The organism is Streptomyces polygonati (assembly GCF_042650325.1).
In the GTDB taxonomy this organism is placed as follows: Bacteria; Actinomycetota; Actinomycetes; order Streptomycetales; family Streptomycetaceae; genus Actinacidiphila; species Actinacidiphila polygonati.
The window spans coordinates 18,438-61,498 of sequence record NZ_JBHSBB010000051.1 but is presented as its reverse complement, the minus strand read 5'-3'; the positions used below and the strand labels follow the sequence as shown (position 1 = coordinate 61,498).

The following is a 43,061-nucleotide window of genomic DNA, read 5'->3' as shown; positions in this document are numbered from 1 at the left end:
CCGCCCTCGTCAAAGCCGTCCTCACCCTGCATCTGGCCAGCTCAGAGCCATGATGGAAAAGCCTCACTATGTCGGAATAACCATGATCAGGTGGACCGCCCGCTTCAGGTAAAGCCGCGGTCCCGGGTTCTCTTACGCTCGGCGAGCCCCCGTCATCCGAGGTGAGCACCTGGCCGGTGTGGACGGCCGGGCGACCTGCCCGGCTGTCCACGCCGGTCCCATGACCCGCTCCCCCACCGATCCGGCCGCTCGGGCGATACGTGTGCTGCTCGCCGAGGACCAGGGGATGACGCGTGGCGCGCTCGCGCTGGTGCCCGGGCCGGAGGCGGACATCGAGGTGGTCGCCCAGGTGTCGGCGGGGGACCGGATCGGGACGGCGCGACCGTGGCGGACATCGCCGGCCGGGTGTTCCTGTCGGAGTCCACCGTCCGCGACTACCTGTCCGCCGCGATCGGGAAGACCGGCACTCGCAACCGTATGGAAGCGGTACGGGCGGCCCGCCGGAAGGGCTGGCTGTCGCGGCCCCCAGCCCAGGTCCAGGTCCAAGCCTGCCCCGGTCAGGCCACCCGCGCGGCCGGCCTTGGTGCCGGTTTCGGGAGCAGGACGATCAGGCAGCTGCCGACCGCCAGGAAGCCCGCGCCGATGAGGAAGGCCGCCGCGTAACCCGAGGTGAGGGCCTGGCCCGTGACCGCTCCTGAGTCGCTGCGGGAGGAGATCCGGTCGGCCGCCACTGTCGCCAGGATCGTCAGGCCGAGAGCGCCGCCGAGCTGGCGCGAGGTGTTCAGCAGGCCGGAGACCAGGCCCTGTTCGCCGATGCCGACACCGGAGGTGGCCGCCGCCGCGATCGGGGTCATCAGCAGGCCGGCGCCGAACATGGTGAGCATCCCGGGGCCGAGGATGTCCCCGGCGAAGGTGCCGTGCGCGGTCAGCGTGCTCTGCCAGGCCAGACCGGCCGCCGAGGTGAGGCCGCCGAACAGGCCGATCAGCCGGGCGTCGACGTGACTCATCAGCCGCGGGGCCAGTTTGGAGCCGGCGATGATGCAGACGGTGTGCGGGAGGAAGGACAGGCCGGTGCGTACGGGGCTGTAGTGCAGCACGTTCTGCATATAGAGGGACAGGAAGTACCAGGTGGAGAAGGTCGCGGCGCCGGAGGCGAGCAGTACGGCGTTGGCCGCGGACACCGAGCGGATCCTGAACATGCCCAGCGGGATGAGGGGTTGGTCGGTCCGGGCCTCGACGAACGTGAACAGCGCGAGGATCGCCAGCCCGCCGAGGATCGGCCCCAGTGACCTGCCCGAGGTCCAGCCGTGGGACTCGCTCTCGGCGATGCCGTAGGCGAGGGCGGAGACTCCGCAGGTGACCAGGAGCGCGCCGGGTATGTCGAGCTTGCGGCCGGTCGCGGCCCGGCTCTCGGTGAGGCACCACGCGGCGCCGGCCAGCACCAGCGCGCCCACCGGCACATTGACCAGCAGCACCCAGCGCCACGACAGGTAGTCGGTGAGCAGGCCGCCGACCAGGGCGCCCGCCGCGCCGCCGCCCGCGCCGACCGCGCTCCAGGTGCCGATCGCCTTGATCCGCTGCGGGCCTTCGGGGAAGGACGTGGTGAGGATGGACAAGGTGGTCGGGGCGAGCACCGCCGAGCCCAGGCCCTGGACGGCGCGGGCGCCGATCAGCATCCAGGAGTCCTGGGCGAGGCCGCCGGCCAGGCTGGCCAGGGTGAAGACGGCGAGCCCGGTGAGGAAGACCCGCTTGCGGCCGAACAGGTCGGCGGCCCGCCCGCCGAGCAGCAGGAAACCGGCGAAGGTGAGCGCGTAGGCGTTGACCACCCACTGCTGGCTGGTCTCGCCGAGCCCGAGGGCGGTACGCATCGAGGGCAGCGCCACATTCACCACGGACACGTCCAGCACGACGAGGAACTGCCCGGCGCAGACCGCCAGCAGGACCGCCCACGCCGGGGACACCCCTGATCCGCCGCCGTAGCGTCCGCGTCGGGTGGGGGTGGGCGTGGGGGTGGGCGGTCCTGCGAGTTCGGTCATGGTTTCCATACTGCGGCCCGCCCGGCCCGGGGTCATCGGGATTTCGGCGGACGCCGGGCTACGTCTCCGGGCCCGGGCACACAGCTGGGAGACAGCTGGGAAACAGGTGGCCGCCGGGGAGGGCGGGCCCCTGGCGTGGCGGCCGGCGGCGGATTCGTAGGCTGGCCGTATGACCGATGTGCTCGCGGCGTTCGAGGCCGCCAAGGGTTTCATGCCGCCGGACGAGGGGCTCGCCCTGTACGCCGCCGCGCAGGAGGCCGCCGCCGCGCTGGGGCTGCCGCTGCTGGAGGTGGGTACCTACTGCGGGCGGTCGACGCTGCTGCTGGCGGAGGCCGCCGCGAGCGCGGGCACGGTCGCGGTCACCGTGGACCACCACCGGGGCAGCGAGGAGCAGCAGCCGGGCTGGGAGTATCACGACGCCTCGCTGGTGGACCCGGCGACGGGCCGCCTCGACACGCTGCCGGAATTCCGCCGGACGCTGTACGCGGCCGGTCTCGAGGAGCATGTGATCGCGGTCGTCGGCCGGTCGCCGCAGGTGGCGAGGCTGTGGCGGCAGCCGCTCGGCCTGGTGTTCATCGACGGCGGGCACACCGACGAGCACGCGAGCGCCGACTACGAGGGGTGGGCGCCGCTGGTCGCCGAGGGGGGCCTGCTGGTGATCCACGACGTCTTCCCGGACCCGGCCGACGGCGGGCAGGCGCCCTACCGGATCCATCAGCGTGCGCTGGCCTCCGGGGTGTTCACCGAGGTGTCGGCGGTGCGTTCGCTGCGGGTGCTGCGGCGGGGGCCGGGCGGCTTCACGGCGTGAGGGGCGCCGGGCGGCCGCACCGCGCCGCCGCATTCTCCTTTCAGGGGCGGTGCGGGGCCACAGGACGGGCCGATAGAGTCACGGGCGTGTTCAGCAACGAGTCACGCGGGGGCGGACGCGGCGCTTACCCCCTCTTCATCGCGGTCGCCGCGACGGCGGTGTGCCTGGCGGGTTGCGGCTCCGGCACCGGCCCCGCTTCCGGGCAGGCGAACGCCGCCCCGGCCGGGAGCCCCGCTCCCGGCATGACGCGCGCGACCCTGCCGGCGGCGATACCCTCGGCGCGCCGCCCGCCCGCCGCGAGGCTTCCGCTGGCCGGCAAGGTGATCGTGCTGGACCCCGGTCACAACCCGACCAACTACCAGCACACCGCCGAGATCAACCGCAAGGTCGATGTCGGCAACGGCCGCAAGGAATGCGACACCACCGGCACCGAGACCAACGCCGGTTATCCGGAGGCGCAGTACACGCTGGACGTCTCGCGCCGGGTGCGGGCGCTGCTCGTCGCCCGGGGCGCGAAGGTCGTCCTCACCCAGGACGGCAACCGGCCGTACGGCCCCTGCGTGGACGAGCGGGCCGGCATCGGCAACCGGGCGCACGCGGACGCGGCGCTGTCGATCCACGCCGACGGCGCCCCGGCGGCGGACTACGGCTTCCATGTGATCGCGCCGCAGTCGATGCACGTGGGCGGCGCGGACACCCGGGCGATCGCCGCCCCCTCCTACCGGTTGGCCACCACGCTGCGTACGGCCTTCGCCGCCGCGACGAAGGAGCCCTTCGCCGACTACCTGGGCGGCGGCAAGGGATTGATGGTCCGCGACGACCTCGGCGGGCTCAACATGTCGACGGTGCCGAAGGTGTTCATCGAGTGCGGCAACATGCGCAACGCGCACGACGCCAAGGCGTTGACGAACCCGGCCTGGCGGCAGGACGCTGCGCGGGGCATCGCCGACGGTCTCACCGCGTTTGTCGAGAATGCGCCCAAGGGCAGCGGGTGACCGTCCCCGTACCATGGGGCACCGCCGAGCCGTGTGGACCACCGCGGCGACGACCACGGCGGCGAGCGCTGCGGCGAGCACGGCGATCACCGCAGCGACCACCGAATGAACCGAACTGACGAAGGACAGGACCTGACGTGAACATCCGCTCCCTGACCCGAGGTGACGGCGCGGTGATCGGAGCAGCGGTGCTGCTCCTGATCGCCTCGTTCCTGCCGTTCTACAAAGTGTCCTTCGCGGGCGCGTCGTCCTCCCGGAACCTGTGGCACTCGGACTACTTCCCGACCCTGCCGTCGGTCACGCTGGCGGCGCTCGCGGCGGCGGCCGCGGTCTACCTGGCCCGTTCGGGACAGTTCACCGGCCGTCAGCTGCTCGGACTCAGCCTTGAGCAGTGGGCCGTCGCGATCTCCCTGTTCGTCGGCTGGACGGCCGTGTGGGCGACCCTGTTCAACAACCCGAACGGTCTCGACAAGGGCGCGGGCAACTGGCTGACGCTGCTCTTCGGCGTGGCCATCGCGGTCGCCGCCCCGCTGTCCAACCGGCTCCCCGCGCTGAAGGTGCCGCTGCTCCCCGCCGCGAAGCCGTCCGTCGGACCGTCCTACGGCACCGGCGCCTCGCTGCCCGGCCAGGGACAGCCGTACGGCGCGGGCCAGCAGCAGTCCGGTTACGGCTACCCGGGCGGCGGCCAGTCCGTCGACCCGTCGTACGGCCAGGCGGCTCCGGGTCAGCACGGTCAGCACGGCCAGCAGCAGGGGGTTCCCTACGGTGCCGCCGCCCCCCAGCCGACCGCGGCGGCCGCAGCGCCGGCCGGCGACTTCACCGCCTTCTGGTTCGCCGTTCCGGCGCCGCGTCCGCTCTACGCGGAGGACGGCACGGGCAGCCAGATCGCCGAACTGACGCCCGGCACCTGGTACTTGGCAGTGGACCAGCACGGCCACGTGCTGATCGCCCAGACGCAGGACGGCCGGCGCGGTGTGCTCCAGGACGCCAGCGGCATCCAGCGCGGCTGACCTCCGCGTCCCGCCGCCGGAACCATCCGGCCCCTGTCCGGCCCTTCCGGCCCGCATCCGTCCCGCACGGACTCCGGCGGCCGGCCACCCCGTCACAGGGGCGGCCGGCCGCCGTTCTGCGATCTCCGGTGCCCGGGCCGGGCCGGGCACCGACCAGGGGCGCCGTGCGCGGCGAGCTGCGCTTTTCTCATCTCCCGGCGCGAGTTTCAATCACTCTTTCGGGGCAATGCGGTGGTCATGGCCAGACGGTATGGCGGCAACCCCGCCGCGGTGATCATTCTCATCGCCGCAGACATCGCTGCATTGATCCTGATCCTGTGGATCCTCTTCTTCGTCTTCGACGCCAACCGGGCGAACGACCTGGTCGACTGGGTCCACCACTCGGCCAACTGGCTGGCGGGCTGGTCGAAGGACCTCTTCACCGTGCACAACCTCAAGTGGCGCACGGTCCTCAACTACGGTCTGCCCGCAGCCGTGTACCTGCTGGTGGCGCACGCCATCGCGGGCCGGGTGAACCGGGCCTGAGGGATCGTCATCCAGCTGTTGAGAAAGCTGTTTCAGCAACAGCCGGGCGGCAGACCGTCCGGCAGCCTTTCGCCACCGAAGACGGCGGTGGTCGCCTCGTCCCCCCCGAGCGCGGCCACCGCCAACAACATGGCTCCCGCCGTCCAGGTGGTGCGCTCGACCGGCCACATCTCACGGTTCTGGAACTCGTAGCCGGTCCAGTACAGGCCGTCGTCGGCCCGCAGGTGCTGGATGTCGGCCAGGATGCGCACCGCGCGGTCGGACTCCCCCACCGCCCAGAGCGCCAGCGCGAGTTCGGCGCTCTCGCCGCCGGTCACCCAGGGGTTGGGGATCACACAGCGCACTCCGAGACCGGGTACGACGAACCGCGACCAGCCCTCCTCGATCCGTTCCAGGGCGAGCGGCCCGCGCAGCGCCCCGGACAGCACGGGGTAGTACCAGTCCATCGAGAACCGGCTCTTGTCGAGGAAGCGCTCCGGGTGCCGGCGGATCGCGTGGCCCAGCGCGCCGGTCGCCAACTCCCAGTCGGGCTGCGGCTCCTCGCGGTGCTCGGCGATGGCCAGCGCGCAGCGCAGCGCGTGGTGCACCGATGAACTCCCGGTCAGCAAGGCGTCGGTGACCGCGGCCCCGCTCGGCTCCCGCTTCCAGCCGATCTGTCCGCCGGGCTGCTGGAGCGCCAGTACGAACTCCACCGCCGCGTAGACCTGCGGCCACATCCGGTCCAGGAAGGCGTCGTCCCCGGTGGCCAGATAGTGGTGCCAGACGCCGACCACCGGATAGGCGCAGAAGTTGGACTCCCGGCCGAGGTCGGTGGGCCGCTCCGGGTCGCCGTCCTGATAGCCGGCGTACCAGGAGCCGTCGGAGTTCTGGTGCCGGGCCAGCCAGCGGTAGGCCGCCCCGGCGCGTTCGTGCTCGCCCGCCGCGTCCAGCGCCATGGCCGCCTCCACGTGGTCCCAGGGGTCCAGGTGGTGGCCGGGGAACCATGGGATCGCGCCGTCCGGGCGCTGCGCGGCGGCGATCGCGGCGACGGTCCGGGCGGCCTGCCCGGCGGTGAGCACGCCGGGCAGCACAAGCCGCTCGATACTGTCCTGGCTGTCCTGGCTGTGGCCCTGCCCCTGGTCGGACCAGGTCACTTGACCGCGCTCGCGGGCAGGTGCGGCTTGGTCGCGTAGGCGACGAAGCTCTTGCCGATCACCGGGTTGAGCGCCTGTTCGACGACCCGGGTGGCCAGCGGCTTCTTCATGATGTCCCACACCAGCAGCTTGTGGTAGAGCTTCACCGGCAGCGCCTGGTCGTTGTCCACGCCCATCGCGCACTTCAGCCACCAGTAGGGCGCGTGCAGCCCGTGCGCGTGGTGGGTGCCGTACGGCTTCAGACCGGCCTCGCGCATCCGGTCCAGGAGTTCGTCGGCCTTGTAGATGCGGATGTGGCCGCCCTCCACCTCGTGGTAGGCGTCGGACAGCGCCCAGCAGACCTTCTCCGGGCCGTAGCGCGGCACGGTCACCGCGATCCGGCCGCCGGGCCGCAGCACCCGGACCATCTCGGCGAGCACGCCCTTGTCGTCGGGGATGTGCTCCATCACCTCGGAGATGATCACGACGTCGAAACTCTCGTCGGGGAAGGGCAGTTGGAGCGCGTCGCCCTCCATCGCGACCGCCGAGGCGCCCTGCGGGGCCTCCCCCGCCTCCGCCATCGCCGCGAACCACTTGGCGACTTCGCGGATCTCCGCGCCGTCGCGGTCCAGCGCGACCACGCGTGCCCCGCGCCGGTAGCACTCGAAGGCGTGCCGCCCGGCTCCGCAGCCGAGGTCCAGCACGCGGTCGCCGGCGGCGAGCGGAAAGCGGGTGAAGTCGACGGTCAGCATCAGCGGTTGCTCCCCACGGGCGATCCCGTTCCAGCGGTGGCGGGGCCTGCGGCGATACCCCCGGTCGGTGCGGCGCCCGCGACGGCCCCGGCGCCGGCGGCCCCTGCGGCCCCGATCGGGCCGGCCGGCGGCCGGCGCTGCGCCGCTATCGCCTCGCGGTACAGCTCGGCGGTGGACTGGGCCGCGCGGGTCCAGGTGAAGCGGGCCAGCACGCGCGCGCGGCCGGCCGCGCCGAGACGGCGGCGGAGCTCGGGGTCGCCCAGCAGGCGGTCCAGCGCGGTGGCCAGCGCGTCCGGGTCGCCCGGCGGGACCGCGAGGCAGGTCTCGCCGTCGGGCCCGGCGACCTCCGGGATGGCGCCGCCGGTGGTGGCGACCAGCGGGGTGCCGGTGGCCATCGCCTCGGCGGCCGGCAGCGAGAAGCCCTCGTAGAGCGAAGGCACGCAGGCCACTTCGGCGCCGCGGATCAGATCGACCAGTTCCGTATCGCTGATGCCCTTGACGAACTCGACGGCGCCGCCGAGCCCGTGGCTGTCGATCGCCTCGGCGACCGGCCCCTTGTCCGGGCGCCGGCCGACCACCACCAGGTGTGCGCCGGGCCGCCCGGCCCGCAGTTTCGCCAGCGCCTCGACCAGGTGGACCAGGCCCTTGAGCGGTACGTCGGCGCTGGAGGTGGTGACGATCCGCCCGGGCACCTCGGCGACCGCCGGGTCGGGCGAGAACAGCCGGGTGTCGGCGCCGATGTGCACCGCGTGGATACGGTCCGGGCGCACGCCCAGGTCGTCGGCGATCTCGTCCTTCGACGACCCGGAGACGGTCAGCACGGACGGCAGCCGCCGCGCGACCCGCTTCTGCATCCGGGTGAAGCCGTACCAGCGCCGCAGCGACAGGCGCCGCTTCCAGTCGGCCGCGGCGGCCAGTTCGAGCCGGCGGTCCACCGTGATCGGGTGGTGGATGGTGGTGACCAGCGGCATGCCGAGGCCCAACAGGCCGTAGCCGAGGGTCTGATTGTCGTGCACCACGTCGAAGTCGCCGCGCCGGGCGGCCAGATGGCGGCGGGCGCGCAGGCTGAAGGTGAGCGGTTCGGGAAAGCCGCCGGTCCACATGGTGGCGACCTCCAGCGCGTCGATCCAGTCGCGGTACTCGCCGCGGCCCGGCGTGCGGAACGGGTCCGGCTGGCGGTAGAGGTCGAGGCTGGGCAGCTCGGTGAGGGTGACGCCGTCGCCCACCGCGTCCAGCACCGGGTAGGGCTGGGCGCCGATCACCTCGACCCGGTGGCCCAGCGCGGCCAGTTCGCGGGACAGATGGCGGACGTAGACGCCCTGGCCGCCGCAGTAGGGGTTGCCCTTGTAGCTGAGCAGCGCGATACGCAGCGGCCCGGCCGGGGCGGAGGCAAAGGTGGCGGAGGTGCTGGCGGCCCCTGCTGAGGTCACTCAGACCCCCTTCTCGCTGCGGTCGAGCGGGCGCCCGGCCGGTCGCGCTAATCTAGAACAAGTTTCAGACTCGATGGTACAGAAGGCGAATCCACCCGGCGCCGGTCGGTCCCCGGGGCGGTCCGGACGACGCGCGCGGCACGGCATGGCACGGCACCGGGGGCACGGACGGCGCGGCAGCGGTGAGGCGGCACGCATGGCAGTACGCACGGCACACACCGGCTCAGGTATCGGTACCGGAGCCGGAGCCGGTACGGCGACCGGACCCGCTGCCCGCGCCCGCACCGAGCCCCGGCCCTCGCCGCTGCCGCTGACCGAGCGGCAGGAGGCCCGGCGCCGCCGCATCCTGGACACCAGTACCCGGCTGGCTTGCCAGGGCGGCTTCGACGCGGTGCAGATGCGGGAGGTGGCCGAGAGTTCGGGCGTCGCGCTGGGCACCCTCTACCGCTACTTCCCCTCCAAGATCCATCTGCTCGTCGCCATCATGGAGGACCAGCTCGGCCTGCTGCGGCTGGCGCTGCGCAACCGCCCGCCGGCCGCCACCGCCCCGGCCGAGCGGGTCGCCGAGACGCTGCTCCGGGCCTTCCGCGGACTCCAGCGCGAGCCGAAGCTCGCCGACGCCATGGTCAGGGCGCTGATCTTCGCCGACCGCTCGGTGAACGCCGAGGTGGACACGGTGTCCCGGCTGACCCGGACGATCATCGCGGACGCGATGGGCAAGACCGCCCCCGGCGAGGCCGGGACCGGGCAGGAGCAGGCGGCCGGCCCGAGCGGCGCGTGTCTGTCCGCCGTCCGCGTGATCGAACACACCTGGCACGCCGCGCTGGTGACCTGGCTGTCCGGGCGGGCGACGGTGGCCCAGGCGACGGAGGACATCCGCACGGTCTGTGCCCTGCTCGACCACGTCTGACCCGGGCCTCCGGCCGGGGCGGCAAGCCGCGCCGGGAGCGGCGTGCGGGGTGATGGGGTGCGCTCCCGGCGCCTCCCGTTGGACCCCGACTGCTTCCGGCCAGACCGATGACGGGTCCTCCGGCGGGGTGGTCCCGGGTAGGAAGGGAGGGCGCTTGTGGGGGCGCATGGTCCGTAGGCACGCCTGCGGTCGTACCCGGGACCGAGGGGACGACGTGACCGGGCGACGACACGAGGTGAACCCAATTGATACGCGTTGTGGTAGCGCATGACACCAGCCTGCTGCGTTCCGCGCTGGCGGCCCTGCTCGGCAGGGAGGCCGACTTCGAGGTGACGGACACCGGATGGCCGGGCCTGTACGCGTCGGACCGGACGCCACGCCCCGATGTGTACGTGGTCGACGCGGACTGCCCGGGCTGGCGGCAGCACACCGGCACCTCGACCGGCGGCCGGTTCGCGCTCCCGGGCGGGACGCGTCAGCGCGGCGTGCGCGGCCGCCGGCCGCAGAGCAGGAGCGACCGGGACTGTGCGTGCGGCGCGTCCGTACCGCCGTCGCTGGTGGTGCTGACCGGAGCGGGCCGGCCGGGCGATCTGCGGCGCGCCTACGAGGCGCGCGCCCTGGGCTTCGTCAACAAGGACAGGTCTGCGGACCGCCTCCCCACCGCGGTCCGGCGGGTGGCCCAGGGGAAACGATTCGTCGACGAGTCACTGGCGGTGGAGTTCCTGCACGCGGCGGACATGCCGCTGACCCGGCGGGAGTTGAGCGTGCTGTCGCTGAGCGCCGAGGGCGCCTCCGTCACCGAGATCGCCCGCAGCCTGCACCTGTGCAACGGCACGGTGCGCAACTATCTCGCCGCGATCACCCGGAAGACCGGGGCCCGCAACCGGGTGGACGCGATCCGGATCTCCCGGGTGGCGGGCTGGGTATAGGGGCGGGGCCGGGCCGGCGGCCCGAACCGATCCGGCGCGCGGGCGCCGCCGGCCCGCCACCCGGCGAAGGCCGCCTTCACGACGGCCCCGACCGCCTGCCGAGGCAGCGCGTCGCCTCGTTCGGCGCGACCGACTGCCGCTCCCGTCCCGCCCCCAGCACCCGAATCCGCCCCAGCCGCCAACCCGCCCGGCCCCAGCAGCAGTTGGCCACCTGCGCGGGCGCCGCCGCCCGGCGCAAACCGCCTTCACAACGGCCCCGACAGCTCGGTCGAGGCAGCGCTTCGCCCCGGCTGGCGCGGCCAGCCGCACCGGGGCCGGGGCCGTCCCGGCGGACGCGACCGACTGCCGCTCCCGTCCCGCCCCCAGCACCCGAATCCGCCCCGGCCGCCAACCCGGGCCCACCACCCATTGGCCACCTGCACGGGCGCCGCCGCCCGGCGCAAACCGCCTTCACAACGGCCCCGACAGCTCGGTCGAGGCAGCGCTTCGCCCCGGCCGGCGCGGCCAGCCGCACCGGGGCCGTCCGGGTGGGCGCGATCGGCGCCGCTCCCGCGCGCGGCGCCCGGATCCGCCCCGGCCCGCTGACCTTTGGCCACCGGCCACCGCCTCCCCGGCGCCGCGCACGACCGCGTCCGGCGGCCGGGAACCGTTCAAGGGCCGCCCACCGGGGGCGGCGGGAGGAAGGGCAGTGCGGCCGGGGTGTCCCCGATCGCGGAGCCGAGGGCGAGCAGGCAGCCGGCGGTGCCGGTGCCGAGGTCCATGGACAGCCGCATCATCCGGTCGCCCGGGAAGGCGAGCCCGTCGCCGTACGGCATGCCGTACCAGCCGAGCGCGTCGATCTGCGCGGCCAGCGCGTCCTCGGGCACCCCGGGGGTGGTGGTCCTGGCCAGGTGCAGGATCATGCCGGCCCGGCCGGCGAACAGCCCGGACTGGGCGTAGAGCCGCAGTGCCGACGCCCGCGCGATGTCCCGTCTGGCCCGCTCGAAGCGGTCCGCGGTGGCCGGTTCCAGGTCGCCGACGCCCCGGGCCAGGCCGAGGAAGTCGTCGAGGACCATGCCGATCCCGGCGCTGCCGTCGCCGACGTACGGCATGGTGCGCCGGCCTTCGTCGACTTCCAGGCCGCCGCTCGTGGTCCGTACGCAGGAGCCGAGGTCGAGGGTCAGCGCGCGGGCCGCGTGGTCGAGCAGGGCGGGCGCGCCGGTGTGCTCGAAGAGCCGCAGGAAGAGCAGGGCGGGTCCGGTCGCGCCCCGCAGCAGCCCGGCCCTGCGGGGCGCGGAGTCCTTGCCGGGGGCCGCCGCCAGCCGACCGGCGACGATGCCGGCCGCCTCCAACGCCCGCTCCCGCAGGGCGGTCTCGCCGGTGCTGCGGGCGAGGTGGTCCAGCACCAGGCCGATGCCGGCCAGGCCGCCGGACAGGTCGGACGCCAGCCGCTGCCATGTCTCGGCCAGCAGCGTATGGATCAGGTCCAGCGCGCGGTCGGGGTGGCCGAGGCGGTCCAGCACGTAGGCGATACCGGCCAGGCCGTCGTAGAGCCCGAGCCCGATGCCACGGGGCAGCGTGCGGGTGCGGTCCAGCAGCCAGCGCTCGCCCTCCGGATAGCGGGCCAGCCCGGTCTCGGCGAAGGCGTACAGCACGCCGGCGGCGCCGTGCGCGATCCCGAGGCCGCCGCCGCCGGAGAACTGGAGGATGTCCCCCGGGAAGAGCCGGTCCTGCCGCTCCGGCGTGGCCGAGGCGAGCACGGCCCGCGCCATGGCCTCCCGGGTGTCGTCCCAGTCGGCGAGCCGGACCGGCAGATAGGGGTCGGGGTCGGCGCCGCGGGGAAGCCGGCCGGCCGCCGCCGGTTCCCGCAGCGGCCCGATGACCGGCGTCCGCGGGGCCGGCACGAAACCCCGCTCGGCCTCGATCCGGGCCGTGCCCGCCGCCGCGGCCGGCGGCAGGACGACCGGCAACGGCCGCTCCCCGCTTGCCGGTCGGGCGTCCCGGGTGATCTCCGCGACCGCCTCGTCCAGGAAGGACGGCGGCACCGGGAACTCCTCGGCGATGACATCGGCGAGGTGGGCGGCCTTGCCGCGGTCGATGGCGATGAGGGTGGTGACCGGCAGGAAGAGGGCCAGGCGCAGGCAGGCCAGCGCGTAGCGGTCGATGTCGAAGCCGCGCCGGTCGGCCGGGGGCACGAAGCCGGGGTGGGCGACGGACCGCCTGCCGGGCCCAGCAACGGGCGTTGCGGCCTCGAAGTCCAGCAGCGACACGGTCTCCTCGTCCGGGCCGACCATGACGTCGGACATGCGCAGGTCGTTGAGGACGATCCCGCGCGAGTGCACCGCGGCCACCGCCCGCTCGATCCCGGCGTGCACGCGCAGCGCCCAGCGGCTGTAGTCGGCGACCGCCACCGGGTCGGGTTCGGGGGTGAGCAGCGGGTGGCGGCGGCCGAAGCGGGAGTTGAGGGTGCTGCCCTTGATGAAGTCCGTCACCAGGAAGCCGTGGTCGCCGATGGTGAACCAGTCCCGTACCTCCGGCGCGACACCGAGCCCGGACAGCCGGCCGAGCGCGTCCCGTTCACGCTCCAGCCGGGTGACCGCGTCGGCGCCGTCGAGGGCCAGCCCGGCGTGCGGACGGCCCTCCTTGATGACGACCTGCTCGCCGCTCCTTTTGTCCACTCCGGTGTAGACACCGCCGCCGTTGGAGAAGCGCAGCGCCGACCCGATCCGGTACGGCAGGTCGGCGACCGCGGTGGCGTCGCGGGCTGCCAGGTGCGGGGCCAGGAATTCGGGCAGCGACACCCACGCGGGCAGGTCGAAGGCGGGCGCCGCACTGTCGGGTACGAGCCGGCCCTCGCCGTCCTCGACGGCTTGCACGAGACCCCCGTGCTCGCCGACGCAGTACCGCTCGGCGAAGGCGCCGTAGCGTACGTGGAGCGGGCCTTCGCGCCAGCGCAGATCGGTCAGGATGTACGGTCCCGGCTCACCGTCCAGCAGTTCGCCGAGTTCGTGGAGCACGACGCGCAGCCGGTCCTCGTCCGCCGGGTAGATCGTGATGAATTTCCCGCCGGCGTCGCGCCGCGCGTATGTCGAATTGCGCAGGTGGAGCAATTGCGGGCTGGGCACGAATGTGAACGGTATGTGCCGGGGAACGCAGTAGTCCCAGACCTTCGCCGCCACTTTGTCGGCATTGTCGAGGCCGGCCGAGACATGTACTTTCCAGCCCTGCGCCGGCTGGGCGTCGGCGCCGAGCGGCGGGTCGATGTGCAGCCGGTCGCCGTCGCGCGAGGTGCGCCAACCGGGCGGCACCTCGCGCTGGGCGGTCTCGAAGAGCGCCACCCGGCGGTTTTCCGCGACGGAATCCGGACCGGCGGACATACGGTCGAGGCTCTCGTAGAAGTAGCGGTCCGCGAGACAGAAAACCTCGTAGCGGTGGTCCATCGATCCCCCTCCAGTGGTGACGGACAGAGATTCGCACGCCCGATGAATCGGGAGAAGTCACCGATGTCACTTCATGGGTGTGCGGAACGCATGGTTCCCGTGGGCCGGTCCGCACGGCGAGCGGCGGCGGTGCAGTTGCAGAACCGGGCCGCGGCGCTCCGCGCGGTCTGGGGGCCGGGTTGTCCCTTGGGGCGCCGGGCTCAGCGGACTTCAGCGGCATACCCGACCAACAAGTCTGCGGCGCAAGGGAGTTGACTGTCCGCATACGATTGCTTCAGAGGGCGTTATGGGGCAATAGTGCACCTCTGCAACCTTGTCTCCGGAATTTCCAGAAACGATCTGGACCCCGAGAGAGCGGAACGGCACACTCAGAACCAGCGTAAAGAAGGGACACCATGCCGCTCAGAAGCACCGCAACCGCCCGCCAGGAGCGCCTCGGTGCGGAGCTACGGAAGATGCGGGAGGCCGCCGGCACCACCGCCCGCGACACCGCGCGGCTGCTCGGCACCGACCCGGCGAAGGTGAGCCATATCGAGGCGGGCCGGCTGGGCGTCAGCGAGGAGCGGTTACGGCGTCTGGCCGCGTTCTACGAATGCGGGGACACGTCCCTTATCGACGCGCTCGTCGTCATGGCCAACGGCCAGGGCCGCAAGGGCTGGTGGGAGGCGTACCGCGGCGTCGTCCCGGCGTCCCTGCTCGATGTGGCGGAGATGGAGCACTACGCGACCCAGCTGCGGACCATCCAGATCACCCACATCCCCGGTGTGTTCCAGACCGAGGACTACACCCGCACGGTCTTCGGCTATGCGATACCCCCGCTCCCGGACAACGAGTTGGAGGCGCGGGTCGCGCACCGCCTGGAGCGCTCCGGGGTGTTGTACCGGGACGCCGCGCCGCCGTACGAGGCGCTGATCCACGAGGCCGCGCTGCGGATGAGGTTCGGCGGCGGGAAAGTCGCCCGCGCCCAGCTCGAACACATCCAGGAACTCAGCCACTTGCCGCACATAAGCGTCCGGGTGATCCCCTTCTCGGCGGACGGGCACATCGGTTCCGGACACGCGATGCTCTACGCGAGCGGACCGGTGCGCCCGCTGGACACGGTCCAGATCGATTCCGCCCACGGCATCAGCTTCCTGCACGCGGCGCCGCAACTGACGAACTACCGGGCCCTGTACGACACCCTCGCGGAGGTGGCTCTGGACCGGTCCCGGTCACGTGACTTCATCCACACCGTCTCCCGAGACCTCTGAAGGGCTCCTATCCCATGACCGCGTCCCTGATATGGCAGAAGTCCACGTACTCCCAGGAACAGGGCGAGTGCGTCGAGCTGGCCGCCGACAGGGGCGCGGTCCTGCTTCGGGAGAGCGACGAACCGACCGTCGTCCTCACCACCACCCCCCGCGCGCTCGCCCGCTTCCTCCAGGGCATCAAGGTGGGCCGCCCGGGCGGGTGAGCCGGGGCGGGCCGGGGTCAGGTCCGGGTTGGGTCGGGTCCGGGTCGCGTTAGGCTGGGGTTTCCCCGTGTTTTCCCCGCACCCGCAAAGGCGTCCCTCCTCATGTCCCAGCGCCGCCGCGCCGCGAGCCTCGTGGCCGTCACCACGGCCGTCCTGCTGGCCCTGGCGGCTTCCCCGGCCTCTCCCGCCTCTGCCACGGCGCCTTCGGCCGGGCCGCAGGGCGTCCACAGCCTGGCGGCCTCGCGCCTCACGGACGCCGCAGCGCGGGCCTCGGTGACGACGGGGGCGGTGCCGACGGCTTCGGCCCCCGGCTCCGCGTCCGCGTCCGTGTCCGCCGCGGCCCCCGCCAAGGACAAGAAAAAGGATGACGCGTCCCGTAGCAGCACCTGGCTGATCGTCGCGGTCTTCTTCGTCGCCAGCGTCGGTGTCGGCTTCCTGCTCAGCGGGCGGCGTCGGCGGCGGCAGGACTGAAACGGCGGACCCGCAGGCACGGATGCCTGCGGGTCACGGGTGGGCTCGGCTGCGCGGTTTCCCGCCGAGGGGCGCCGTCAGCTCACGTTGAGCAGCTCACGGGTCATGTCGCGGTAGCGGGTGAGCGCCACCCGCAGCTCCTCCGTACCGGTCCGGTCGCCGTCGTTGTCGTCCTCGCCGTGCCAGCTGCCGCGCAGCGAGTCGCGCCGCGCCTCGACCATCCGGGTCAGCCGGCGGACCGCCTCGTCCAGCACCGCGTCGGCCTCGCGCACGGCACGCCGCGGGTCGTCCACGAAGCCGCCGACGGCCTGCTCCATGCGGTGGTTGAGTTCTTCGACGTCCTGGGTCCCGCCCGCGGCCTCCTTGGTGGAGGACGGGGTCGGCGTGGTGATGGTGCCGTGGCCGTTCTCGGCGGCAGGGGTCCCGGCGGCGGCGGGCCCGGTGCCCTTGGCGCGCGGCGCCGCGGTCCCGGGAGAGGCGACGGTGTCCGTACGCCGCTGTCCCAGGTCGGTGCCGGCGTCCGTGTCGGCCTTGGCGGCGGCCCGCTCGGCGGCGGAGGTGTCCTTGTCCGTGTCCGTCCGGGCGTCCGCGATACCGGTGGTGTCACGGGCCGACGCGCCGGAGGCGGAGCTGCCGGGGGTCACGGCCGTGGCGGTGGGGCGCTTCAGGTCGCTGCCGGTGCCGTTGCGCGTACCGGTGCCGGTGCGGGTACCGGTGCCGGTGCCGGTGTCCTTGGTGCCGCCCGAGGGAGCGGTCGGGCGCCTCATGCCCATGCCGCTGCCCGCGCCCACGGCCTTGTCCGCGTCGTCGTCCATGACCGCGCCGTCGGTGTCGTCGGTGTCGTCCGCGCCGTGCGTGTCGTCGTCCGCGTCGAGATCGCGGCCGGTGGTGGTCCCGGTGGAGGACCGCGGGGTGCCCAGCGGGGTCGCGGCGGTCCGTCCGGCGGTGGTCTTCTTGCCGTCGGTCGTCGTCGCCCCGGCATCCGCCGTCGTCGCGTCCGTAGCCGTCGAGTCCGTCGCCGTGGGGTCGGTGACCTGGCCGTCGGTGCTGTCCGTGTCGGCTCGATCCTCGGTACGGGTGCGGTTGATGTTCATCGTCTTCGTCTCCTCAGAATCCTGCTCGTCATGTGCGGGTGACCGTCCTGGGCCGGCTCCGGGCCGCCCGCCCGGGCTGCCCGCCCAGGGGGGAAGGGAGCGGGCAGCCGGGCGTCCGGAGCGGTCGGATCAGCTGTGGTCGTCGGTGCCGGCGTCGCGACCGCGCCGCGTGCCGCCGGTCAGGCCGGCGAAACGGTCGGCCAGCGGGCGGTGGTGCTCCTGGCCGTCGTCGGCGGCGTCCGGGTCGGCGGGGTCCGCGTCGCCGCGGCCGTCCGCGGTGACCGGCTCGCTGGCGGGCGCCGGGACGGCACCTGCCGGGTCGGTCGCCGTGGTGCCGACCGGGGTCTCGGCGGCCGGGCCGTCCACCTGCTTGCGGGAAGTCGTCCCCGCGTCCCGCAGCATGTCGTCGAAGAGCGCCCGGGCCGAGACCAGCGCCTGCCGCATGTCCTCGGTGCCCTTACTGCCACTCGCGCCGCCGGTCGCGCCGCCGTCCGTCCCGGCGCGCTCGGTCAGCGCGCGGGCCTGGCGGTAACCCTGGAGCTGGTGCGGGTGGTGCACCGACAGGGCGTCGAAGTGCTCGGGCGAGTCGGCGGCCGGGTAACCGCGCTGGGCGGCGACCTCGGCGATCAGCCGGTCGGCCTCGGTCAGCGCCGTGCCGGGGTCGTCCACGAAGCGTGTCTGGATCTCCGCCCAGCGCTCTCCGTACGCCTCGCGCTGCTGCGCGCTCACCGGCTGCCGTTCCATGCCGCCGTACCGCTTGACGCGCTCGCTGAGTTCCTGGCGCGTGGCCTTGTCGTCGCCGTCGTGCTGGGCCAGCGTCCGTTCGTACTCGGGGCCGAACCGGCGCTTCAGCCCTACTCCACTCGCGCCGCCACCGCGCATCATGGTCATCGCCGCGACGATCGCGATCACCACAACTACCGCCACGATGACGGCGATTATCGCTCCGGACATGACGTGCCTCCCGTCTCTTCTCTCTTGTCGGTCGGCTTACCGCTGCCGGGCACCCCAAACACCGGCCGTGGCCCGCCGACCGGTGAACGCATGCCGTGACCTGCTGATTTGCCGCCCAAAGCGGCGCGACCCCGTACGCGTGGCGCCGGGAACGCTCAGGCGGATGTCCCCTTCTCCGCGGGCGGCGGGCCGTTGGTGCCGCGCTCCGGGTGGTCGGCCTCGCCGCCGCTCAACTCGGTGCTCAACTTCGTGATCAGCGCGGCCAGTTCGGCGTGCCGGGCCGGGTCCCAGTCGCCGAGGAGTTCGGCCAGCACGGAGCGGCGGGCGGTGGCCAGGCGCGCGACGAGGGCGCGGCCCGCGTCGGTGAGGACGAGCGGCTGGCCCGGGTGCGGGGCGCGGGTGGCGTAACCGCGGGCTTCCGCCTCGACCACGGAGGCCGTGATGACGCCCAGCGGCACGATGGTGTGGCGGGCGAGTTCGGCGGAGTCGATCTCGCCGCGCTGTTCCAGCCGCAGCAGCAGCCAGCTGGTGGCCGGACGGAGGTCGAGCCCGGCCATCCGGGTGATGCGGATGTAGAGGCCGGCCCGGGCCTCCCGGCTGCCGAGCACCGACAGGGAGCGGGCGATCTCGTCCAGCGAGCTGCGCTCGACCGGGTTGGTGGCGATCGTCTCGCCGCCGTCGGGCACGGTGACCGAACCGCGCAGCGGCTGCTCCTTGAGGAACAGGGCCAGCACGAATCCGGCCGCCGCGACCGGCACCGCGTACAGGAACACGGCGGTGATGGACGTCGAGTACGCGTGCAGCACCGGTGGCCTGGCGGCGGCCGGCAGCCGGGCGATGGAGGTGGGGTCGGACCGTAGCTCGGCGGGGCCGAGACCGGACGGCAGCCGTACGCCGCGCAGCGCGGGACCGAGCCGGTCCCTGAGCCGGCTGGCGAAGATCGTGCCGAAGATGGAGACGCCGAAGGACGCGCCGATCGAGCGGAAGAAGGTGGTGCCGGAGGTGGCGGAGCCGAGGTCCTGGTAGCCGACCGCGTTCTGCGCGGCGAGCACCAGCACCTGGATCACCAGGCCCAGGCCCAGGCCGAACAGCAGGAAGTACAGGCTCATCACCCAGGTGGCGGTGTGCTCGTCGAGCTGGTGCAGCAGGACGAGGCCGACGGCGGTGACGCCCGTACCGGCGAGCGGGAAGACCTTGTAGTGGCCGGTGCGGCTGACGATCTGCCCGGAGACGGTGGAGGAGATCAGCAGGCCGACCACCATCGGGATCATGTGGATGCCGGACAGGGTCGGCGAGTAGCCGTGCACCACCTGGAGGAAGGTCGGCAGGAAGGTCAGCGTGCCGAACATCGCGAAGCCGACGATGAAGGAGATCCCGGCGCAGAGCAGGAAGGTGCGGATCCGGAACAGCCGCGGCGGCAGTACGGGCTCCTGCGCGCGGCGCTCGATCACCACGAACGCGGCGACCAGCACGGCGCCGAGCACCGCCAGGCCGATGATGACGGCCGAGCCCCAGGGGTAGGTGGTGCCGCCGAGCGAGGTGAAGAGCACCAGGCAGGTCGCGGCGGCGGCGACCACCGCCATCCCGGCGTAGTCGATCCGGTGCGAGGTGCGGCGGACCGGGATGTGCAGCACCGCGGCGATCACGGCCAGCGCGACGACGCCGATCGGCAGATTGATGTAGAACACCCAGCGCCAGGAGAGCTGTTCGGTGAACACCCCGCCGAGCAGCGGCCCGAGCACGCTGCTGGCGCCGAACACCGCGCCGAACACCCCTTGGTAGCGCCCGCGTTCCCGGGGCGGCACGATGTCGCCGACGATCGCGAGCGACAGCGCGATCAACCCGCCGCCGCCCAGGCCCTGAACGGCACGGAAGGCGATCAACTCGGTGAGGTTCTGCGAGATCCCGCACAGCGCCGAGCCGACCAGGAAGATCACGATGACGGTCTGGAAGAGCCGCTTCCGGCCGTACATGTCGCCGAGCTTGCCCCACAGCGGGGTGGCGGCGGTGGACGCCAGCAGATAGGCGGTGACCACCCAGGACAGATGGTTGATGCCGCCGAGCTCGCTGACGATGGTGGGAAGGGCGGTGGAGACGATGGTCTGGTCGAGGGACGCCAGCAGCAGGCCGAGAGCGAGGGCGCCGATGGCCAGCCGGATCGTGCGCTTGTCGAGGGGCGCGCCCGGTGGCGCCGCCGCGGGCCCCGCGGCGGCCGTGTCCTCGGCCATGAAGGCTCCTCCCGTCGTCCCCCGACGGCCAGCGCCTATATATTCGCACTGTTTGTACCGTTATGGGTTGTGATCTTCGGGGGTCCGGCTGTCCGACCGAGCGGTGGATCGGCATAATCGCCCGTGGCTCAGCGCATGAGGGTGCGAACAGGGGAACGACGGCGGGGAGGGGACCCAGTGACGTCGCAGCAAGAGGATCGGCCGACCGAGCCGCAGCCGCTCGGTACGGATGAGGGTGCGCGCGGGGGCGCGGGCGGAGGCACTGTGGCGGACGCCGTGGCGGACGGCGGCGAGATACGGGCCGCCGAGCGCTCGGCCGAGCGGGCCGCGGCGGTGGCCGCCACCGAGGGCTTCCACCCGCTGCGGATCAGGCCGTACGTCGCCGAGCCGGACGGGGACCCGGGCGAGCGGACGCCGCGGGCGCGGCCGCTGATCCCGGTGTACGAGGAGGAGCCCGAGACGGCGGACCTCCGGTTGTTCCCCTCGATGTACTCCGGGGTGGAGTACGCCCCCGAGGAGCCGCCGCCCTTCGAGCCGGTGGCGCTGCGGGGACGGCACCGGCGACGCCGGCGCAGCATCGTGGTGGCCGCGGCCGCGGTGGCGGCTTCGGCGCTGGCGGCCGGGGCGGTCGCGGTCACCGGGCAGGTGATGGGCGACGAGCAGGGCACGGCGGACCGCGCGATGCCCGATCTCAACTCATCGGTGCCGGATGTGCAGCTGCCGCACGTGCCGTCCCCCCGCACCAGCGAGTCGGCGGCCCCGCCGGAGGCGTCCTACCGGACGGCGCCCACGAACGCTCCGACGACTGCGGCGACCCCTTCGGTGACCCCCACCGCGACGCCGTCGGCGAGCATCCCGGTCACGATGCCCTCCGCCGCGCCGCCCGGCACGGCGACCGCGACGCCCCCGGTCGCGGCTCCGGACACACCTTCCGCGACGCCGGCCTCGGCCACCCCGACCGCTGCCCCGACCACCACGGCGCCGCCCCCCACCGTGGTCCCGCAGAAGCAGCCGCTCCAGCCCGACGACACCCTCACCCTCCGCCTCGGCGACTCCGGCTCAGCGGTGCTCACCCTCCAGCACCAGCTCAATGCGGCCCACGTCTACCACGGCCCTTACAACGGCGTCTTCGACTACACCGTCGAAATGGCCGTCACCACCTTCCAGCTCTGGCACCACGTCAGCGACTCCCCCCTCGGCACCTACGGCCCCAACACCCGCGCCGCCCTCACCTCCCCCTCCACCCGCCACCACTAGGGCCTGTCGTTTGGATCTCCGCGGCGTCGCGGCGCCCGGCACGCACATCTGCCGCGTTCTCGTCGGTCGACGACGTCCCCCTGGCCTTCGGCCGGGAGGTGCCCCCACCGCGTCGCCTCCCTCCTCCGCCTTGCAGCTGCACGCACCGGACACCGCTCCTCCATCCACGGAGATCCAAACGACAGGCCCTAGCCCCTGCGGGGAGCTTCCGCTCGGGGTGGCGCACCTCCCGCCGGCCGGGACGCTCCCGGGTGCCAATCCGTCGCCCCCCGTGCACGGGGCTCACCCCACGACCCGGCAGGGCGCGGGATTCCCGGTCCCGGGCTCCCCATTGGCCGCCCCCGGCCTTGGGCCCCAAGGCACGCAATTCTTCCTGCCAGGGGCCACCAAACCGCAGACCGGCCAGGCTCGGGGGCCCGCCCCATCGCCCCCGCCCCCGAGCCACCCGGGCAGGCCGACCAACCCAGCGCGCCAGCGCCCACGCACCGGCCGCACGAAAGAACCCGCGCCCTCCGGGGCACCCCGGAAGACCCCGCGCGCGGGTACTCCCCGGGCACGGGAGGACCCGCAGCCGACCACACGGCACCCTCCGGAAGCAACCCACCGCCGGGCCAGGCCGGAGGCCTGCCACCATCGCCCCCGCCGCCGAGCCACCCGGGCCCCGCCGACCAACCCCACGCGCCAGCGCCCACGCACTGGCCGAGCGAGAAGATCCCGCGCCCTCCGGGGCGCCCCAAAAGTACGTCGCGCGCGGGTGCTCCCGGGCACGGGGAAGGGAGGAGGTCCCCTCCGTCCCGCACCCGGCGGGGCGGAGCCCGCAGCGTGAGCGCACTGCCCGGGGCGGCGGGCCCAAGTGCCGAAAAGCGGGCCGCAGGCCGTCGCATACGATCGGGGCGTGTCCACAGACGCCCCCTTCGGCCTCGCTCACTTCCAGCTCGTGCTGCTGCGCAGGATGGCCGACCACCAGCCGGACCTGGTGGACGACGCGCTGCGGACGCTGGGTGCGAGCCATGCCGAATTGCGGGACGCCCACCGCAGGTGGCAAGCGCGGCTGCATGCGCGGACGTTCCCCGGTGGGGAGCGGCGCTACCGGACGGCGCTGGGTCCGCCCGAGTCGACGCGGGAGCAGCGGATCGGCGACCTGACCTGCACAGCGCTGCTGTGGCCCCTGCCGCTGTGGCCCGATCTGCGCTTCGAGGTGCTGACCGCCCCCGGCGGCGGCGCGGTCTGGAACGAGTGGCTGGTCAGGGCCCCGGGCGCCCCCGCGCCCACGCTGCGCGGGGTGGCCGACCTGACGCCGTGGTCCTGCACGGTGGACGACGCGGCCCGCGCCTTCCCCCCGGCGACCCCGCTGCCCCCCGACGCGCCGACCCGCTCCGTGCTGGCCCTGAGCACACCGGGCACCCCGGCCCGTACGATCGCCCACTTCACCTGGGGCCTGCTGCAGTTCGTGGTCCCGCGGCACCCGTAGGCCGCCGGCAATTCATCTCCGTCACCCCTGCGGGGGCTGGCGCATCACCGAAATATTTTGTACCGTACAGAAACAAAGTGGTTCCGCCCGCTTCCCCTGACCGGCGGGCGGGGCCACGTTGCACTTGGTCACAAGGAGCCGCATGCCGTCCGTGTTCACCGCCCGCGCCCTGCTGCTCGACATGGACGGCACCCTGGTGAACTCCGACGCCGTGGTGGAGCGCTGCTGGCGCCGCTGGGCCGACCGCCACGCGCTGGACCCCGCCGCCGTACTGGAGGTCGTCCACGGCCGCCAGGGGCACGCCACCATGGCCGCGCTGCTCCCGGACCGCCCGCCCGCCGAGAACTTCGCCGAGAACGCCCTGATGCTCGCCGAGGAGACCGCCGACCTCGACGGCGTCGTCCCGGTGGCCGGCGCCCCCGCCTTCCTCGCCGCCCTCGCGGGCCACCCGCACGCCCTGGTGACCTCCGCCGACGAAACGCTGGCCCGGGCCCGGATGGGAGCCGCCGCGCTGCCGCTGCCGCCGGTCGTGGTCACCGCCGAGCGGGTCAGCGCGAGCAAGCCCGATCCCGAGGGCTTCCTGAAGGGCGCCGCCGAACTCGGCTTCGCCCCCGAGGACTGCCTGGTCTTCGAGGACGCCGAGGTCGGCATCGCCGCCGCCCGCGCCGCCGGGATGCGGGTGATCGGCATCGGCCCGCGCGCCGCCGCGCACCACCCGGACGTCCAGGTGGCCTCCCTGGAGCTGATCCGGGTGGCTGCCGCCCCGGAGGGCGGCCTGCGGATCACGGCGGGCTGACAATCCCGACAGCCCGCCGCCGTACGGTCCTTGGACGACCCCTCGGCGAGCCGCTCAGCCCGCGACCGCCTCGTAGAGGCTGAACCCGGCCAGCACCACCATCACCGCCGCCGCCACCTTCGTGATCAGCGCCAGCGGCACCCGCTTCATCAGCAGCCGCCCGCCGAAGACGCCCAGCGCCGCCACCGCCCACAGCCCCAGCACCGCGCCCAGCCCCACCGACACGGGGTCGGAGTAGCGCGCGGCCAGGTTCGCGGTCATGATCTGCGTCAGGTCGCCGAACTCCGCGACCAGGATGAGCATGAAGCCGGTGCCCGCCACCTTCAGAAAGCTCTGGTCGGCCGGCGCCCGCACCTTCTCCTCGTCCTCGCCCCGCGAGAACAGCAGCATCGCCGCGCCGCCCAGGAAGAGCACCCCCACCACGCCCTGCACCAGGCGGTGGGGCAGCAGGGTGAGCAGGCTGCCCGCCGCTATGGCGAGCGCGACATGGACCACGAAGGCCGCGGCGACACCGCAGAAGACGTACGACGCCCGGTAGCGCGTGCCGAGCACCAGGCTCGCCAACGCCGTCTTGTCGGGCAGTTCGGAAAGGAAGATCACGCCGAAGACGACGGCGATGACGGTCAGGCTCAGCACGGAAGGCGATCCTCGATCGGTCGGGGCAGCCGTACCGGAGGAACCGCGGGGAGCGGGATCGCTTCGGCCCGGCAGCGTCGGAACACTGCGGCCGAAGGTCTCGCTGGCGGCCGGCGCCGTCATCCGGCACCCACCGCCTCCGGGCGCCGGCCCGGTCCGTCCGGCGCCGGGAAACCCGACGCGGTGAACGGCCCGAGCAGTATGTCGACGGTCCGGCGAAGAGCTACTCCCCTTCTGCTGCCGTCAGTCTAGGGGACGCCCGGCGTACCCTCGAAGGCAGTGTCCCGAATGTGCGGAAGGGGGGCACGGCCCCCGTTCGGCCAAAGTATTCCCACCGTTATAACGCCGTGATTGTCTCGTACGTCACGCGCCCCCGACGGAACCGAAGGTCGCTACTGGCGTACGCTGTACGGCTGACGGCGGATGAAGATCCGCTGCCGCGCGAGCGGCGTCCCGCACCAGGTCAGGACCCGGTACGGAACCGTCCGGATCGGGCGTAACACCCCGTCCGCCCGACGCTCCTCCGCGGATCGGCACCACCCGTACAGGACCAAGAGCACCACCCCGAGCACCACCACATCGCACCACCCGAGCAGGCCCGGCGAAGGACGAGGAGGCGCAGTGCTGCACGGCATCGGCTCCTTGTTCGACTGGCCGTGGATCTATCTGCTCGTCGCGATCTCCGTGCTGCTCGACGTGTTCGTGCCGGTGCTCCCCAGCGGTGTGCTGGTGGTCAGCGCGGCGACCGCCGGGTCAACAGGCGGCCGGGACGGGGCACTCGACATCCTCGCGCTGCTGGGCTGCGCGGCCCTCGCGTCCTGTATCGGCGACATACTCGCCTACCGGCTGGCCTGGCGCGGCGGCGAGTGGTTCGAGGGCCGGCTGGCGCGCTCCCGGCGGCTCGCCGTGGCGCACGAGCGACTCAGCCAGGTCCTGACCGGTGGCGGCGGCGCCTTCGTCGTCCTCGCCCGCTTCGCGCCGGCTGGCCGCAGTGTGTGCAGCCTCGGCGCGGGCGCGGCGCGGCGCCGCCCCGGGGAGTTCCTGCCCTGGTCCGCGCTGGCCGGGCTGTGCTGGGCGACCTACAGCGTGGGCCTGGGCTGGATCGGCGGCGAGTGGCTCGGCGCGAGCTGGCTCGGCACCGTGATGTCGCTGGCCGCGCTGGTCGGGGCGGGCGCCTTCGCGGCCTACGTCTTCCGGCGCGAGCGGCGGCTGGCGGTCGCCGCCGCTTACGCGACCGTCCCGTTGGCGATCCCGGGGCAGGGCACGCCGCCCGACCGCGGTTCGGTCATCGAAGCGCTCTGAGCCGCCGAAGCGCTCCTGACGCCCCCGAACCGACCTGAACCCGATCTGAGCCCGCCCCGCACCTGCCCGGCGCCGCCGGACTCAGCGACGACGGCGCGTTCTCGTGCCGTACGACCAGCCGGTGCCGACCCCGGCCAGGTGCAGCGCGACGAAGAACAGCCCCGCGACCATCAGGCTCCAGGGCGTGAACGCCGCGTCCGTGTGGGTGTTGGTGACGTTGATCAGCCAAGCGATGAAGAAGATGACAGCGCCTACGGCAGCCAGCATGTGGCTCTCCTTGCGAAGGGCCGCCGTTGGGACGGCGGCGGGTCCGGTGGTGACGAACGGGCGCCGGCGGCGCCCGTCGACGTTCGGTTGCCCGCAAGTGGCTGTTCGACGCACATGGGTTCGACTCAAGTTCGATTCCGGGTTCGTCTCGGGAGCGCATGAAGTTCGAGTGCGGCTCGAACGGTGCCCGTTTTCGGCCGCGAAGACCGCCACTTACCCGTATTTCGGAAAGTATTCTCACTCGTTCCGGCAATAGGCAGCCCCCGGCGCACTGGCAAGAATGAGCCCGTATCACCCACTTACGGGAAGGACAGCCCATGTCGGTTGATGCGGGCCAGGACACCGCACAAGGCGCCCCGCAGAACGGACAGCCGCGGACGAGTCTCGACACGGCCGCCGCTCGGAATCTGGCGACCACCACCAAGTCGGCTCCGCAGATGCAGGGCATCTCGTCCCGCTGGCTGCTGCGCGTGCTGCCCTGGGTCCAGGTCAACGCCGGTACTTACCGAGTGAACCGCCGGCTGAGCTTCTCGGTCGGCGACGGTCGGGTCACCTTCGTGAAGACCGGGTCCGAGGTTCGGGTCATCCCGCAGGAGCTCGGCGAACTCGCCGCCCTGCGGAGCTTCCAGCACGACGCGGGGCTCACCGCACTGGCGGATCGTTTCGTCCAGCGGCAGTACGAGCCGGGTGAGGTGCTCGCCGAGGCCGGCCAGCCCGCCGACACGGTCTTCCTCATCGCCCACGGCAAGGTGGAGAAGCTCGGCGAGGGCTCCTACGGCGAGCAGACCCGGCTCGGGGTGCTCGCCGACGGCGACCACTTCGGCGAGCAGGCGCTGCTGGGCGAGGGCACCTGGGAGTACACCGCCAAGGCCGGCGCCGCCACCACCGTGCTCGCGCTGTCCCGCCAGGACCTGGAGCCGCTGCTGTCCCAGTCCGCCGAGCTGCGCGACCACCTGGAGGAGTACCGCTCGCTCCCCCGCCAGCGGGCCAACAAGCGCGGTGAGGCCGACATCGAGCTGGCCTCGGGACACCGGGGCGAGGCCGAACTCCCGGGCACCTATGTCGACTACGAGGTCAAGCCCCGCGAATACGAACTCAGCGTCGCCCAGACCGTGCTGCGCATCCACAGCCGGGTGGCCGACCTCTACAACGAGCCGATGAATCAGACCGAGCAGCAACTCAAGCTCACCGTCGAGGCGTTGCGGGAGCGCCAGGAGAACGAGCTGATCAACAACCCGGAGTTCGGGCTGCTCAACAACGCGGACTACGAGCAGCGCCTCCAGCCGCACGCCGGCCCCCCGCTGCCCGACGACCTCGACGAGCTGATCAGCCGCCGCCGGGGCACCCGCTATCTGCTGGCGCACCCGCGGGCCATCGCCGCCTTCGGCCGGGAGTGCACCCGGCGCGGCCTCTACCCCGATCCGGTCGAGGTACTGGGCTCCACCGTCCCGGCCTGGCGCGGTGTCCCCATCCTGAGCTGCAACAAGATCCCGATCAGCAGCGCCCGCACCAGCTCGATCATCGCCATCCGCACCGGCGAGGACAACCAGGGCGTCATCGGGCTCAACCAGACGGGTATCCCGGACGAGTACGAGCCGGGGCTCAATGTCCGCTTCATGGGCATCGACGAGAAGGCCATCATCAGCTACCTGGTGAGTACGTACTTCTCGGCCGCGGTCCTGGTGCCGGACGCACTGGGCGTGCTGGAGAATGTGAACGTGGCCAACTGGCGCTGAGCGGCCCGGGCTTCCTGGCCCGATGAGCCGACCGACACACCTACGAAGAGCGGCTCCCCTGCCCGGCCGGGCAGGGGAGCCGCTCTTCGCCGTTGTCACCTCACCTCTCAGATCCTGAGATGCCGCGGCCTCAGGAGCCGAGCACCAGGTCCCGGAAGACCGAGGCCGAGACCGTCAGTCCGCTGCCGAAGGGCGCGTCCAGATCCCAGATCAGGAAGAGCAGGAAGGCGATCAGCGCGCTGAACAGCCCGGCCAGCAGCAGTTCACGCGGTGAACGCCGGATCTGCAGGGTGAAGATGAGCCCGACCGTCACCAGGGCGCCGGCGATCAGCCCGAACCACACCATGCCGGGCATCGTCGCCCCGGCACCCTGCCCGCGCGCCGCCCTGGCCTGATCGGCGGCCGCCACCTCGTCCACCACCGGCTGGTACGCCTGCGCGGCCAGATCGCTCTTCGGATCGAACTGGGTGACGTCGGTCCGGACCTGGTTGAGCAACGCGGTCCCCTCCGGCGCCAGTTCGCCGTGATTACGCATGTACCGCCACTCTCTGTCAACGACGAAGGCGGCGTAGGTGTCCACGTCCGCACGTACTTTGTCCCGTACTTCCGGCGGATAGACCTGCACACGGGACTTCACCTCGTGCAGCGCCTGGGCCTCGGCCAGGGCGTCCGCCTGGGCGGAGCCGCGGCCCTCCCAGACCCCGGCGATGGCCAGACCGATGACGATCGCGTAGACCACTCCGATCATCATGACCATGTATTCGATGACGTCCGGTGTCTCCGACGGGTCGTCCTCCGCGGTGATCCTGCGGTGTCTGAGGACGACCACACTGACCACGACAGCGCCGACCGCGACCATGGCGATAAGCAGTGCCACCCACTGCGACATACCGAAATCCCCCTTGCTGTGGGCTAGTTGTTCCTGCGATACGTACGGGAGCCGGGCCGCAGCACCGCCACGGCGAGCAGGGCCGGCACGGTGGTGAGCAGCATCGTGAGAGTCAGCGGCCGCCGGTGCGGCTCGGGCGGACCGGCCGGTTTCGGCTGCCGCACCGGCCAGTGCACGGCCACCGGGGTGATCGCGGGCGAGGGCCGGGGCTTGATGCTGGGCGCCGCCGACGGCGTCGGTGCCGGCGGCGGTGGCGGTGGCGGTGGCGGGCTGGGTGCGGGCGTCCGGGTGATGGCTGGTGGGCTCGGGCGCGGTGGCGGCGGCAGCGCTGCCGCCGGCGGTGCGGGAGTGGCGGTCGGGGACGGGCGGGGGGTGGGACTCGGAGTCGGGGTGGGCGTCGTCGGCACCGGTGTGGGCGTCGGTGTGGGTGTGGGCGTCGGACTGGGTGGCGGGGTCGTCGGAGGAGGCGGTGGTGGGGGCGGCGGGGGCGGCGGCTTCTCGCAGGGCCGGGGCCACGGCCACGGCGGCCGGTGGTGGTGGTGATGGTGGTATTGCTGCCACTGCCAGATCCACGGCCAGCCCCACTGCCAGGGCACGCACCAGTCGGGCCGGTGCCCGTGCCAGGGCGGGGACGGCAGGCCCGGCCCCGGCCGGTGGTGGTGGCCTGGCGGCCGCCCGTGCCCGGTTCCGGGCCTGGGCCCGGACGGGGGGCCGGCCGGTTGCTGGCCGCCGGACCCGCCCGGCCGGGACGTCGGGTGCTCGGAAGGCCCGCTCGGCGCCGCTGAAGGCGACAGCGCCGGGTCCGCTTCGGCCGAAGGTGCCGGCGCCGGTCCCGATGGCGGCGCGGGACTCGGGTCCGGCGCCGGCGCGGGAGTCGGTGTGGCCGGATGCGGTGCCGCGGAGGCGGTCGGCGTCGGGTCCGGCACCGGCTGATGCGCGGGCGTAGGCGAGGGCGAGGGTGAGGACCCCTGGCCGGTCCCGCCCCCGGGCTCCCGCTCATGGTGGTGACCGCCCCCGGCGGAGCCGCCCTGGCGGGAGGTCCCCGGCCCCCCTCGGCCCTCCCCGCCGGAGCCGCCTCCCGTGGGAGACCGCCCGCCGTGCCCGGAGGGTGCCGCACAGGCCTGGCCAACTGGGCTGCCAGGGGCGGGAGTCGAGTACGCCGACTGATGGGACGACGAGCAGGGGGCCCGGGGGGCCGCCGAAGCCGGTCCGCCGAGTCCCCAGGAGCCCGTCGCCATGACGGTAACGGCCATGGCCGCCCATAAGCGGGTGTGCTTGCCCCACTGAGTGCTCATTCGCTCATGGTCAGCACCTGCCGCCGGACCCGCCCGACTGGATCCAGCCGTTCCCCCGAACGGGTTATTCAAAGGCCAAACCATCGATCGGACGATCGACCCGCGGTCCCTCCCGGCGGCCCCGAACCGCTACGGTCCGTCACCACGCCGAGCAGTCGCCGCGAGCCGGTCGCGGGAAAGCGGACGGCCAGGCACGGGCGCTTGTCCCGACCTGGCCGTCGTCGCTGGTGGTGATGTCCGCGTGGTGGGCGTGGACGGTTTCGAACCGCCGACATCCGCCTTGTAAGGGCGGCGCTCTACCGCTGAGCTACACGCCCGGGGGTTGCGACGTCAAAGAGTACCGTGCCCCGGGGGCTGGTCAGCAACCGTGGGCAGGTGGCCCGCACGGTGTGTTCGCGGCGGCCGGGTGGGAGGATGGAGCCGATGGTGGTGACGGCCGAACGCGGGGAGAGAGTGTCACTGTGACGACGGCACGTTCGTGGTGGCGGCGCGGCGACAGCAACCTGCGTGCGGAGGCCCAGGCGGCCAAGGACGCGGCGGGACAGGCGTTCTACGAGCTGGACACCGCGCAGCGCGAGCTGGAGATCTCGATAGAGACGATCTCCGCGGTGGACGACTCCGCCGAGGCCCGCCGCGCGCTGGCCGGATTCCGCGCGCTGGGCGAGCGGATCGACCAGGTCAGCGGCGCCTACATCGCCGCCGTCGACGCGCACGACCTGGACCGGGACGAGCTGGACCACACCGCGGCGGGGCGGGCCCGCAGCGAGCTGACCCGGGCCAAGGAAGAGCTGGACAAGGCGCGGACCGAGCTGGAGCGCTTCCAGTCGGGCCTCGGCCCGCTGCTCGGCAAGGCCGAGACACAGCTCGCCCGGCTGGCGCCGGCCCGGGAGAGCGCCAAGCAGTCGCTGCTGGCGGCCACCGACGCGCTGGACGCGGTCCGCGCCGCCGGGCTGCGGGCGGACGATCTGGCCGCCCGGCTGGCCGCGCTCGCCCCGGAGCTGACCAAGCTCAACGAGGGCGCGAGCAAGCACGGCGTGACCGAGACCGTGCGGCGCGCCGACGACGTACGCCGCAGGGCGGAAGCGGTCCGGGCGGAGGCCGAGCGGCTGCCCGAGCGGGCCAGGGAGCTGGACAAGCGGCTGGTGTCGCTGCGGACCAGGGTGCAGGCGCTGGCCACCCGGGCGGAGGGCGTGTCCCCGGTGCTCAGCGAGCTGCGGCGGCGCTTCTCGGTGGAGTGCTGGCAGGATCTCCAGCAGGTGCCCGAGCAGGCGGCGCAGGCCGTGCGGCACGCCGAGGAGGAGCTGGCCGAGGCGCGCCGGGCCCGGGCCGAGCAGCGCTGGGCGGACGCCACCGCGAAGCTGGCCGCCGTCCGGTCGCTGATGGACGAGGTGGACGGGGCTGTGGGCGCCGCCGGTGACCGGCTGCGGCGGCTGAACGAGGTCAGCAAGGACCCCAAGGCCGAGGTCGAGAAGACCCGCTTCGCCATCCGTGACGCCCAGCGGCTGGCCATGCAGGGCCGCGCCACCCCCGAGCCCCGGCACGCCCGCCCGCTGGACGAGGCCGTGGCCCGGCTCGACCGGGCGCTGGCGGCCCTGGAGGGCCGCCACCCCGACTACTGGGCCTTCCTCACCGAGACCGCGGCCGTCCGGGAGACGGCCACCCGCGTGGTCTCGAACATCCGTGAGGACCGGGCCGCGGGCCGCTGAGCCCAGCTCAGCTGCAGCAGCCCCCGCCGCAGCAGCCCCCGCCACCACCGCTCGCCGGGGCCGGCGCGGACGACACCGCGGCCGAGCCCGAGGCGGACGACGAGGAGGAGATCCCCACCGAGACGGTCGACAGCAGCTTCACCGTGTCGTCGTGGCCCTTGGGGCAGGGCGGCGCGGCGGCGTTGGCCTGTGACATGGGGCGGCGCATCTCGAAAGTGGCTCCGCAGGACTTGCACCGGTATTCGTAACGAGGCATGGCCTCAGCGTATCCCCCGGCCCCTGGAACGGTGCGTGTTGCCGGGCCGGTCGAACGACCAGCCTTAGATCCTGCGGGCCAGTGTCAGCCCATCCGCGACGGTGAGCAGCACGTCGTCCACCCGGTCGTCGGCCCGTACCCGGTCGTTGAACGCCCGGATGGCCGCCGCGCCCCCGCCGGCCGTCGGGTCGACGACCTCGCCGTGGTAGAGGGTGTTGTCGGCGACCAGCAGACCGCCGGGGGCCAGCCGGGGCACCAACTCCTCCCAGTAGTCGAGGTACGAGCCCTTGTCCGCGTCGAGGAAGACGAAGTCGATCCACCGGCCCGCCGGCAGCGCCCGCAGTGTCTCGATCGCCGGGGCGATCCGCAGGTCGATCCGGTCGGCGACACCCGCCTTGGCCCAGGCATCGCGGCCGTAGGCGGTCCACTCCTCGGAGACGTCGCAGGCGATGAGCCGGCCGTCGGCGGGCATCGCCTGGGCCATGGACAGGGTGGAGAAACCGGTGAAGGTGCCGACCTCCACGATCTGCCGGGCCCCGGTCAGCCGGACCAGGAACGCCAGCAGCGGGCCCTGCTCCTCGGCGGTCTGGAGGAAGGCCGCGTCGGCGAGCTTGCGGTGGGTGGTCTCGACCAGTTCACGCTGCGCGGCGTTCAGCGGCGGGTTGTGTTCGAGGACATACGCGTACAGCTCGGGGGTGAGCTGCGGATTCTTCGTCTCGGGCAACGTCTGCTCCTGTGTGTGGGCCAAGGGCCTAGGCTGACGAGATGCTCGTCGATGACGCGGTGGCCCTGGTGCCCAGCATTCCAGGCCGCAGAGCCCTGCTGGGTCTGGTGGGCGCGCCGGCCGCCGGGAAGTCGACGCTGGCCAGGCGGCTGGTGGCGGGGGTGAACGAACGGCTGGGGGCGGACACGGCGGCGTATGTGCCGATGGACGGTTTCCATCTGTCCAACGCGCAGTTGGACCGGCTGGGGCTGCGGGACCGCAAGGGCGCGCCGGAGACCTTCGACGTCGACGGTTATGTGCAGCTGCTGCGCCGGCTGCGGTCCGAGCGCGAACGGCCGGTCTACGCGCCCGACTTCGACCGGCGGCTGGACGAACCGGTGGCTGCCGGGCTGGTGGTGCCGGCCGGGACCGGGCTCGTCGTCACCGAGGGCAATTACCTCGCCGACGACGGGCCCGGCTGGGGCCACGTGCGGGACCTGCTGGACGAGTTGTGGTACGTGGACGCGCCCCGCCGGCTGCGCGAGCGCCGTCTGCTGCGGCGGCATGTGCGCGGCGGCCGGACGGAGTCGGAGGCGCGCGCCTTCATAACCGCCAGCGAACGCCCCAACGCCCTGCGGGTGGAGCGCGGCCGCGCGCACTGCACCCGGATCGTCGTACCGGGCCAGCCGGACGAGAACGGCACCTGGGAGGTGTGACCGTACGGCGTACGGGCCCCGGTGGCTACGCCGCGATCTCGTCGCCCGAGACCGCGACCAGCATGCGGCGCAGGATCTCCTCACCCGCCGCGACCCCCACCGTGCCCAGCGCGGTGATGTGCGGGGCGGTCCAGCCGCTGTCGGCGAGTTCGCCGTGGCCGGGGCTCCAGCCGCTGTCCGCGGCCATCAGCAGGTCGGCGTCCAGGAGCGAGTCGCCGGCCGCCAGCACCTGTTCGACGCCGGCACGGCGGATCACCTCGGCCAGCGCGGCGCTCTTGCGGAGCGGCTTCGGCACGGCGTAGATCTTGCGGCCCTGGAGGGAGACCGTCCAGCCGCGCGGCTCGGCCCAGTCGGCGAGTTCCTTGACCCAGCCGGCCGGCAGCCGCTCGCGGTCCACCACCAGATAGGCGAACAGGTCCTCGGCGACGCGCTCCTTGCGCAGCCACGCGGGGTCGGCGGTGGCGGCCAGATGCGCGCGGATCTCCTCCAACGGGGCCGATCCGTCGGCGAGTCGGCGGCGCATCTCGGCGTTCCAGTCGTGGTCGGTGTGGCCGTCCACCAGCAGGTGGCCGCCGTTGGCGCAGATCGCGTAGCGGGGCTGGCGGCCCGGCAGGCTGATCCGGCGGTACTGCTTGCGGGTCCGGGTGGTGACGGGCATGAAGCGCGCGGAGTCGGCGAGTTCGACCAGCAGCCGGCCGGCCGCCTCGGTCATGAACGACAGCGGCTTGGCCTCGTGCACCTCGACGCACAGCAGCCGGGGCGCGTTCTCGTCCGGCATGGTCAGGGCCAGCGCGGCGCTGGAGTAGATGAGGGTGCGGTCCAGGTCGCTGGCGACCAGGGTGCGGCTGGGCGCGGGCCGCTCGGGCCCGGCGGGCTGGGGCTTGGACTCGGGCTTGGTCTGGGGCTCGGTCTGGGGGGTCACTTGGTGCCTACCGCCTTGCCGTCGGTTCCGGTCGCGCCACGGGTGTAGCGGGGGTGGATCAGGCCGACGCAGGAGTACGGCAGGCCGTCGACCTCTTCCACCGGCACCCCGCGCTGGGCGGCCAGCAGCCGTACGTGGTCCAGGTCGGCGCCCGCGCCGCGCTGGGCCAGGATCTTCCAGGGCACCCGGCGCAGCAGCACCCGGGTGGTCTCGCCGACCCCGGGTTTGACGAGGTTGACGTCGCCGATGCCGTACTCCTCGCTGATCCGCTCGACCGCCCGCCAGCCCGCCCAGGTCGGTGAACGGTCCTGCGAGCGCAGCGCCTTGACGTCCTCGGCGACCGCGTCGGCGACGGCGTCGAAGGCGGCGGACACGGTGTCGAGGAAGGAGCCGGAGACGTCGGCGCCGAGCAGTTCGCGGTAGAACTTCGCGCCGTGGAAGTCGTCGGGGCCGATCAGGTCGGCGTTCAGCACGGTGCGCGAGATCAGGCCGGAGACGGTGGAGTTGAGGCAGGCGGACGGGATCAGGAAGTCGTCGCGGGTGCCGTAGGTGGACACGCAGCCGCCGGGGTCGGCGAGGACCGCGATGTCCGGGTTGAAGCCGTCGAACTCCGCCACGGCGTCCGCGAGTTCGCGGGTGATGGCGCCCTTGCCGGTCCAGCCGTCGACGAACACCGCGTCGGCCGCGTTGTGGTGGGCTGCCAGCCAGCGCAGCGCGTTGGCGTCGATGCCGCGGCCCCGGACGATGGAGACGGCGTAGTGCGGCAGGTCCAGGCCGTGCGCGTGGCGCGCCCAGCGGCGCATCAGCACGCCCACCGGGGTGCCGGCCCTGGCCAGCGAGACCAGCACGGCGTCGGGCCCGCGTTCGGCCAGGACGAGTTCGGTGACGGCGCCGACCGCCCGGGCGATCCGGGCCGCCGAGCCGGCCAGCGCGGTGCGGAAGAGTTCCTGGTACTCGGGGGTGGGCTGGTACTCCACCGGCAGCGACTCGGCGTAGTGCGCGCCGCCGCTCTGGATCGCCTCCTCCCGCTCCTCGGTCGGGGCCTCCAGTTCCACTCCGGACAGGTCCTTGAGCAGCCAGCCCACTTCGTCCGGCCGGTAGGACGAGAAGTCCGGCCCGCGCAGCGGCTCCGGCAGCGGACGGGGTGCGGTGCGGCTCATGCTGCGGTCGTTTCCGTTCGGTCGATAGGACGGCACGACGGCGAGCAGCACCGTCTCCGTGACCCCGGCCAGCCGGCCGAGCAGCCCCCCGGGCTCGTACAGCGCGTCCGTGTCCCCCACCGAGTCCACCACGCACACCACCGCGTCGAAGCCGGTCACGTTGTACGCGTACCGCTCCCGCGACCCCTCGTCGGTGGGTCCGTCGTGGGCCCCGAAGACGATCCTGGTCCGGATCGCGTACCCCGGGTCGTCCACGGCGAGTACGGGTGAGCGGGTGGTGGTGGAGTACCGCACGGTGGTCTCCGGCTCGCCTTCCGCCGTTCCCAGCGCGTCCTGGAGGGCCTGGGCCAGGCGCAGGGGCGCGTACATCAGTTCCTCGTTGCCCAGCACGAGCACGCGGCGGGCGCTGTCCGGCAGCGCGTCGGCCAGCCGCCGGCCCATCGCGGGCAGCGCCGCCTCCAGCCGCTCCCGGTGCTCCGGCGAGAAGCCGTGCCGTCCCCCGTCGGGCAGCCCCTCGGGCCAGCCCAGCTCGACCCGTCGCGCGGAATTGCCGTCCGGACCGCCGAGAAGACTGCCGACCGGAGCCGGCCGCTCGGCCGGGGGCTCATGGGCCGCCACCAGCGCCTGACCGCGTGCCAGGACGCCCGGCGGCAGGGTGACCGTGCCGGTGGACAGGGTGAGGACGTCGATGCGGGTGGACAGGGCCGACGCGAAGGCGGTGAGGGCGGTGCGGTCGGCCGGCGGGCGGAGGTCGGTGAGGGCGACGACCACATAGTGGTCGCGGGGGTGGCGCCCGTGGAGGTCGCGGATGGTGTTGCGGATGGTCCGGCCGGTGGAGAACTCGTCGTCGACCAGCACCAGCGGGCCGGGGCCGGCCAGCAGCGCCGGGTCGGCGGGCAGCAGGAAGTGGCCGGTGGCGTGACTGTGCTCCTCCTCGAAGCCGCCGGCCGGGGCGACGCCGGGGACCTCGCGGCGGGTGGAGTGGAGGTAGGGCGCCGTGCCGAGGCCGTCCGCGACCGAGTGGCCCAGACCGGTCGCGGTCTCGGCGTAACCGAGCACGACGGCCCGGTCGGCCTCGGCCGGCCCGAGCAGCTCCCGGACCCGCCGACCGAGCCGGAAGCCGTGTCCGTACACCGTGTCCGGCCGCTGCGGCACATGCTTGCCCAGCACCTGCGAGACGAGCAGGTGCGCCCGCTTGGGGTTGCGCCGCAGCGCGAGGCCGAGCAGGTCGTGCAGGCCCTCGCCGTGCAGGGCGACGCCCAGCCGGTCGGCGACCCACTGGCCCGGCCAGGGCGCGTTCGTGGCCATCAAGCGGATTTCCCTCACTCCAGTCGTGTTCCCCGGGCGGATCCGCCCGGGGTCCTTCGGTCCTTCGGCGCCCGCGCCCGTCAGGAGGACGGCAGGCTGGCCGCCAGCAGTTCCACGAAGCCGACGTCCTCGCCCGCCACGCCGAACACCTCGGCCCGCCGCAGCGTCCGCTCCGCCCAGGCGCGGTGCGGCTTCACCTCGTTCATCTTGTTGGTGTAGGCCGACCGCAGGACGCCCCCGCCGCCCCGGTCCTCGTGCAGGATGTCCCCGGCGTCGCAGAACTCCTCGTGGGTGACGACGTTGAGCGCGTGCACCAGCGGGACGTGGGTCGGGTGGATACAGGTCTTGCCCTGGAGTCCGTTGGCCCGGTCGAGCTCGATCTCCCGCAGCAGCCCGTCCATGTCGCGGGCCAGCAGCGCCTCGCGCAGATCCTCCGCCTCGGGGGTGAAGGGGCTGCGCCGCAGCTGCGGCTTGAACATCCGCTCGTGGTGCCGGAAGTACTCCCAGACCGGCCCGCTCACCGTGAAACCGCTGCCGTCGGCCCGCCCGAAGGTGTTCACCACGTCGCCGATCACCGAGGCCACGATCTGGACGTCGTAGGCGGTCATCGCCGGCGCCCGGCGCAGCCCGTAGGAGGCGCAGAAGTCGGTGACGCCGAGCCGCATCGCCAGCACCCGGTCGCGGTATTTGTCGACCGTCCGCGAGATGCCCTGCAGTGTCTCCACCCGGCTCTCCAGGTGCAGCAGCTGGGGTGACTCCAGGACCGGCATGGCGAACAGCCGGCGTCCGCAGGCGGCCTCGGCCTTGCTGAGCGCCTCCAGGAAGGGGACGCCGGTCTCCTCGGTGAATTTGGGCAGCACGAACCCGGACAGCAGCTCCACCGTCCCGCCGAGCCGGTTCACCAGGTCGGTGATCTGCTCGGGTGTGCGGACCCGGATGAAGAGCAGCGGGATGGCGCCGGCCGGGTCGGGGCGGGCGGCCAGATCCGCGAACTGCGTGATCAGATTGGCCTCGCCCGCGACGACATCGCGGTCGTCGATGGAGTCCTCCAGGCACAGCACCATGGACACCACGCCCTGGGCGGCCTGCTTGCGTATGTCGTCGGCGAGCCGGGGACGGGTGGCCGGGCTGTAGAGCGTGGCGCCGAGGGCGACAGCGAGTGTGTGGGCGGGCGAGTCGGCGGTGAATTCCTGCGGCTCGCGGTGAAACAGTTCACTTCTGAGATCAGAGGTGAGGTGTCCGAAGTGGCGCATACGCCCCCTTTCAGGTGGTCGGGCCGGGAGACATCTGGCCGATTATCGTACGTGCGACCATGGAGTACTGGTTCCCTTCGTTCGTGAAAAGCAGGTAACCGGCGCAGGTCCACCGCATGACCGTCGCACCGGATCGGCCAGATGGGTACGCCATCGATACAGGCCGGTTCTTTACGGTCCCGCACCGCACCCGTCCCGCCGCGCCGCGCGGCGTTGTGGGCCGGCCCGCCGGAAGGGCAGGATGACCGGTATGACGCACGTGATGGTGAAGGGCTCGAACATCCCGCTGGACGCCTCCGGCGTCCGGGCCGTGCTGCGCTGGAGCCTGCGGCCGGGAGCCCCGGACGTGGACGCCTCCGTGCTGCTGGTCGGTTCCGGCGGCCGGGTCCGCTCGGACGCCGACTTCGTCTTCTACAACGAGCCCCGCCATCCCTCCGGCCTGGCCCGCCACCTGCCGAAGAAGCGGGTGCCGGAAGGACTGACCGACACCGTCGAGGTGGACCTGGCGGCGCTGGACGCCACCGTGGACCGGGTGGTCGTGGCCGCCTCCTGCGACGGCGGCCCCTTCAGCCAGGTGCACGACCTGGCCCTGATGGTCTACGACAGCGCCGGTCCGCAGCACGCCGCCCCGGTGATCACCTTCGACGTCGTCCCGGACACCGGCCAGGAGACCGCCCTGATCTGCGGCGAGTTCTACCGCAAGAACGCCGGCTGGAAGTTCCGCGCACTCGGCCTCGGGTACGCGGACGGGCTGGTCGGACTGGCCACCGAGTTCGGTATCGCGGTGGACGACGGGGACCCGGAGCCCGCTCCGGCGCCCCAGCAGACCCAGGTCCAGCCGCGACCCGAGCCGTCGCTGGCCCCCACCGCGGCGATGCCCGCGCCGGTGCGGGCCGAGCCGCAACCGGCTCCCGCGCCGGCCGCCACGACCGCCTACGGCTATCCGCTGCCGGCGCCCTCGCCCGCACATGTGCCCGCCCAACCAGCGTACGGCTATCCGCAGCCGGTCGCGGCGACCGCCGCCGTCCCGCCGCCGCCCACCGTGGCGCCGCCGGTCCACCAGCAGCCGCAGCAGGGCTACCCGTCCTACGGCTACCCTCAGCCGGTGGCGGCGACCGGGCAGCGCAGGGGCGACAGCGGCTTCCCGGACAGCGGTCCGCCGGACAACGGCTTCACGCTGCCGCCACAGGGCCCGCAGTTCCAGCCGGCCCGCTGACACCGGGCCGCCCGGCCCTGCCAGCCCAGCCGGACCTGCCGGCCCGCTCCCGACCGGCACCCCCGGCCCGACCGCGCTACACCTTCGACTTGTAGCCGCGCCCCCACTGCAGGCCCCAGCCGTACAGCCGGTCGATCTCGGCCTGGAAGCCGTAGACGTACTTCACCTCGCGCCGCACCACCAGCTCCCCCTTGCGGTTCTCGATCAGCAGCACCGCGCAGGACCGGGCCTGCGGTTCGCGCTCGCTCAGCGGGATCTCGATCCGCGGACCGGAGCCGGGGAAGATCTCCACCTTGGCGTGGGCGCGGTCGAAGGCGGGGGTGCCGTCGTAGATGTAGACGAAGACCAGCAGCCGCTTGAACTCGTCGCGCTTGTCGAAGTTGATGAAGAGCGTCTCGCCCGAGCTGCCGCCGAACCGGTCGTCGCCGCTCATCTGGATGTAGGGCGGTGAGTCCAGGTCGCCGAGGAAGTCGCCGAGCGGCTGGACCACGCCCTTGGAGCCGTCGGCCAGTTCGTACAGGCAGGCCAGGTCGAGGTCGACATTGACCATCGCCGGTCCGGCCGCCTGCACCACGTGCGGCTTGAAGATCTCCAGCTGGCGGCGCAGGAAGCCGCCGCTGTCCGCGTTCCAGCTCGCGGTGTCCGAGGTCCGCATCTGCCAGGACAGATTGACCCGCATATTGCCCACCGCGGCGCCCTGCTTGGTCAGCGAGATCTCCGGGCGCCGTTTGGTCAGCTCCACGGAGTGCACATTCGTCAGGTCGAACTGCTGGGCGCCGCCGGGCCCCAGAACTTTCCGCCAGTCCATCGCTCCCACTCCCGGTGCTCCGCTGTGTCCGTACGGTGCCGTGCCCTATCCGTACAGTGACATGCGGCTGCCCCCACCGGAAGAGCGGGAAGGCGGGGGCAGCGTGCGCACGGCAGGTGTTCCGGCCAGGCCCCGGACCGGGCCCGGCCGGGCCTCTTCGAGCCGGGGTTCAGACGCCGGTGGTGATGTGCGGCTTGTCCTCCGTCTGCTCGGACTTCTTCCCGACCCGGCGGTTGCGGACCACCGAGGACCAGTAGGACGCCCCGATCAGCACCACACCGATGAGTCCGGTGACGACCTCGCTGACTTCGTACTTGATCGTCACCAGCAGGATGATCGCCAGCGCGCCGATCGCGTAGTGTGCGCCGTGCTCCAGGTAGACGTAGTCGTCCAGGGTGCCCTTGCGGACCAGGTAGACGGTCAGCGACCGGATGTACATCGCGCCGATACCGAGGCCGAGGGCGATCTGGAAGATGTTGTTGCTGATCGCGAAGGCGCCGACGACACCGTCGAAGGAGAAGGACGCGTCGATGACCTCCAGGTAGAGGAACATGAAGAACGCGGCCTTGCCGGCCAGGCCCGCCACCTGGGAGACGGTCGCCCCGCTCCGCTCCGGGCTGGGAACCGCCTCCCGGTCGGCCTCCCGCTCGGCGTCCAGCTCCGCGTCGGCCTCCTCGTCCTCGTCCTCGATCTGCTCCTCGAAGTAGCCGGAGATCCCGCCGACCACGAGATAGGTGATCAGGCCCAGGACGCCGGACAGCAGCACCGTCTCGCCCTTGTCGACGCTGCCGTGCCCGCCGTGCACCGGTACGCCGGTGGCCACTGTCGTGGCGGCGATGACCAGGGCGCCCATCGCGACCACCACCGAGAGCATGTCCAGCTTGCCCAGCTTGGACAGCGGCTTCTCCAGCCAGGTCAGCCAGGTGATCTCCCGCTCCGCGAAGATGAAGTCGAGGAAGATCATCAGCAGGAAGAGGCCGCCGAAGGCGGCGATCGCCGGATGGGCGCCGGTGACCAGCGCCTCGTAGCGCTTGTGGTCGTCGATGGCGACCTTGACCGCTTCGTAGGGGCTGAGCTTGGCGGTGAGGGCCACGATGATGATCGGGAAGACCAGCCGCATGCCGAAGACCGCGATCAGCACGCCGACGGTCAGGAAGATCTTCTGCCAGAAGGCGTTCATCTTGCGCAGGATGCCCGCGTTGATCACCGCGTTGTCGAACGACAGCGAGATCTCAAGGACGGACAGGATCGCGATGAGCGCGACCCCCTTGGCCCCCCAGAAGTAGCCGGCCAAGGCGAGGCCGACGGCGGTGATGCCGAGCGACCAGCCGAATGTTCTGAGGAGCACGTGCTTCCCACCCAATCCCTTGAGATCCCCCCGAGCAAGGGAACCCCCGCGCGGTACGCGGCTTTACGAAACGTTGACCCCGAAGTCTAGGGCGATACCGCGCAGTCCGGAGGCGTACCCCTGACCTACCGCTCTGAACTTCCATTCGCCGCCGTAGCGGTAGAGCTCGCCGAAGATCATCGCCGTCTCGGTGGAGGCGTCCTCGGTCAGGTCGTAGCGGGCCAGTTCGGCGCCGTCGGCCTGGTTGAGCACCCGGATGTAGGCCTCGCTGACCTGGCCGAACGTCTGCACCCGGGCATCTGCCTCATAGATCGACACCGGGAAGACGACCTTGTCGACGGCGGCCGGGACCTTGGACAGGTCGACCAGGATGGTCTCGTCGTCGCCGCCTGAGCCGCCGGTGAGGTCGTCACCGGTGTGCTCCACGGAGCCCTCGGGGCTCTTGAGGTTGTTGTAGAAGATGAAGTATTCATCTCCCATCACCCGGCCGTTCGCGCACAGCAGCGCGCTGGCGTCCAGGTCGAAGTCGGCTCCGGTGGTCGAACGGGCCCTCCAGCCGAGGCCGATCTGCACCTGGGTGAGATTCGGCGCGGCCTTGGACAGGGAGACGTTGCCTCCCTTGGCGAGCGTGACGCCCATCGTGGTTCTTCCCTCCCCGCGAGTTGGTTCGCGACGCGTACGGCGTACGGCGTCCCGTCCGGCCGCCGGACAGTGGCGTACGGCGGCCGGACGGTGGCGTACGGCTGTCAGACGTTGACGCCGAAGTCCTGGGCGATGCCGCGCAGCCCGGAGGCGTAGCCCTGGCCGATGGCGCGGAACTTCCACTCGGCGCCGTGCCGGTAGAGCTCGCCGAAGACCATGGCGGTCTCGGTGGAGGCGTCCTCGGTCAGGTCGTAGCGGGCCAGTTCACGGTTGTCGGCGGCGTTGAGCACCCGTATGTAGGCGTTGCGGACCTGGCCGAAACTCTGCTGGCGCGGCTCGGCGTCGTAGATGGAGACCGGGAAGACGATCTTGGCGACATCGGCCGGCACCCCGGAGAGATTGACATTGATCACCTCGTCGTCCCCCTCGCCCTCGCCGGTGAGGTTGTCACCGGTGTGCTCCACCGAACCGTCCGGGCTGCGGAGGTTGTTGAAGAACACGAAGTGCGCGTCGGACAGGACCTTGCCCTGCTCATTGGTGAGCAGCGCGCTCGCGTCCAGGTCGAAGTCGGTTCCCGTGGTCGTACGGGCGTCCCAGCCCAGACCGACCACGACGGCCGACAGGTTCGGCGCCTCCTTGGTCAGCGAGACGTTGCCACCCTTGCTGAGGCTGACTCCCACGAGTCCTCCCCTCCCCTTCGGTGCGGATGCAGCTGTGCGTACCGGATCAACGTGCCGAGCTTAGTGACCGGTTCCCCGCGACTACAGCGCTTCGAGCGCCTTTGCGTACTCATGAAGGTCACGGGCCTCCGGCAGGCCGTTCACGATGGTCCAGCGGACCGTCCCCCGCTTGTCGATGACGAAGGTGCCGCGCAGCGCGCAGCCCTTGTCCTCGGCGAAGACGCCGTAGGCGCGCGAGGCGGTGCCGTGCGGCCAGAAGTCGGACAGCAGCGGGAAGTCCAGCGCCTCGGCGTCCGAGAAGACGCGCAGGGCGTGCATGGAGTCGCAGGAGACCGCGAGCAGCTGCACGTCCTCGTTCTGGAACGCGGGCAGCTCGGCCTGCACCGCCCGCAGCTCGCCGGTGCACACGCCGGTGAAGGCGAAGGGGAAGAACAGCAGCACGACATGCTTGACGCCGCGGAAGTCGCTCAGCCGGACCGTACGGCCGTGCTGGTCGCTGAGGCGGAAGTCGGGGGCCGGGTCGCCCACACCGACCTGGGTTGGCACGGTCGCGGTCCCTCCGTCGGTG

The 43,061-nt window shown here is 72.7% G+C and carries 38 protein-coding genes, 1 tRNA gene and 1 pseudogene; 18 read left to right on the top strand and 22 right to left on the bottom strand.

Features of this window, described 5'->3' with window-relative positions:
* Nucleotides 1-372: 372 nt before the first annotated feature.
* Nucleotides 373-516: pseudogene (locus ACFO3J_RS34925) on the top strand (LuxR C-terminal-related transcriptional regulator); the annotation flags it as partial.
* A 41-nt stretch (nucleotides 517-557) separates the two neighbouring features.
* On the opposite strand, the gene ACFO3J_RS34920 reads toward ACFO3J_RS34925, so the two are convergent.
* Nucleotides 558-2,036 (bottom strand): MFS transporter, encoded by a 1,479-nt coding sequence (locus ACFO3J_RS34920; protein ID WP_449343670.1) that lies wholly within the window; start codon nucleotides 2,034-2,036, stop codon nucleotides 558-560.
* Nucleotides 2,037-2,205: 169 nt separating this feature from the next.
* Here ACFO3J_RS34920 and ACFO3J_RS34915 point away from each other — a divergent pair, with 169 nt between their 5' ends.
* From ACFO3J_RS34915 to ACFO3J_RS34900, 4 genes are all read left to right on the top strand, one after another.
* On the top strand, nucleotides 2,206-2,844 hold the full coding sequence (locus ACFO3J_RS34915) for a class I SAM-dependent methyltransferase (protein WP_386438559.1): 639 nt from the start codon (nucleotides 2,206-2,208) through the stop codon (nucleotides 2,842-2,844).
* Between the two features lie 86 nt (nucleotides 2,845-2,930).
* Nucleotides 2,931-3,839, top strand: coding sequence for an N-acetylmuramoyl-L-alanine amidase (locus ACFO3J_RS34910; protein ID WP_386438556.1), 909 nt, complete (start codon nucleotides 2,931-2,933; stop codon nucleotides 3,837-3,839).
* A gap of 137 nt (nucleotides 3,840-3,976) precedes the next feature.
* Nucleotides 3,977-4,849: a hypothetical protein gene (locus ACFO3J_RS34905; RefSeq protein ID WP_386438553.1), complete on the top strand. Its 873-nt coding sequence runs from the start codon at nucleotides 3,977-3,979 to the stop codon at nucleotides 4,847-4,849.
* Nucleotides 4,850-5,086: 237 nt separating this feature from the next.
* Nucleotides 5,087-5,374: a hypothetical protein gene (locus ACFO3J_RS34900; protein WP_093740848.1), complete on the top strand. Its 288-nt coding sequence runs from the start codon at nucleotides 5,087-5,089 to the stop codon at nucleotides 5,372-5,374.
* 32 nt (nucleotides 5,375-5,406) lie between these two features.
* Here ACFO3J_RS34900 and ACFO3J_RS34895 read toward each other — a convergent pair whose 3' ends face one another.
* Genes ACFO3J_RS34895 through ACFO3J_RS34885 form a run of 3 tightly spaced genes read right to left on the bottom strand, consistent with a single transcriptional unit; the run spans nucleotide 5,407 to nucleotide 8,668 of the window.
* Nucleotides 5,407-6,507, bottom strand: coding sequence for a prenyltransferase (locus tag ACFO3J_RS34895; RefSeq protein ID WP_386438550.1), 1,101 nt, complete (start codon nucleotides 6,505-6,507; stop codon nucleotides 5,407-5,409).
* Nucleotides 6,504-7,238 (bottom strand): class I SAM-dependent methyltransferase, encoded by a 735-nt coding sequence (locus ACFO3J_RS34890; protein ID WP_386438547.1) that lies wholly within the window; start codon nucleotides 7,236-7,238, stop codon nucleotides 6,504-6,506. The genes ACFO3J_RS34895 and ACFO3J_RS34890 overlap by 4 nt, the downstream gene beginning before the upstream one ends.
* Nucleotides 7,238-8,668, bottom strand: a complete 1,431-nt coding sequence (locus ACFO3J_RS34885) for a glycosyltransferase family 4 protein (RefSeq protein ID WP_386438544.1) — start codon at nucleotides 8,666-8,668, stop codon at nucleotides 7,238-7,240. Before ACFO3J_RS34885 ends, ACFO3J_RS34890 begins: the two co-directional genes overlap by 1 nt.
* A gap of 196 nt (nucleotides 8,669-8,864) precedes the next feature.
* On the opposite strand from ACFO3J_RS34885, the gene ACFO3J_RS34880 reads away from it, so the two are divergent.
* Nucleotides 8,865-9,578, top strand: a complete 714-nt coding sequence (locus ACFO3J_RS34880) for a TetR family transcriptional regulator (RefSeq protein ID WP_386438541.1) — start codon at nucleotides 8,865-8,867, stop codon at nucleotides 9,576-9,578.
* 245 nt (nucleotides 9,579-9,823) lie between these two features.
* Nucleotides 9,824-10,507, top strand: coding sequence for a LuxR C-terminal-related transcriptional regulator (locus tag ACFO3J_RS34875; protein ID WP_386438538.1), 684 nt, complete (start codon nucleotides 9,824-9,826; stop codon nucleotides 10,505-10,507).
* 650 nt (nucleotides 10,508-11,157) lie between these two features.
* Here ACFO3J_RS34875 and lanKC read toward each other — a convergent pair.
* A complete protein-coding gene (lanKC, locus tag ACFO3J_RS34870) occupies nucleotides 11,158-13,926 on the bottom strand; it encodes a class III lanthionine synthetase LanKC (protein ID WP_386438535.1) in 2,769 nt (922 codons plus the stop codon).
* 395 nt (nucleotides 13,927-14,321) lie between these two features.
* Between lanKC and ACFO3J_RS34865 the strand changes: the two genes are divergently transcribed.
* The 3 genes from ACFO3J_RS34865 (at nucleotide 14,322) to ACFO3J_RS34855 (ending at nucleotide 15,850) form a co-directional block, all read left to right on the top strand.
* Nucleotides 14,322-15,176: a helix-turn-helix domain-containing protein gene (locus ACFO3J_RS34865; RefSeq protein ID WP_386438532.1), complete on the top strand. Its 855-nt coding sequence runs from the start codon at nucleotides 14,322-14,324 to the stop codon at nucleotides 15,174-15,176.
* 14 nt (nucleotides 15,177-15,190) lie between these two features.
* Nucleotides 15,191-15,379, top strand: a complete 189-nt coding sequence (locus tag ACFO3J_RS34860; protein WP_386438530.1) for a DUF397 domain-containing protein — start codon at nucleotides 15,191-15,193, stop codon at nucleotides 15,377-15,379.
* Nucleotides 15,380-15,481: 102 nt separating this feature from the next.
* On the top strand, nucleotides 15,482-15,850 hold the full coding sequence (locus ACFO3J_RS34855) for a hypothetical protein (RefSeq protein ID WP_386438528.1): 369 nt from the start codon (nucleotides 15,482-15,484) through the stop codon (nucleotides 15,848-15,850).
* 77 nt (nucleotides 15,851-15,927) lie between these two features.
* On the opposite strand, the gene ACFO3J_RS34850 is transcribed toward ACFO3J_RS34855, so the two are convergent.
* The 3 genes from ACFO3J_RS34850 to ACFO3J_RS34840 form a co-directional block, all read right to left on the bottom strand.
* Complete coding sequence (locus ACFO3J_RS34850) at nucleotides 15,928-16,944, bottom strand: hypothetical protein (RefSeq protein WP_386438526.1); 1,017 nt, start codon at nucleotides 16,942-16,944, stop codon at nucleotides 15,928-15,930.
* Between the two features lie 129 nt (nucleotides 16,945-17,073).
* Complete coding sequence (locus ACFO3J_RS34845) at nucleotides 17,074-17,898, bottom strand: hypothetical protein (protein ID WP_386438523.1); 825 nt, start codon at nucleotides 17,896-17,898, stop codon at nucleotides 17,074-17,076.
* A 155-nt stretch (nucleotides 17,899-18,053) separates the two neighbouring features.
* Nucleotides 18,054-20,126 (bottom strand): MFS transporter, encoded by a 2,073-nt coding sequence (locus ACFO3J_RS34840; protein WP_386438521.1) that lies wholly within the window; start codon nucleotides 20,124-20,126, stop codon nucleotides 18,054-18,056.
* Nucleotides 20,127-20,390: 264 nt separating this feature from the next.
* Here ACFO3J_RS34840 and ACFO3J_RS34835 point away from each other — a divergent pair, with 264 nt between their 5' ends.
* The 3 genes from ACFO3J_RS34835 (at nucleotide 20,391) to ACFO3J_RS34825 (ending at nucleotide 23,650) form a co-directional block, all read left to right on the top strand.
* Nucleotides 20,391-21,383, top strand: coding sequence for a peptidoglycan-binding domain-containing protein (locus tag ACFO3J_RS34835; protein WP_386438518.1), 993 nt, complete (start codon nucleotides 20,391-20,393; stop codon nucleotides 21,381-21,383).
* 952 nt (nucleotides 21,384-22,335) lie between these two features.
* On the top strand, nucleotides 22,336-22,854 hold the full coding sequence (locus tag ACFO3J_RS34830; RefSeq protein WP_386438576.1) for a hypothetical protein: 519 nt from the start codon (nucleotides 22,336-22,338) through the stop codon (nucleotides 22,852-22,854).
* Nucleotides 22,855-22,996: 142 nt separating this feature from the next.
* Nucleotides 22,997-23,650 (top strand): HAD-IA family hydrolase, encoded by a 654-nt coding sequence (locus ACFO3J_RS34825; RefSeq protein WP_386438515.1) that lies wholly within the window; start codon nucleotides 22,997-22,999, stop codon nucleotides 23,648-23,650.
* A 54-nt stretch (nucleotides 23,651-23,704) separates the two neighbouring features.
* Here the strand turns inward: ACFO3J_RS34825 and ACFO3J_RS34820 are convergent, their stop codons facing one another.
* Nucleotides 23,705-24,286: a TMEM165/GDT1 family protein gene (locus ACFO3J_RS34820; protein WP_386438512.1), complete on the bottom strand. Its 582-nt coding sequence runs from the start codon at nucleotides 24,284-24,286 to the stop codon at nucleotides 23,705-23,707.
* A 621-nt stretch (nucleotides 24,287-24,907) separates the two neighbouring features.
* Between ACFO3J_RS34820 and ACFO3J_RS34815 the strand changes: the two genes are divergently transcribed.
* Nucleotides 24,908-25,588, top strand: coding sequence for a DedA family protein (locus tag ACFO3J_RS34815; protein ID WP_386438509.1), 681 nt, complete (start codon nucleotides 24,908-24,910; stop codon nucleotides 25,586-25,588).
* A gap of 81 nt (nucleotides 25,589-25,669) precedes the next feature.
* On the opposite strand, the gene ACFO3J_RS34810 is transcribed toward ACFO3J_RS34815, so the two are convergent.
* The gene (locus tag ACFO3J_RS34810; protein WP_386438506.1) at nucleotides 25,670-25,855 is read right to left on the bottom strand and encodes a hypothetical protein; all 186 of its coding nucleotides are present in this window, start codon (nucleotides 25,853-25,855) and stop codon (nucleotides 25,670-25,672) included.
* Nucleotides 25,856-26,172: 317 nt separating this feature from the next.
* Between ACFO3J_RS34810 and ACFO3J_RS34805 the strand changes: the two genes are divergently transcribed.
* Nucleotides 26,173-27,591 carry a family 2B encapsulin nanocompartment shell protein gene (locus tag ACFO3J_RS34805; protein ID WP_386438503.1) on the top strand — a complete coding sequence of 473 codons (1,419 nt, stop codon included), beginning with the start codon at nucleotides 26,173-26,175 and terminating at the stop codon, nucleotides 27,589-27,591.
* Between the two features lie 130 nt (nucleotides 27,592-27,721).
* Here ACFO3J_RS34805 and ACFO3J_RS34800 read toward each other — a convergent pair whose 3' ends face one another.
* A complete protein-coding gene (locus tag ACFO3J_RS34800) occupies nucleotides 27,722-28,480 on the bottom strand; it encodes a bestrophin-like domain (protein WP_386438573.1) in 759 nt (252 codons plus the stop codon).
* 1,537 nt (nucleotides 28,481-30,017) lie between these two features.
* Nucleotides 30,018-30,092 (bottom strand) — tRNA-Val (locus tag ACFO3J_RS34795).
* A gap of 144 nt (nucleotides 30,093-30,236) precedes the next feature.
* On the opposite strand from ACFO3J_RS34795, the gene ACFO3J_RS34790 reads away from it, so the two are divergent.
* A complete protein-coding gene (locus tag ACFO3J_RS34790; protein ID WP_386438500.1) occupies nucleotides 30,237-31,481 on the top strand; it encodes a hypothetical protein in 1,245 nt (414 codons plus the stop codon).
* A 7-nt stretch (nucleotides 31,482-31,488) separates the two neighbouring features.
* Here ACFO3J_RS34790 and ACFO3J_RS34785 read toward each other — a convergent pair whose 3' ends face one another.
* Entirely contained in the window at nucleotides 31,489-31,737 is a 249-nt protein-coding gene (locus ACFO3J_RS34785; RefSeq protein ID WP_386438497.1) for an FmdB family zinc ribbon protein, read from the bottom strand.
* Between the two features lie 64 nt (nucleotides 31,738-31,801).
* A complete protein-coding gene (locus ACFO3J_RS34780; protein WP_386438494.1) occupies nucleotides 31,802-32,461 on the bottom strand; it encodes an O-methyltransferase in 660 nt (219 codons plus the stop codon).
* Nucleotides 32,462-32,502: 41 nt separating this feature from the next.
* Between ACFO3J_RS34780 and ACFO3J_RS34775 the strand changes: the two genes are divergently transcribed.
* Complete coding sequence (locus ACFO3J_RS34775; protein ID WP_386438492.1) at nucleotides 32,503-33,156, top strand: nucleoside/nucleotide kinase family protein; 654 nt, start codon at nucleotides 32,503-32,505, stop codon at nucleotides 33,154-33,156.
* Nucleotides 33,157-33,181: 25 nt separating this feature from the next.
* Here ACFO3J_RS34775 and ACFO3J_RS34770 read toward each other — a convergent pair whose 3' ends face one another.
* The 3 genes from ACFO3J_RS34770 to ACFO3J_RS34760 all read right to left on the bottom strand — a co-directional run bounded on the left by ACFO3J_RS34770 (nucleotide 33,182) and on the right by ACFO3J_RS34760 (nucleotide 37,799).
* Nucleotides 33,182-33,994, bottom strand: a complete 813-nt coding sequence (locus ACFO3J_RS34770) for an HAD family hydrolase (RefSeq protein WP_386438570.1) — start codon at nucleotides 33,992-33,994, stop codon at nucleotides 33,182-33,184.
* Nucleotides 33,995-34,074: 80 nt separating this feature from the next.
* A complete protein-coding gene (locus ACFO3J_RS34765; protein ID WP_386438489.1) occupies nucleotides 34,075-36,546 on the bottom strand; it encodes a phosphoribosyltransferase in 2,472 nt (823 codons plus the stop codon).
* Nucleotides 36,547-36,626: 80 nt separating this feature from the next.
* Nucleotides 36,627-37,799 carry an HpcH/HpaI aldolase/citrate lyase family protein gene (locus ACFO3J_RS34760; RefSeq protein WP_386438486.1) on the bottom strand — a complete coding sequence of 391 codons (1,173 nt, stop codon included), beginning with the start codon at nucleotides 37,797-37,799 and terminating at the stop codon, nucleotides 36,627-36,629.
* 250 nt (nucleotides 37,800-38,049) lie between these two features.
* Here ACFO3J_RS34760 and ACFO3J_RS34755 point away from each other — a divergent pair, with 250 nt between their 5' ends.
* Nucleotides 38,050-39,015, top strand: a complete 966-nt coding sequence (locus ACFO3J_RS34755; RefSeq protein WP_386438483.1) for a TerD family protein — start codon at nucleotides 38,050-38,052, stop codon at nucleotides 39,013-39,015.
* Nucleotides 39,016-39,091: 76 nt separating this feature from the next.
* On the opposite strand, the gene ACFO3J_RS34750 is transcribed toward ACFO3J_RS34755, so the two are convergent.
* From ACFO3J_RS34750 to ACFO3J_RS34730, 5 genes are all read right to left on the bottom strand, one after another.
* A complete protein-coding gene (locus ACFO3J_RS34750) occupies nucleotides 39,092-39,823 on the bottom strand; it encodes a TerD family protein (protein WP_386438480.1) in 732 nt (243 codons plus the stop codon).
* Nucleotides 39,824-39,992: 169 nt separating this feature from the next.
* Entirely contained in the window at nucleotides 39,993-41,171 is a 1,179-nt protein-coding gene (locus ACFO3J_RS34745; RefSeq protein ID WP_386438478.1) for a DUF475 domain-containing protein, read from the bottom strand.
* Nucleotides 41,172-41,234: 63 nt separating this feature from the next.
* On the bottom strand, nucleotides 41,235-41,810 hold the full coding sequence (locus tag ACFO3J_RS34740; RefSeq protein ID WP_386438475.1) for a TerD family protein: 576 nt from the start codon (nucleotides 41,808-41,810) through the stop codon (nucleotides 41,235-41,237).
* Between the two features lie 107 nt (nucleotides 41,811-41,917).
* Nucleotides 41,918-42,493, bottom strand: coding sequence for a TerD family protein (locus tag ACFO3J_RS34735; protein WP_386438472.1), 576 nt, complete (start codon nucleotides 42,491-42,493; stop codon nucleotides 41,918-41,920).
* Between the two features lie 81 nt (nucleotides 42,494-42,574).
* Entirely contained in the window at nucleotides 42,575-43,039 is a 465-nt protein-coding gene (locus ACFO3J_RS34730; protein WP_386438568.1) for a peroxiredoxin, read from the bottom strand.
* Between the last annotated feature and the right edge of the window lie 22 nt (nucleotides 43,040-43,061).

Bases quoted from the DNA above. Each gene is read 5' to 3' on its own strand.
- ACFO3J_RS34920 (WP_449343670.1), bottom strand. From the start codon at position 2,036: ATGACCGAACTCGCAGGACCGCCCACCCCCACGCCCACCCCCACCCGA.
- ACFO3J_RS34915 (WP_386438559.1), top strand. From the start codon at position 2,206: ATGACCGATGTGCTCGCGGCGTTCGAGGCCGCCAAGGGTTTCATGCCG.
- ACFO3J_RS34900 (WP_093740848.1), top strand. From the start codon at position 5,087: ATGGCCAGACGGTATGGCGGCAACCCCGCCGCGGTGATCATTCTCATC.
- ACFO3J_RS34890 (WP_386438547.1), bottom strand. From the start codon at position 7,238: ATGCTGACCGTCGACTTCACCCGCTTTCCGCTCGCCGCCGGCGACCGC.
- ACFO3J_RS34880 (WP_386438541.1), top strand. From the start codon at position 8,865: ATGGCAGTACGCACGGCACACACCGGCTCAGGTATCGGTACCGGAGCC.
- lanKC (WP_386438535.1), bottom strand. From the start codon at position 13,926: ATGGACCACCGCTACGAGGTTTTCTGTCTCGCGGACCGCTACTTCTAC.
- ACFO3J_RS34865 (WP_386438532.1), top strand. From the start codon at position 14,322: ATGCCGCTCAGAAGCACCGCAACCGCCCGCCAGGAGCGCCTCGGTGCG.
- ACFO3J_RS34860 (WP_386438530.1), top strand. From the start codon at position 15,191: ATGACCGCGTCCCTGATATGGCAGAAGTCCACGTACTCCCAGGAACAG.
- ACFO3J_RS34855 (WP_386438528.1), top strand. From the start codon at position 15,482: ATGTCCCAGCGCCGCCGCGCCGCGAGCCTCGTGGCCGTCACCACGGCC.
- ACFO3J_RS34850 (WP_386438526.1), bottom strand. From the start codon at position 16,944: ATGAACATCAACCGCACCCGTACCGAGGATCGAGCCGACACGGACAGC.
- ACFO3J_RS34845 (WP_386438523.1), bottom strand. From the start codon at position 17,898: ATGTCCGGAGCGATAATCGCCGTCATCGTGGCGGTAGTTGTGGTGATC.
- ACFO3J_RS34840 (WP_386438521.1), bottom strand. From the start codon at position 20,126: ATGGCCGAGGACACGGCCGCCGCGGGGCCCGCGGCGGCGCCACCGGGC.
- ACFO3J_RS34830 (WP_386438576.1), top strand. From the start codon at position 22,336: ATGGCCGACCACCAGCCGGACCTGGTGGACGACGCGCTGCGGACGCTG.
- ACFO3J_RS34825 (WP_386438515.1), top strand. From the start codon at position 22,997: ATGCCGTCCGTGTTCACCGCCCGCGCCCTGCTGCTCGACATGGACGGC.
- ACFO3J_RS34810 (WP_386438506.1), bottom strand. From the start codon at position 25,855: ATGCTGGCTGCCGTAGGCGCTGTCATCTTCTTCATCGCTTGGCTGATC.
- ACFO3J_RS34805 (WP_386438503.1), top strand. From the start codon at position 26,173: ATGTCGGTTGATGCGGGCCAGGACACCGCACAAGGCGCCCCGCAGAAC.
- ACFO3J_RS34800 (WP_386438573.1), bottom strand. From the start codon at position 28,480: ATGTCGCAGTGGGTGGCACTGCTTATCGCCATGGTCGCGGTCGGCGCT.
- ACFO3J_RS34785 (WP_386438497.1), bottom strand. From the start codon at position 31,737: ATGCCTCGTTACGAATACCGGTGCAAGTCCTGCGGAGCCACTTTCGAG.
- ACFO3J_RS34775 (WP_386438492.1), top strand. From the start codon at position 32,503: ATGCTCGTCGATGACGCGGTGGCCCTGGTGCCCAGCATTCCAGGCCGC.
- ACFO3J_RS34765 (WP_386438489.1), bottom strand. From the start codon at position 36,546: ATGGCCACGAACGCGCCCTGGCCGGGCCAGTGGGTCGCCGACCGGCTG.
- ACFO3J_RS34760 (WP_386438486.1), bottom strand. From the start codon at position 37,799: ATGCGCCACTTCGGACACCTCACCTCTGATCTCAGAAGTGAACTGTTT.
- ACFO3J_RS34755 (WP_386438483.1), top strand. From the start codon at position 38,050: ATGACGCACGTGATGGTGAAGGGCTCGAACATCCCGCTGGACGCCTCC.
- ACFO3J_RS34750 (WP_386438480.1), bottom strand. From the start codon at position 39,823: ATGGACTGGCGGAAAGTTCTGGGGCCCGGCGGCGCCCAGCAGTTCGAC.
- ACFO3J_RS34740 (WP_386438475.1), bottom strand. From the start codon at position 41,810: ATGGGCGTCACGCTCGCCAAGGGAGGCAACGTCTCCCTGTCCAAGGCC.